At 67.5% G+C, this 44,083-nt stretch carries 31 protein-coding genes, 1 tRNA gene, 2 rRNA genes and 1 pseudogene (2 of these 35 cut by a window edge); 24 read left to right on the top strand and 11 right to left on the bottom strand.

What is annotated here, in order from left to right:
• From TSH58p_RS23360 to TSH58p_RS23350, 3 genes are all read left to right on the top strand, one after another.
• A 23S ribosomal RNA gene (locus TSH58p_RS23360) occupies positions 1–2,508 on the top strand (it extends 252 nt beyond the left edge of the window).
• 130 nt (positions 2,509–2,638) lie between these two features.
• Positions 2,639–2,754: ribosomal RNA gene (rrf, locus tag TSH58p_RS23355) — 5S ribosomal RNA — on the top strand.
• A gap of 95 nt (positions 2,755–2,849) precedes the next feature.
• Positions 2,850–2,926 (top strand) — tRNA-Met (locus TSH58p_RS23350).
• Here TSH58p_RS23350 and TSH58p_RS23345 read toward each other — a convergent pair.
• From TSH58p_RS23345 to TSH58p_RS23330, 4 genes are all read right to left on the bottom strand, one after another.
• On the bottom strand, positions 2,883–3,980 hold the full coding sequence (locus TSH58p_RS23345; RefSeq protein ID WP_247895575.1) for a recombinase family protein: 1,098 nt from the start codon (positions 3,978–3,980) through the stop codon (positions 2,883–2,885). The two genes, TSH58p_RS23350 and TSH58p_RS23345, sit on opposite strands and share 44 nt — an antisense overlap.
• Positions 3,981–4,263: 283 nt before the next feature.
• Positions 4,264–4,548 carry a recombinase family protein gene (locus TSH58p_RS23340; RefSeq protein ID WP_109469457.1) on the bottom strand — a complete coding sequence of 95 codons (285 nt, stop codon included), beginning with the start codon at positions 4,546–4,548 and terminating at the stop codon, positions 4,264–4,266.
• On the bottom strand, positions 4,545–4,805 hold the full coding sequence (locus TSH58p_RS23335; RefSeq protein ID WP_109469456.1) for a hypothetical protein: 261 nt from the start codon (positions 4,803–4,805) through the stop codon (positions 4,545–4,547). The genes TSH58p_RS23340 and TSH58p_RS23335 overlap by 4 nt, the downstream gene beginning before the upstream one ends.
• An 81-nt stretch (positions 4,806–4,886) precedes the next feature.
• Positions 4,887–5,780, bottom strand: a complete 894-nt coding sequence (locus TSH58p_RS23330; protein ID WP_109469455.1) for a hypothetical protein — start codon at positions 5,778–5,780, stop codon at positions 4,887–4,889.
• A 674-nt stretch (positions 5,781–6,454) separates the two neighbouring features.
• Between TSH58p_RS23330 and TSH58p_RS23325 the strand changes: the two genes are divergently transcribed.
• The 8 genes from TSH58p_RS23325 (at position 6,455) to TSH58p_RS23290 (ending at position 20,026) form a co-directional block, all read left to right on the top strand.
• Positions 6,455–9,208: a MobA/MobL family protein gene (locus TSH58p_RS23325; RefSeq protein WP_247895559.1), complete on the top strand. Its 2,754-nt coding sequence runs from the start codon at positions 6,455–6,457 to the stop codon at positions 9,206–9,208.
• Between the two features lie 99 nt (positions 9,209–9,307).
• A complete protein-coding gene (locus tag TSH58p_RS23320) occupies positions 9,308–9,667 on the top strand; it encodes a hypothetical protein (protein WP_109469454.1) in 360 nt (119 codons plus the stop codon).
• Positions 9,668–10,425: 758 nt separating this feature from the next.
• The gene (locus TSH58p_RS23315) at positions 10,426–11,946 is read left to right on the top strand and encodes a DNA cytosine methyltransferase (RefSeq protein ID WP_109469453.1); all 1,521 of its coding nucleotides are present in this window, start codon (positions 10,426–10,428) and stop codon (positions 11,944–11,946) included.
• Positions 11,934–14,012: an ATP-binding protein gene (locus TSH58p_RS23310; RefSeq protein WP_109469452.1), complete on the top strand. Its 2,079-nt coding sequence runs from the start codon at positions 11,934–11,936 to the stop codon at positions 14,010–14,012. The genes TSH58p_RS23315 and TSH58p_RS23310 overlap by 13 nt, the downstream gene beginning before the upstream one ends.
• The gene (locus TSH58p_RS23305; RefSeq protein ID WP_109469451.1) at positions 14,012–16,378 is read left to right on the top strand and encodes a Z1 domain-containing protein; all 2,367 of its coding nucleotides are present in this window, start codon (positions 14,012–14,014) and stop codon (positions 16,376–16,378) included. The genes TSH58p_RS23310 and TSH58p_RS23305 overlap by 1 nt, the downstream gene beginning before the upstream one ends.
• Positions 16,371–17,363 (top strand): PD-(D/E)XK motif protein, encoded by a 993-nt coding sequence (locus TSH58p_RS23300; protein ID WP_109469450.1) that lies wholly within the window; start codon positions 16,371–16,373, stop codon positions 17,361–17,363. Before TSH58p_RS23305 ends, TSH58p_RS23300 begins: the two co-directional genes overlap by 8 nt.
• A 7-nt stretch (positions 17,364–17,370) precedes the next feature.
• Positions 17,371–17,811, top strand: coding sequence for a very short patch repair endonuclease (locus TSH58p_RS23295; RefSeq protein ID WP_109469449.1), 441 nt, complete (start codon positions 17,371–17,373; stop codon positions 17,809–17,811).
• A gap of 151 nt (positions 17,812–17,962) precedes the next feature.
• The gene (locus tag TSH58p_RS23290) at positions 17,963–20,026 is read left to right on the top strand and encodes a hypothetical protein (RefSeq protein ID WP_146205991.1); all 2,064 of its coding nucleotides are present in this window, start codon (positions 17,963–17,965) and stop codon (positions 20,024–20,026) included.
• 229 nt (positions 20,027–20,255) lie between these two features.
• Here the strand turns inward: TSH58p_RS23290 and TSH58p_RS23285 are convergent, their stop codons facing one another.
• Genes TSH58p_RS23285 through TSH58p_RS23270 form a run of 4 tightly spaced genes read right to left on the bottom strand, consistent with a single transcriptional unit; the run spans position 20,256 to position 23,470 of the window.
• Positions 20,256–21,056 carry a zinc ribbon domain-containing protein gene (locus TSH58p_RS23285; RefSeq protein WP_162600082.1) on the bottom strand — a complete coding sequence of 267 codons (801 nt, stop codon included), beginning with the start codon at positions 21,054–21,056 and terminating at the stop codon, positions 20,256–20,258.
• Entirely contained in the window at positions 20,962–21,720 is a 759-nt protein-coding gene (locus TSH58p_RS23280) for a DUF4166 domain-containing protein (RefSeq protein ID WP_109070115.1), read from the bottom strand. The genes TSH58p_RS23285 and TSH58p_RS23280 overlap by 95 nt, the downstream gene beginning before the upstream one ends.
• A gap of 15 nt (positions 21,721–21,735) precedes the next feature.
• On the bottom strand, positions 21,736–22,203 hold the full coding sequence (locus TSH58p_RS23275) for a DUF2269 domain-containing protein (protein ID WP_109070116.1): 468 nt from the start codon (positions 22,201–22,203) through the stop codon (positions 21,736–21,738).
• A gap of 1 nt (position 22,204) precedes the next feature.
• Entirely contained in the window at positions 22,205–23,470 is a 1,266-nt protein-coding gene (locus TSH58p_RS23270) for an SDR family oxidoreductase (RefSeq protein ID WP_199230131.1), read from the bottom strand.
• A 174-nt stretch (positions 23,471–23,644) separates the two neighbouring features.
• Between TSH58p_RS23270 and TSH58p_RS23265 the strand changes: the two genes are divergently transcribed.
• Together TSH58p_RS23265 and TSH58p_RS23260 are read left to right on the top strand one after the other, a co-directional pair.
• Entirely contained in the window at positions 23,645–25,312 is a 1,668-nt protein-coding gene (locus TSH58p_RS23265) for a HAMP domain-containing sensor histidine kinase (protein ID WP_146205867.1), read from the top strand.
• A complete protein-coding gene (locus TSH58p_RS23260; protein WP_109070118.1) occupies positions 25,309–26,649 on the top strand; it encodes a sigma-54 dependent transcriptional regulator in 1,341 nt (446 codons plus the stop codon). Before TSH58p_RS23265 ends, TSH58p_RS23260 begins: the two co-directional genes overlap by 4 nt.
• A gap of 19 nt (positions 26,650–26,668) precedes the next feature.
• Here TSH58p_RS23260 and TSH58p_RS23255 read toward each other — a convergent pair whose 3' ends face one another.
• Both TSH58p_RS23255 and TSH58p_RS23250 read right to left on the bottom strand, forming a co-directional pair.
• Positions 26,669–28,267: a HAMP domain-containing sensor histidine kinase gene (locus TSH58p_RS23255; RefSeq protein ID WP_247874042.1), complete on the bottom strand. Its 1,599-nt coding sequence runs from the start codon at positions 28,265–28,267 to the stop codon at positions 26,669–26,671.
• A gap of 32 nt (positions 28,268–28,299) precedes the next feature.
• Entirely contained in the window at positions 28,300–28,995 is a 696-nt protein-coding gene (locus TSH58p_RS23250; RefSeq protein ID WP_109070172.1) for a response regulator transcription factor, read from the bottom strand.
• Between the two features lie 184 nt (positions 28,996–29,179).
• On the opposite strand from TSH58p_RS23250, the gene creD reads away from it, so the two are divergent.
• From creD to TSH58p_RS23235, 3 genes are all read left to right on the top strand, one after another.
• The gene (gene creD, locus TSH58p_RS23245) at positions 29,180–30,532 is read left to right on the top strand and encodes a cell envelope integrity protein CreD (protein WP_371732461.1); all 1,353 of its coding nucleotides are present in this window, start codon (positions 29,180–29,182) and stop codon (positions 30,530–30,532) included.
• Entirely contained in the window at positions 30,529–31,809 is a 1,281-nt protein-coding gene (locus TSH58p_RS23240; RefSeq protein WP_109070121.1) for a glycoside hydrolase family 3 N-terminal domain-containing protein, read from the top strand. The genes creD and TSH58p_RS23240 overlap by 4 nt, the downstream gene beginning before the upstream one ends.
• Before the next feature lie 360 nt (positions 31,810–32,169).
• Complete coding sequence (locus TSH58p_RS23235; RefSeq protein ID WP_247874044.1) at positions 32,170–33,084, top strand: IS630 family transposase; 915 nt, start codon at positions 32,170–32,172, stop codon at positions 33,082–33,084.
• Positions 33,085–33,239: 155 nt separating this feature from the next.
• Here TSH58p_RS23235 and TSH58p_RS23230 read toward each other — a convergent pair whose 3' ends face one another.
• On the bottom strand, positions 33,240–34,130 hold the full coding sequence (locus TSH58p_RS23230) for a LysR family transcriptional regulator (RefSeq protein WP_109070122.1): 891 nt from the start codon (positions 34,128–34,130) through the stop codon (positions 33,240–33,242).
• A 146-nt stretch (positions 34,131–34,276) separates the two neighbouring features.
• Between TSH58p_RS23230 and TSH58p_RS23225 the strand changes: the two genes are divergently transcribed.
• The 8 genes and pseudogenes from TSH58p_RS23225 to TSH58p_RS23190 all read left to right on the top strand — a co-directional run.
• Entirely contained in the window at positions 34,277–35,383 is a 1,107-nt protein-coding gene (locus tag TSH58p_RS23225) for a 4-oxalomesaconate tautomerase (protein WP_109070123.1), read from the top strand.
• A gap of 27 nt (positions 35,384–35,410) precedes the next feature.
• Entirely contained in the window at positions 35,411–36,784 is a 1,374-nt protein-coding gene (gene dctA, locus TSH58p_RS23220) for a C4-dicarboxylate transporter DctA (protein ID WP_109070124.1), read from the top strand.
• Positions 36,785–36,822: 38 nt separating this feature from the next.
• Positions 36,823–37,713, top strand: coding sequence for a MaoC family dehydratase N-terminal domain-containing protein (locus TSH58p_RS23215; protein ID WP_109070125.1), 891 nt, complete (start codon positions 36,823–36,825; stop codon positions 37,711–37,713).
• 11 nt (positions 37,714–37,724) lie between these two features.
• Positions 37,725–38,918 carry a CaiB/BaiF CoA-transferase family protein gene (locus TSH58p_RS23210; RefSeq protein ID WP_109070126.1) on the top strand — a complete coding sequence of 398 codons (1,194 nt, stop codon included), beginning with the start codon at positions 37,725–37,727 and terminating at the stop codon, positions 38,916–38,918.
• A 44-nt stretch (positions 38,919–38,962) separates the two neighbouring features.
• Entirely contained in the window at positions 38,963–40,312 is a 1,350-nt protein-coding gene (pcaB, locus tag TSH58p_RS23205) for a 3-carboxy-cis,cis-muconate cycloisomerase (RefSeq protein WP_109070127.1), read from the top strand.
• A 217-nt stretch (positions 40,313–40,529) separates the two neighbouring features.
• Positions 40,530–41,668 (top strand): annotated as a pseudogene (locus TSH58p_RS23200) (IS3 family transposase).
• A 243-nt stretch (positions 41,669–41,911) separates the two neighbouring features.
• Positions 41,912–43,564 (top strand): ABC transporter substrate-binding protein, encoded by a 1,653-nt coding sequence (locus tag TSH58p_RS23195; protein ID WP_371732460.1) that lies wholly within the window; start codon positions 41,912–41,914, stop codon positions 43,562–43,564.
• Between the two features lie 6 nt (positions 43,565–43,570).
• On the top strand, positions 43,571–44,083 hold the 5' portion of the coding sequence (locus TSH58p_RS23190) for an ABC transporter permease (RefSeq protein WP_109070129.1). Its footprint extends 456 nt past the window's final position; 513 of the gene's 969 nt are visible here — the first part of the coding sequence; the start codon lies at positions 43,571–43,573; its stop codon lies beyond the right edge, outside the window.

Genomic DNA, 44,083 nt, shown 5'->3' with positions numbered 1-44,083 from the left:
CGCGGACCAGGCCAGTCATTCAGTCTACATAACCGGAACCGTCTGGAAAGGCGGGCCAGAGCGGGTGATAGCCCCGTACGGGTAAACCGGACTGAATGCTCGAGTAGGGCGGGGCACGTGAAACCCTGTCCGAACATGGGGGGACCACCCTCCAAGCCTAAGTACTCCTCAGTGACCGATAGTGCACCAGTACCGTGAGGGAAAGGTGAAAAGCACCCCGACGAGGGGAGTGAAACAGTTCCTGAAACCGGATGCCTACAAGCAGTCGGAGCCGCCAATCTCTTCGGAGGGGCGCGGTGACGGCGTACCTTTTGTATAATGGGTCAGCGACTTACAGTAAGCAGCGAGCTTAAGGCGATAGCCGGAGGCGCAGCGAAAGCGAGTCTGAACAGGGCGCTTGAGTTGCTTGCTGTAGACCCGAAACCCGGTGATCTAGCCATGGGCAGGTTGAAGGTGCGGTAACACGCACTGGAGGACCGAACTCACGCCTGTTGAAAAAGTCGGAGATGACCTGTGGCTAGGGGTGAAAGGCCAATCAAACCGGGAAATAGCTGGTTCTCCGCGAAAGCTATTTAGGTAGCGCGTCGGGCGATTGCCCACGGGGGTAGAGCACTGGATGGGCTAGGGGGCCTCGCGGCTTACCAAACCTAACCAAACTCCGAATACCGTGGAGCACAGCCCGGCAGACAGACGGTGGGTGCTAAGGTCCATCGTCGAGAGGGAAACAGCCCAGACCGCCAGCTAAGGTCCCCAAATCACGGCTAAGTGGGAAAGGATGTGGGAAGGCCATGACAACCAGGAGGTTGGCTTAGAAGCAGCCATCCTTTAAAGAAAGCGTAATAGCTCACTGGTCTAGTTAAGCCGGCCTGCGCCGAAAATGTATCGGGGCTCAAGCCGTGTACCGAAGCTGCGGATGTGATCTCAGATCACGTGGTAGCGGAGCGTTCCGTAAGCCTGCGAAGGGTGTCCGTGAGGCCGCCTGGAGGTATCGGAAGTGAGAATGCTGACATGAGTAGCGACAAACAGTGTGAGAAACACTGTCGCCGAAAGTCCAAGGGTTCCTGCGCAAGGTTAATCCACGCAGGGTGAGCCGGCCCCTAAGGCGAGGCCGAAAGGCGTAGTCGATGGGAACCACGTTAATATTCGTGGGCCAGCGGGTGTGTGACGAATGGGAAAGCGTGTCGGGCCTTATCGGATTGGCCCGGCTGGGGACCCGTTCCAGGAAACAGCCCCCGCATCAGACCGTACCCCAAACCGACACAGGTGGACTGGTAGAGTATACCCAGGCGCTTGAGAGAATGGTGTTGAAGGAACTCGGCAAATTGCCCTCGTAACTTCGGAAGAAGAGGGCCCCGTTCGTGCGCAAGCGCGGGCGGGGGGCACAGACCAGGGGGTGGCGACTGTTTACTAAAAACACAGGGCTCTGCGAAGCCGTACAAGGCGACGTATAGGGTCTGACGCCTGCCCGGTGCCGGAAGGTTAAGAGGAGGGGTTCACGCTCCGAATTGAAGCCCCGGTAAACGGCGGCCGTAACTATAACGGTCCTAAGGTAGCGAAATTCCTTGTCGGGTAAGTTCCGACCTGCACGAATGGCGTAACGACTTCCCCGCTGTCTCCAACACCAACTCAGCGAAATTGAACTCTCCGTGAAGATGCGGAGTACCCGCGGTCAGACGGAAAGACCCCGTGCACCTTTACTACAGCTTTGCAGTGGTGCTAGGGATCTCATGTGTAGGATAGGTGGGAGGCTAGGAAACCCGGGCGCCAGCTCGGGCGGAGCCAACCTTGAAATACCACCCTTGAGGTCTCTGGCATCTAACCGCGCTCCGTTGATCCGGAGCCGGGACCCTGCATGGCGGGTAGTTTGACTGGGGCGGTCGCCTCCCAAAGTGTAACGGAGGCGCGCGATGGTGGGCTCAGAGCGGTCGGAAATCGCTCGACGAGTGCAATGGCATAAGCCCGCCTGACTGCAAGACAGACAAGTCGAGCAGAGACGAAAGTCGGCCATAGTGATCCGGTGGTTCCATGTGGACGGGCCATCGCTCAACGGATAAAAGGTACGCCGGGGATAACAGGCTGATGACTCCCAAGAGTCCATATCGACGGAGTCGTTTGGCACCTCGATGTCGGCTCATCACATCCTGGGGCTGGAGCAGGTCCCAAGGGTTCGGCTGTTCGCCGATTAAAGTGGTACGTGAGCTGGGTTTAGAACGTCGTGAGACAGTTCGGTCCCTATCTGCCGTGGGTGTCGGAGTTTTGCGAGGATCTGTCCCTAGTACGAGAGGACCGGGATGGACATACCTCTGGTGCACCGGTTGTCACGCCAGTGGCATGGCCGGGTAGCTAAGTATGGACGGGATAACCGCTGAAAGCATCTAAGCGGGAAACCCACCTCTAAACCAGAACTCCCTTGAGAGCCGTGACAGACCATCACGTCGATAGGAGGCATGTGGACGGGCGGCAACGCCTGAAGCTGAGCCTTACTAATCGCTCGATCGGCTTGATCCTTCCCAGCAGGCGGCCCGCGCGCAGCGGCAAGCCCTGGGCGCACGAGCCAACACCGCAAGAATGCAAGAACGTCCTCGATCATTGACACCTCTGCCGTCCCTGTCCGGATGGTTCGCGTGTGCCTTGGTGACCTGGTGGTCATGGCGAGGCTCCCAACACCCGATCCCATTCCGAACTCGGCCGTGAAACGCCTCAGCGCCGATGGTACTGCGTCTTAAGACGTGGGAGAGTAGGTCGCCGCCAGGTCACCACGGCACACGCCAAACCAGCCAGGACGTGGACGGACAAGGCTTCAAACACACTTGACAATCGTCGCACATCGTCCCTTCCCAAGGAACATCCGCGGGGTGGAGCAGCCCGGTAGCTCGTCAGGCTCATAACCTGAAGGTCGCAGGTTCAAATCCTGCCCCCGCAACCACCGACAGTTGACAGCCCGTCTCCCCGGAGGCGGGCTGTTGGCGTTTCGGACCCGCCTCTGCGCACGCCTCCAGGATTGCCAGCAGGTCGCCATGAAGCTGCGCCTCCAGCCCGGCACCCGAGGGGCAGGGCGACAGCACGACGCGGTCGACCATGGACCGGATCATCTCCATCGCGGCCATCCCCTCGTCGCCGTCGCCGAGCACGGATTCCAGCTCCGCGATGTTCCGCCGGTACAGCTCCGGCAGGTTGGCCGGCAGCAGCATCTCCGGCGCCTCCGTCCCCAGGGCGCCGATCTCGGCGGCGAGCGTGGCACGCTCGGCCTCCAGGGCGGACAGCCGCTCCTTCAGGGACGGGCTGTACATCCCGTTCTCCACCGCCTCCAGGATCGACGCGATCTTCCGGTCCATGCTCGCGAGGGCGCGCTTCTGGTCGCCACGCCGGTTCCGCGCCTCGGTCTGTTCCTGCCGTTGCGCCACTGCCATCTCCTCGACAAAGGCGGCGACCACGTCGGCGCCGAGCAGGCGTTCCTTCAGCCCGGCAAGCACGCGGTTCTCGATCGTCTGCCGGCTGATGGTGCCGTCGTTCGGGCAGGTGCCGGAATTCCGGTGGCCGGCGCAGCCGTAGCGGTCCTTGCCCATGATGGTGTAGCGGCCGCCGCAGACGCCGCACACCAGCACGCCGGACAGAAGGAAGCGCCGCCGATGCACGCGGTTCAGAGCGTTGCCCTGCTCATCCCGACCGATCTCGGTGGCAACCGCCTCCTGTCGCGCCTTGACGCGGTTCCACAGAACGTCGTCGATGATGCGCAGCTCGGGAACTTCGACAATCTCCCGCTTTTCCTGAGGGTTGATGCGGGCGACGCGCTTGCCGGTGCCCGGATCCTTGACGAACTCGCAACGTTCCCATTCCAGAACGCCGGCATAATTGGCGTTGTTGAGGATACCGGTTCCGCGGGCCACCTGTCCGCGGATCGTGGTATCGACCCATCTCCTCCCCCTGGGGCCTGGAACGTTCTCATCGTTCAACAGGCGCGCAATGGCGCGGGGGCTCATGCCGTCGGCGTACAGCGTGAAGATGCGGCGGACAACGGCAGCTTCGGTTGTGTTGATGCGGCGGTAACCGCCGCCGGGCTTGTCGCCGTCGACGACGTCGTATCCATAGGCCTTGCCGCCGGGAATGCGTCCCTCCTTGGCAAGGCCGAGATGGCTGCGTCGGGTCTTCTGACCGGTCTCCTTGAGCTGCACCTGTGCCATCATGCCCATGATGGCGATGTGGAGGGTGGTGATCTCGCCAAGGTGCGGCGTGTACAGCTTGATATTGTGGAAGTTGAGGTGGTCATAGAGATCGGAGGTGTCCGCCAACCGCCGGCCCAGACGGTGACACAACGACATCGAAGCGGCGGCGTCCGGCGTCATCCACCAGCTTCAGAAAGCCCGGGCGGTGCCGGGAGGCGCCGCTGATCGCGGCGTCCGTGTAGGTATCCACCACGTCCCAGCCCTGCTGGACGGCGTAACGCCGGCACAGCTCGATCTGGTCGGCGATCGATTCCTGGCGCTGCTTGTCGGTCGAGTAGCGGGCGTAGATCACGGCACGGAGTCGGGGGTGGTGGAGGACGGTCATCGCAGGGCCTTCAGGGAGAACGCGATCAGGGCGGCGAGAAGAACAAGGGCGAGGCCGGCAGCGAACGTCATGAAGCCGGCCTGGGACGGCCGCCGGCGCATCTCATGGCGCGCCAGAATGCGGGCCAATCCGAGCAGCTTCTCGAGCGAAACGGTCCGCGGCTCCTGCTGGGGCGGCTGGACAACGGGCGTCGTCGTCGCGGCGGTGGAGTCGGTGGAGTGGGGCACGGGTGGAAAGTCCATGGTGGGAGCGGCCATGACGATATGGTCCGATGGCGGCAGGAGCGGCAAAACAGCGGCAGATCGGCGTCGTCGACGCCAACCCGGTCATCGGTGCGGTCAGGAGCCGGGCGGCGCGGCCGTGGCCGGCAACCCCAGCGAGCCCTGCTTGCCGGGCTTCACCTTGCCACCGGCTTCACGATGGGCGGATGCCGCGAGCGTCGCCGCCAACGGCTCCAGAACCTCAAGCCGCCCCCGCAGGCGGGCGTTCTCGCGGCGCGCTTCGTCCAGCGCCTGCTCCACCTGATGCTTGGCGGTCAGTTCAGAACGCAGCTGGTCGAGCTGCAGCGAGGAGCGCAGGAGGGCAGCCTTTTCTTCCGACAGAAGGCGGTTCACGGTCTCCACAGCGGCTTGCGCGTCCGCCGCCTGCCGCTGCCAACCCTTGATCTCTGCGGACATCCGGGTCAGCGCCGCGTCCTGTTGGACGACCTTCACCGCCAGCTGGTTGCGGTCTTCCATGATTCGGTCATGCTCCTGCGCCAGATCCTCGTAGCCCTGCTCCTGTTCAGCGATCTCGGTCGTCAGAGCGTGAAGTTCGTTCCGGCAAGCAGCGCTTTCACTCTGCAGGGCTGCCAGCGCGGTGGTGTGCTGTTCCGCGGCGAGGCGCCTCTCCTCCTGCCTCAGGGCGTCGATCGACGCGATGAAGGCCGTCAAGGCGCCGTCGATGGCATGCCGCATCTGCTCAGCCGCGGCGCAGGACTGGACGTCAACCGGCCCTCCCGCGAACGAATTGCCAGACGTGCTGACCGAGCCCTTCTGAATAACGAAGAGGTGAGGGGCGGTCTTCCTGATGTCATGGATGAAGCGCGATACGTCGCGCAGGGAGCCTCCGCCAATCTCGGCGCGAATGCGGCGGTAGGACGGATAGGCGTGGTCCTTCGACACGATCTTGCTGACTGCTTCCGAGACGGACTCGTGCGTGATCAGGGGATGGGTGGGCTGGGAGCAGGACATCCAGAACCTCTGCGGGGACTACGGTTTGGGCGGCCGTGCCGTCGGCCGGCTGAGTATCTGGATGAGTTGCGATGCCAGGAAAGGGCTGCGGCGACGGAATCTTGACGGTTCCGGTCCAAGCCGGCCGATGGTGAGGTGATACCGCGGTAGCGATACCGGGTAGCGGCACCTGATACCGGTGTTACCGTCGCCATCCACGTCGATCCCACCCCTCCGCCTGCGGGCCGTTCAGGTCCACCATTTCACCCAAACGGCGCAGAAAATTGCCCGGCGCCCGATGCGGCGGGGCGGAACCCTCCATACGCTTCCTTCCGAACCAGGCTGCCCGGGTGTCGGACCTCCGGCCCTCGCCACGGGCAGCCTTGAGCGAAGAAGTGCACGGGCAGCCTTGAGCGAAGAAGTGCACGGGCAGCCTTGAGCGAAGAAGTGCACGGGCAGCCTTGAGCGAAGAAGTGCACGGGCAGCCTTGAGCGAAGAAGTGCACGGGCAGCCTTGAGCGAAGAAGTGCACGGGCAGCCTTGAGCGAAGAAGTGCACGGGCAGCCTTGAGCGAAGAAGTGCACGGGCAGCCTTGAGCGAAGAAGTGTGCAGTTAGGCGTTGCGGCGGGCCGCAACGCCTCCGGGGCCGGCCAGGGCCGGTTGCCGGATCGACGACGGCGTGGAGGTGCCGATGCCGTGGCGGATCTGGGATACTTTCGCATCGAACAGGGCATGCTCTCCCGTGGCGCCGGCGCGAAGGCCGGAGCGTCGGCGGCTTATCAGTCCGGTGGCCGGTTCCGCACCGTCATCGCGGCGGCCGCTTACCAGGCTGGGGTCGGTCTGACCATCGGCGCCGACCTGCGAGAGGCATGGGCGGCGAAGGGACAGGACCCTGTGTCGGCGGTTGTGGACTTCACCGCCAAGTCCGGTGTCCACCACACCGACATCCGCGCGCCCGCGGGTGCGCCCGCTTGGTGCGCCGATCGGCAGACCTTGTGGACCAGGGTGGAACTCAGCGAACGGCGCCGTGACGCGACGCTGGCGCTGCAATACACGCTGTCGCTCAGCCGGGAGGTCCCCATCGCGACGTCGATCCGGTCGGTGGAGCATTTCGTTGATGAGCACCTCGGATCACGCAACCTGATCGCCGACATTGCGGTCCACCTGTACGGGCGCCCCCTGGACCCCAGGGTGCCGGCCGCCGCCGAGAAGTTGGCGAACACGGTCGATCTCGCGTGGCCGGTGATCCCGGTGGTCCGTGTCCCCAGCACTCCACCAGTGGACGGCCCGCACCTCTTGGAACTGCCCGACGGGCGCCTCATCGTCTACCAGCCGCACGCGCACGTTCTGGCGACGACGCGCCCGCTCGTCGACGGCGCCCTCGGCCCGAAGGACCGCGACCTGTCGCGGAAGGCCTTCCTCATTGGAAGCCGCAAGCTGTGGGAGCAACTGTGCAACGTGGCCTTGGCCGAGACCGGGGCGAGCCATCGCGTAAATCAGCGGTCGAAGTGGCATCGCCACCGTCAACAGCAGGACCTCGGCGCCGTCGGGCCGCACCATGAACCGCTTTTCCAGGTGCCGCTCGGTCCGGCCTATCATCCGGTCGTCGAGGGGCGTGCTCTGGATTTTGGAGGAGTGGACGTCATGCCTCATCAATTCAACGCCATCGTAGCCGAACTCGAAAAGTCCAGACGTGCAATGCCCGACAAAAAATCGGTGCGTCTGGCTCGGGCCATTGTCCGGATCGAAGAACTGGAAGCGCAAGGGGTTCGCTTCAGCCGGGAAACGGGTGGGATGGTGAAGGTCGAAGCTCCTTCCGGTGTGGTCGTTGACTGGCATGACCGTGCCTTGTGGAGCGGGATACACGCGATGGTGCTCGACTACCTGAAGGCCCGCGACGCTGCTCGGAAAGCGCGCGCGCCCGGACCGGGGGCCGTCGGGATCGCCGTTCCTGAGGCAAGCGACAGGATGACGATGGTGCGGGAGCCGGCGGCGGACGCGGCGCGGCTGCGGGAGGAACTGGATGCTGCCACGCGGAGCGTCGCGACCATCGCGGCGGCGACCGGGCAGGCGCAGCCGGATGTCGCGGCGTCTCTGGCCGATGGGATCGTCACCGTCGCCCGGGGCGCCATGGCGACCGCGTACGAGAGATCGCGCGGCGTGCTGATACGCGAGCAGCGGGCGCGTGCGTCGGCGGAGACGCACGCCGAGGAACTCACCAGGGACTTGGCACGTACGAAGGCGGCCCTGGCGCTGGAGCAGGAGAAGCGGCGGGCAACGGAAGCGGACTGTGTTGCCCTGCGCGCGGAAGGGACTGCACTGCGGCAGCTACTGACCGAGGCGAAGCGCAGCGCCGAGTCTGCGTCCATCACCGGAGCGGCTGCTGCCCGGCAGGCCGACGAAGATCGGCAAGCGCGTCACCGTGCCGAACAGGCACTCCGCCTCGTGCGCCGGACGGTCGACACCGACGCTGCCGACGAACAGTTGGCGCTTGAGCTGCGCAAGCGGTTGCAGGCTGCCAGCCGACAGTCCGACGCCGTGGAGGAGGCGGCGCGGTCAGCGGGGCTGACGCCGGAGGTCCTGCCCAGCGAACCCGGCGCCCGGCTGCGGGCGATTGCGCAGGCGAACCGTGACCAAGCACTGGATGAGGTGGCCACCCTGTTGGACGCGCCGGTGCGGGCGCTTGGTGTGCACCTCCGCGGCGCCGCTGCCGAGCGGGTTCCGGCGGCTCTGGCGATCCTCACGACGGCGATCGAAGGTCGGGATGCGGAGCTTGCGCGGGAGCGCGCCAGCCGCGAGCAGGCGGAACTGGAAGCGCAGGGATGGAAACGCGCCTACGAGGCTCTGGTCCGCCACGGACGGCGATTGGTGATGCTCCTTGCCCGGCAGGCCGGCTTGGTCGATCCGGCGAAGGCGGCGTGGCGTCGGCTGATGGATGCCATCAGCCATGGCAAGGAGCCGGGCGATCTTTCCTCTGCGCTCCCCAGCCGGCGCAATGATGCTCAAGCGCGCGGTGAGGCGCCGAACAGGAACCCGCGGCCGGAGGCAGGCCAACGGACTGGTCGGCCCGACTGGGTGAACCCCGACTCGGAAGCGACGACCATCATCGGCGACGTGAAGCCACCCGCGGCAACCCAGGAGTCGCTGGAGGTCATGACCGGCGAGAAGCCGCGGCCGTCGGGCGCGGTGGCGGGCGCCTTCCGGTTGACCAGTGCCGCGACCGAGGCCGTCAAGGCCCTGGAGGCGCGGCTCAAGGTCATGAGCAAGGACGACCTCCTGAAGGCGGCGCGGGCAACCGAACGGGCGGCCCGTGAGGCGGGCGAGGAGAGGCGCCGGAACGAACACCGGCACGCCTACTCGGTCATCGCAAGGGTTGCGCGGCAGCGCGGTATCTCCCTGCAGTCTCTCCAGCCGTCCAAGTCCCGGATCCGCGACGAGTATGCGAGGTGACAAGCAGCGGTCGGGACGCGTCGGCGTTGCGTCCGCCCGTCGTGGCGGCTGGCCCTGCGGGCCGCCACACCGGGCGGTCGCAACTCAGGACGACCCGTGATGATGATGACCACCCCGGTGCGGAGCGGCGCAGCCCTGGCCGCGTGCATCGAAGACGACGCGATCATCCGTGTGCTTCCGGCGGAACAGAACGCGGCGACCATGAAGTTCGCAGATTGGCTTCAGGAAACCCTGCAGCGCTGGGCCTGTGGGCAGCGCGGCGCCGCCGACCGTCGGAAGCTGGACATGATCGTCCAGGCAGCGGAGGCGATGGACTACCAGCTTTCCCTGACCGTGCAGGACATCTTCGACATCATAGAAGACCTCGACGCGGCTCTTGACGCCGGCCTGCTTCTGCTCCGCGGGTTCGATCGACCCGTCATCCGTGTCCATCTCGTGAGCAAGGGCGCTCCGCAGTAGGTGGGGGCCCCGGAGTGTCACGGTGGGTCCCGCTATAAGGACCCACCGCGCTTCGGCTCCTGATACGGGCTCCCTGCCTCGACCAACGGGGCATGGCGCCTTCTTTTCGGCAGGGCACGTTGCTGGTCCCGAACGCGGCTGCATACCGAACCGTACGGAAGGGGCGGCCATTCCGGCGGGAACGGAGTGTCCAGCCGAGCTGTCCCCATTCTCCGTTCAACATCTGCCGATCATCCAATCCACTAACCCTTTGGCCTTGTTGCTGATTTCCACGACAGCGTCCAGAATTCTGCCGATGTGCCTGCCGATCCGTGGTCAATCCGCAAGCCTTTGATCGCGCGAGAAATTTTGAGTTCCTAGTCTGCCAACCTTGCCGATCCTCGCCACGGCGTTGGAGATGCGCCCTGCGTCCAGGGAAGACCGGAGACGGCTCACCGGTCGATGCGGAGTTCGGGGTGTGACAGCCTCTTCCGGCGCCGGTACTCTGCCGGGAAGTGGAAGGGTGGGAGGACGGCGGTAGGGTGGCGCCTGAGGCAGGTGTGCAACCCGGCGGCGCCTTTCTCCGCGCGGTCGCCATTGCGCCTAGTGGGGCGGCGCATTAACCTGTGCCGTCTCAACCGTTGCAACCTTCCTTTGTTCGGCAAATTTCCAGTGTGGCGCCAAATGCACAATGACACGAGAGTATGGGGCGAATGGTTGCATCAATAACAATGCGCCGCAAGATTGCCCGGTTGAGAGGCGGGGAACCGCCAAGGTTGATGGATTTGTTCGCAGGGTGTGGCGGGATCACGCTTGGCTTCGCCACCGCCGGGTTTGAACTCGTTGCATCTGTCGAGTCCGATCCTTGGGCCGCCCAGTCCCATGGTGCCAACTTCGCAGCCATCAGCCGCGGGAGGAATCGCCAAGCCCACAACAATCCCTACGACATCAACTGCGAGGATCCCAGCTCGATCTTCCGCGACCTGGGGATCGACGGTCCCGTGGACGAGCAGGTTGACGTCCTTGTTGGCGGCCCGCCCTGCCAAGCCTTCGCCCGGGTCGGGCGGGCAAAGCTCCGTCATGAGGCTCATCGCCGGGAGGAGGACGATGCCGACGTCGCCTTCCTTGTAGATGGCCGCGTGAACCTTTGGCAGCGGTACCTGCACTATGTCCGCGAAACCAAGCCTCTCGCGCTCTTGATGGAGAACGTCCCGGACATCCTGAACCATGGCGGGAAGAACGTCGCCGAGACGGTGTCCGAGCACCTCCGCAGGGAAGGCTACCGGGTCCGGTATACCCTTCTGAATGCGTCCTGGTTCGGCGTCCCACAGACGCGGGAGCGCATGTTCCTGGTGGGCGTGCATGAGGACTTGGACGAGGACGTGGTCTTCCCGTCGCCGACCCACTATTCGGTCTTGCCGGCCGGATACGAGGGGACGCGCGCGACGGCTCGGAAGCTGATCAACGCGATGCACGCGGACGCGGAGCACAGCCACTGCTGGATTGGTGACCCCTTGGAGGAGGACGGCCTGCCACCGGCCACGACGGCCGGCCAAGCGTTCGCGGACCTTCCCCCGATCTACGCCCTGGACATGCTGGAGAGCGGGCGCATCGCGCGCGGCCGCAAGGACCCATCGGAGCCAGTGGGTTACACGTCCGCCACGCCGACGACTCCGTGGTCCAAGCTCATGCGCAAATGGCCCAACTTCGGCGCCACGGATTATACAACGGGACACGTGATCCGCTACCTGCCGCGCGACTACAAGATCTTCCGCATGATGGAGGAAGGCTGGCAGTACCCCGAGGTCTGGCGTTTTGTAGAGGAGAAGCGCCGACAACTGATGGACAGTCGCTGGGAGTCCGGCGAGGACAAGGCCGCCAGCACCTTGCAGGCGCAGGCGTTCGTCAGGGAGTGGACGCTGCCGTACGACCCCGGCAAGTTCCCCAACAAGTGGTGGAAGCTCTATCGGGACAGGCCATCGCGGACCCTTTTGGCGCACCTGGGCAAGGACTCGTACAGCCATATCCACTACGACGACGAGCAGGCCCGGACGATCTCCGTCCGCGAGGCGGCACGGCTGCAATCCTTCCCGGACGGGTTCGTCCTGCGCGGCAGCATGAATCCCGCCTTCAAGCAGATTGGCAACGCCGTCCCGCCGCTCGTCGCCTATGCCATCGCCATGGAGATGCGGTCGATGATCGGCTGCCGGCCGGCCGTCGACATCAGGCACGAACTGCTCAGCCTGGACAGGCGGCCGGACCCAGCCACCGAGAGGGGCGTCGAGAAATGCGGTTTCTGATCCTGCGCATCCTGACCCACAGCGAACTCGGGATGTTCCATGAGTACCGGCGCCAGGGGAAGGAGGGGTCCAAGCAGCGGGCGGTGAATTTCGACTGGGACGTGGTTGACCGCGTTTTTCCGGCCGCCAAGGACACCGACCGCGTCGAGATGGACCTACTGTACGACACCGACCAAGGCGTTGGGCGGGCGCGGCAGTGGCTGAAGCGCCAGGAGAAGAACTGGCGGCTGGAGGGCAACTGTCCCAAGGACAAGTTCTACCACTTCGTTGATCCGGGCTGCCTCTTCGCCATGGAGATTGATGCGGGGACGGCGCCCGGCTCCGGCGCGTGGGCGGTGTTCCCAGCGGACCATCCCGTCACGAGGGCCGTTCTCGCCGACGGCGAGAGCTGCCGCCTCGCGAAGTCGGCGATGATCGCTCTCCATGACGAGGAGGGCGAGCGTGTCTGGCGCTTGCTGGGCGAGGCTCGCCCGGATCTTTTCACCGCGAAGCACAGGGGGAGCACGATGACGATGGTCGCCGCCAGGAACGGGGGGAACGGCGTCGCGTTGCCCCCGAACCCTTCCAGAACGGTGTCCATCCTGGCTTCTGTGGGCTACTCCCTGCCGGACGCTGTCGCCGATCTGGTGGACAACGCGATCAGCGCCGACGCCACCGAGGTTTCGATCACGTTCGGACGGCCGGACGGTGGCCATGGCCGATGGATGGGCATCGCGGACAACGGCGTCGGCATGGACCGGGCGACGCTGGAGGAGGCGATGAGGGTCGGCAGCGCGTCCGACTATGACCAGCGGAGCCTTGGGAAGTACGGCTACGGTCTCAAGGGCGCCTCGTGGTCCCAGGCGAAGGTCCTGACCGTCGTGAGCAAGAGTGAGGGCGCCCCGGCGTGCCATCTGACCTGGGACGTCAACGACATGGACGGCTGGGTGGCCAAGTCCGATCCGCTGGAACGCTGGGAGGAGGAGGCGACCGCCCTTGGAGGCCACGGGACGGTCGTCCTGTGGAAGGACATGCGCCCGCCGCAGACGATGCCGAACATGCGAGGACTGGACCCCTACTCCTCCGAGGTTAGACAGCTCGAGCGGCACCTTGCCCTGGTCTTTCACCGCTTCCTGGAGGGGCGGGCTGTCGGGCGGAAGACCGTGGCCATCTTGATCAACGGGAAGCGCGTCGAACCGAACAACCCCTTCGGCCATCCGCTGGCCTCGGCCTATGACGCGAAGACCATCCGCATCCCCACCGGCGGCGAGGACGGCCGGGTTCTGGTGCAGGCCTACCTGCTTCCCTCGGAGAGCGAGATCAGCAGCCACCACGCGCCCGAGGGCCAGGACGCCGTCCGGCGCGCGCTCGACCTGATCGGCCTGCATGGCAAGCGGACGGAGACGCAGGGCCTGTTCATCTACCGTCACGACCGCCTGATCAAGTGGGGCGGTTGGCACGAGATGTGGAACACCACCGACGAGAAGACCAAGCTGGCGCGGGTCGTCGTCGATTTCGACCATGTGCTGGACGACGCGTTCAAGATCAACGTCAGCAAGCGGATCGTCCTGTTGCCGCAGCAGCTTCAGGAGGAGATCAAGAAGGTCGCCGACGTCGCGCGTCGGGACAGCCAGAGGAAGTACCGGAAGGGAGCGGCGCCCGCTCCCGCCGGAGCCGCGGGATCCGCGTCTGGAGGTCTTGCGCCGACCGTGACTGGGGCGGGGGCCGTTGACGCAGCCCCGACGCCTACGGCTCCGATGCCCACGACCCCTGCGCCCACGAACCCTGCGCCTGCGGCACCATCGGCTGGGACGGCGCCGACACCCCCTGCTACCTCCGCCACCCCGGCTCCTCCGCCGTCCCGGATCGCGGTGAAGCCCGTGAAGACGGAGAAGTTCTTCTGGAAGGTGACGAAGGGGATGACCGGGACGCTCGACGTCCAGGTCAGCGACCTGAACCCCAGCCTCTCCGCGCTGGTCCAGCACATCCGCGACGACCCGCTGGCCGTGGCCCACCTTGCAGCCTTCCTGGGGCGCCTGGACGAGGTGGACGCACAGAGCCGCCTGATGGCCGGAGGGGACGCCTGATGGGCACCGTCCGCGTCATCGGGGCGGTGCCCCCGAGGTCCAACTGGACCGACCGCCTGAGCCCGGAGTCCTGGTACCACTGGGGGCGGCTGGAATCCCTGCTCCGCGCCGACCCGAAATGGGAGCCGCAACAGGTGGACTCGGTCGCGGCCGAGTCCCTCCGGGTGCTGCGTAGCCTGCGGGACCCCCGGCAGGATGTGCCGTTCCAGTGCCGGGGGCTGGTCGTCGGATACGTCCAGAGTGGCAAGACGGCGAACTACACGGCGCTCGCGGCGCGCGCGGTCGACGCGGGATACCGGATCGTCATCATCCTGTCCGGCATCCACGACTCCCTCAGAAACCAGACGCAGAACCGTCTGGAGAGGGAGCTCACCGGTCACCAGGCGGGCGGCCTTCCCCCGGCACAACGCGGCCGGGAGTGGATCGCCCTGACGACGCCCACCGAGGACTTCAAGGAGCAGGATGTCCGCATCCTCCAGTCCCCGGCGCCGTTCCTGGCTGTGGTGAAGAAGAACGTCCCCGTCCTGGCGAAGCTTGACCGCTGGCTGGGATCGGCGGAGCGCTACCTGGACGACATGCCCGTCCTGCTCATCGACGACGAGGCCGACCAAGCATCCATCAACACCAGGGGGAACCGCCCGCCGGACTTGGCGGTCGGCGACGACGAGGACGGCGACGAGAACGTCGCGCCGTCGAGGACGAACGCTCTCATCCGGTCCATACTGACGCGGACGTCCAAGGCGGCGTACGTCGCCTACACGGCGACGCCGTTCGCCAACATCCTGATCAACCCGGACGCCGTCGACCGCTGCGTGGGCGAGGATCTGTTCCCAGAGGACTTCGTCATCCAGCTGCCGCGCCCGAAGGGCTACACTGGGACCGAGGAACTGTTCGGCGTCTCGGCCAAGAACCGCGACGTGCTGCGGACGGTCGCCGACGAGGACGTCCGTGCGCTGCGCGCGCCGCGCCGGCGCAAGGCGGCGGAGGTCGTCATCGGTCCCGATGGTGGGGCGTTGCCGGGCTCCCTGGCCGACGCGCTCGTCTCCTTCTGCTTGGCCGGCGGCGTCCGTTCCCTCCGCCCCGGGCTGTCGGGCAAGGCCCACACCATGCTGGTCCACGTCAGCCAGCGCACCGCGGACCAGGAGCGGATCGCCAACGCCATCCGCGAGCAACTGGACCTATGGCGCGAGGCCGAGCGCCAGGGGCAACGGCTTGAGGCCGTGCTCGGCCCCGCCTGGGCGGCCATGAAGGGCGACGTCGAGGCCCCGGCCGACGACGAAGCGGTCATCCGCGCCTCGGTCGCGGTCCTCCGACAAGCCGTCGTCCTGGAGCTCAACAGCGTTACGGGCGAGGACCTGGAGTATGACGAAAGGCCCGGCCGGCACATCGTTGCGGTTGGTGGAAACCGCCTCTCCCGTGGGTTGACCATCGAGGGGCTGACCGTCTCCTACTTCCTGCGCACCGCGTCGATGTGCGACACCCTGCTGCAGATGGCCCGCTGGTACGGGTTCCGCCGTGGCTACGAAGACCTCATCCGCATCTGGACGACGGACGGGATCGCCCGGTGGTTTTCCGAACTCGCTCTCGTCGAGCAGTCGTTGCGGGACTCCATCGTCGCCCTCGGGCGCGCCGGGCGCAGGCCGGACCAGATGGCCATCCGGCTCCGGGCCCACAGCGAGCTTCTGCTCACGGCGCGCAACAAGTCCGGTACCGCGCTGTCCCAGCAGGACTCCTGGTCCGGCGGGCACCCGCAGACCGTCCTGCTGCCGCTGACCGACGGGGCGAAGCTGGCGGCCAACCGGGCGCTGGCGGACATGTTCATCTCAAGGGTGGCCCCCTCGGTGAGGCGCCACGGCGGGCTCCTGGCGAGGGACGTCGCCCCCGAGACCGTATGTGACTTCCTGCGCGCCTACCGGATCCACGAGGACATCGTGGCGTTCCGCAGCGACCTCCTCGCCGACTGGATCATGGGCCGGGCCGCTGCCGGAGAGCTCATCGACTGGTCGGTCTTCATCGCGTCTCCGGAAGACGGCCGTCCCGTCGTCCTTGGAGGGCTGGAACTCGGTCTCGTCCGCCGCAAGCGCATCAGCAGCGAGAGCATCGGCATCCTGACCGACCCGCGCCACGAGGGCGTCGACCTGCCGGGAGGACCCGACGCCTACCGCCGGGACAGTGGGGCCTACGACGCCGAAGCCATGCGCGGGGCGAGGCCACCGGCCCAGGGACTCCTGATCGTGTACCCGCTGGACCCAGAGTACCTTGGCGTCCCGCAGCCCGACCCGGTCATCGCCCTGGCCCTCAGTCTCCCACAGACGTCCGACGAGGGCTCGACGTGGATCGTGAACGGGATGGTGTCCAATGGTTGACGGCCCCATCCCAGGGCAGTGGGCCGACCTCCGCGCCAGCAGGCCTGTCAGCGAGGATGCGCTTGCCACCTTGCCGGTCACCCTCGACGGACAGGATACGACGCTCTCCATCGCGATGGACCAAGCTGGCTTCCTCCACCTTCTGATCCCGGTCACGCGCGGCCCGGCCAGTGCGCCGCCGCCTGACCTGAACGGACTGAGGGTCCGGCACCGCCGTCTGGAGACGGGTGAGGTGATCGAGCTGTCCGCGCCGCCGTCGCACGAGCCCGTCTTCACCCCGTTCTGCCGGGAGGTCGCCGACGCCGTCGTCGTCGAGTGCCGGGAGCCGTGGGCGGCGGTCGCGGCGACCCTCCGCAACTGGCAATCGGCCTTCCGGCCGCTGCGTTCCGGCATGGACAAGACGGTCCAGGTCGGCTTGGTCGGCGAGTTGCTGGTGCTCCGTTCCCTCATGATCCCAGCCCTCGGGTCCGCCGCCGTCTACCAGTGGAGCGGCCCGGACGCCGAGCGGCACGATTTCGTCGGCGAGCGCCTGCACCTGGAGGTCAAGACCACGCGCAAGGGCAGGCCGGAGCATGAGATCTCCCGCCTGGACCAGTTGCGGGTTCCCGGCGGGCGCCAGCTGCTGTTCGTGTCCGTGATGATCGAGCAGTCGGCCGCCGGCGCGGAGACACTGGCAACCCAGCTCGACGCCACCGTGGAGCAGTTGCGCGGGGACGCCGCCGCGTTGGACGCGTTCATGGCGAGGATGGTGTCCATGGGCTGGTCCGAGGAGATGCGGAACTCCGGGGAACTGCTGAGGTTCTCCGTGCGTGGGGCGTCCGTCTACGCCGTGGACGACGACTTTCCGCGGCTTCCGGACGACTTCGCGCCGCCCTCGGGGGTGGTCACGGTCAAGTACACGATCGACTTGGCGAACCTGCCCGAACTGGACTTCGACGAGGCGTTGAACGTCGTCCGGCAAGCCAACCCTGGCTACATATCGTGAACTGCACATGGCGAGGACGCGGAAAGGAAAGAAGCCCAAGCCCCCTCCGTTGTCCCGCTCGGAGATGATGGCGCGCATCAAGGGGAAGGACACTGTCCCCGAGCTGCTGGTGCGCCGCGCGGCGTGGGCGGCCGGCCTGCGCTACCGCTTGCACGATCGGCGGCTCCCCGGCCGTCCCGACTTGGTGTTCCCCGGGAGGCGCGTCGCCGTCTTCGTCCACGGGTGCTTCTGGCACTGTCACGAGGGCTGTAACCGCTTCAGGATCCCCAAGACCAGGACTGATTGGTGGACAGCAAAGCTTGGACGCAACAAGGCACGCGACGACGAGGTGCGCGGCGCCATTGAGGCGTCCGGGTGGGATGTCGTCGTCATATGGGAGTGCGAGGCTGAACGCCCGGAGCGTTTGGCGGAACTTGTGAAAGGGCTGAAGGCGATGCCGCCCCGATAGGCTCGGCGCCTGTGCACCATACTTCTCCTACAACTCTATCGCGTCGGTCCTGTAATCTGTGCTATGCGGCTAGTTGCCGTTCTTGTCCTCCAGGTTGTTTCTGGGTTCGGGATCGCCCTTTTTGCGCCGCCGCATTGATACAGAGTAACGCATGCCGATCCTAAGCCCAGACCTCATCGGACGAGTGAAGCGCCTGCCGCTGAAGCCGTCGGCGATGGCCGCACTGTTGCCCATGTTCGAGGCGGTCAGCAATGGACTGCACGCCATCGACGACCGGTTTGGCGAGGACGCAAGGCGGCAGGGGCGGATCGACATTGAGGTGCTGCGCGCGGATCCTGGCGTGGCCTCCTCCGCCGTGGCGGGCTTCGTCGTGACCGACAACGGCATCGGCCTCAATGATGACAACTACAAATCCTTTCTACGACCTGATTCCCAGCACAAGATCGGACGTGGGGGGAAAGGAGTCGGGCGGCTCGGCTGGCTGAAGGTCTTCAGGGACATCCGCGTCGACAGCACCTATGAAGCCGAGGACGGAAGCGCCGTCGGACTGAGTGCGCGATCGTTCGACTTTGTCCTTCGGGAGGACGAGCAGGTGGCTCTGCGGGACGGCGCGTCCGTTTCGGCAACTGGCCCTGGGACCCGCGTCAGTCTGAGGGGCTTCGATACAATCTACGGGAACAAATGTCCCTTGGACGCGGCCGCCATACGGCAGCGGATCATCGGGCACTTCATGCAGGTGCTGGCCACCGGCGCCGCGCCGGTGATCACTGTCATAGACGGCGGCGAGGTCACAGACCTGCGGGCGGCGTTCGACGACCTCGTCAGGGACACCAGCGAGCAGGCGGTCACGGTCGTGGCCGAGGACGGCCACGAGATCATCCTGACGGTGCGGCACATGCGTGCCGCGAAGTCCATCAGGCCGGACGCGAACCACAAGAACTACAACTGGCTGTTCATGTCAGCACACCAACGCGCCGTCGACGACGCGCCCATCGACGAGGCCATCGGGCTGAAGTCCCTGCGCGGCGAGGAAGTGTACGTCGGCTGTGTCTACGGCGACTACCTGGACGCGCATGTGAATGCCGAGCGCACTGCCTTCACCTTCGGATCGGACGAGGGGCGTGCCATCCGCCGCGCCCTTGTGGACTCGATCATGGCGTACCTGGGCGACTACGTGGCGGAGGTGAAGGAGCGCAAGAGGGCCGTTGCCCGGCGCGTCATGGGGGAGTACCCGCAGTTCCTCTACCTGCAGGGCGAGATGGAGGCCTTCATCGACAGGCTGGCGCCGGGCGCAGCGTCGAGGGAGCAGGTCTTTGTCGAGATGTGCCGCGACCGCTTTCGGAAGACGAACGCCGCCCATAAGGATGCGGCGGCCCTCAGAAGCGCCCCGGCCTACACTGGCGAGGTGAAGGCACGGATGGAGCAGTACCAGCGCTTCGTGGAGAGGCAGCAGCAGGGCGTCCTGGCCGAGTATGTGCTGCTCCGCAAGTCTGTCATCGACATCCTCGACAGGTACATGGGGTTCCGCGACGATCGCGACTCACACTTCCTCGAGGAGGCCATCCATAAGCTGGTCGTGCCGATGCGGACGGACTCGTCCCGTCTTGAGATCGCCGACCACCAGCTCTGGCTGCTGGACGACCGCTTGGCCTTCTTCGCCTACTTCGCCTCCGACAAGGCGCTGAAGACCTACACGGACGACTCGTCTCTGGACCGCCCCGACATCGCCTTCTTCTACGACACCTGCTTTGCTTGGCAGGAGCAGGAAGCAGGCAACACGGTGGTCCTCGTCGAGTTCAAGCGGCCGGGGCGCGACGATTACAACGGGGCGGAGAACCCCATACGTCAACTCATCGGCTACATTACGAAGATCCAGGGCTCAACGTCGCTGCGCGACGCCCAGGGGCGCGTATTCTCCCCCAGGCTCAAGAACGCGGCCTTCCACTGCTACGTGGTGGCCGACATCACCGACAGCCTGCGCGACGCCTGTCACGGCTATCCGTTCCATCCGACCCCTGACGGAGAGGGGCTTGTCGGGTACTTGAGGAACCCCGATGCCTATGTCGAGATCGTCTCCTACACAAAGATGTTGGGCGACGCGAAGATGCGGAACGCCATCTTCTTTCGGAAGCTTGGGCTGACGGACATCGACCCAAGCGCGCCAACCCCGGGCGAGATCACCGGGGAAGAGGCCGACTTGGAACAGGTCGAATAGGGGGGAGTTTTCTCCTGGAACTTGTCAAGTTGGTGGCCGTTCTTTCGCGCGCCCGTCAAGCGGGGCAGGACGTTGTCCAGCCATGGCGGCGCCTTGTTCGAGAAGGCGTTCGCTGGAGTATGGCAGAGGCGTCGATTGCAATGGGCAGGGATGGAGCCGTCGCGCATCAGATCGTCACTGGCGGCAGAGTCAACTCTCGGTGGCTTCGCGCCCCCGCAACCAACTTTATTTAATCGGCAAGGCCGGCCCCGGAAACGGGGCCGGCCTTGTGCGTTTCAGAGCACAGCGCCAGGATGCCGGCGAGCGCACCGTGCAGGTCCACCCGCAGCGTGCCGTCCTCCGGCGTCAGCACCACGGCCTCGATCAACGACCGGATCAGTTCCGCCGCCTCGGCCTGCGTGTCGGGCGTGGTCAGCGCGTCCTGCAGCGCCGTCACCCGTGCCCGATACAGCTCCGCCATATTGGGGTGGAGGAGGGGACGACGCTTGGCAGGGGCTTCGGCAAGAGCCAGGCGGAGTTCCTCCTGCCGGGCTTCCAGCCGGACCAGCTCGTCCTTTACCGACCGGGCCGGAACTCCCTCCGCGATGGCGTCGACCAGCTTGCCCATGCGCCGCTCGACCCGCGCCAACTCTGCTTTGGCCTGATCCACGGTCGAGCTCTCGGCGGCCAACTGGCGGTTCAGTTCCGCGGCGAACTCCTCGCAGAACACCTTGAACAGCTTCGGCTCCATCAGCCGTTGGCGCAGGCTATCCAGCACCGTCGCTTCGAGCACGTCGCGGCGAATGTTCATCCGGTTGCCGCACGCTGTCGGACCTTTGTTGCGTGCCGCCGAGCAGCCGAACAAGTTGGCGGAAATCTTTGAGTAACCTCCGCCGCAGCAGCCGCAACGAATCAAACCCGACTGCAGGAAACGGGGACGACGTCGATCCCAGAACTCATGCGGACCACCTGCAGCGCCACGCACGTCGTTCATCATCTGCGCTCGGCGCGCCTTCACGCGATTCCAAAGCTCCTGGTCGACGATGCGCAATTCGGGCACCTCCTGCACGACCCACTGGTCGGGTGCGTTCAGTCGCGACACACGCTTCCCACTGTCCGGATCCTTGATAGGGCGATGCGCTTGGGAGACAGCCCGGTTGCGTAATCGCGGAAACCTGTTCAATCACATCGAGCCATCCCCGGTAATGCACCACGTGGCCGACCAGCGGAAACGCGACGTCGATGTCAAACAGGAAACGTGTGCCGTCACCGGATTCGCTGCACTCGATGGTCGGGCGGCTCCAAGCCGGCAGGGGCATGCCGAGCACTCTCCAGCCCACCAGCGACCAGGCAAGCCTGCCCTGCGTCGGCTGCAGCCGGAACAGCAGGTCGAAGGGGCCAAAACGCTCGATCAGCAGCCCGTCGTCACGCTGGCGTCCGGCTTCCATCGTGCTGGCGTACCGGCGCCCGGCGAAGTGGCGGTTCCAGAATTCACGACCCCGGCCATCGGGATGGAAGGAGACACTGACCGGAACGCCCTGTCCGGGCTTGGGCAGGCCGGCGACCTTGCACAGCAGCCAGGCTCCGGGGTTGGCGGCGGCTCGGATGTCGGCCAAGCCGGCGGTGTGGACGCTGGTGGTGAGCGCGTGCAGGGTGCGCACGGGACCGGGCAGCTCGTCGAACGCGGCGCCGAGGATGCGCTGAAACGGGGTCATGGCGACTTTTCTCCTTTAGAATTCCGGTTTGAACACCATCAGCCCGACGAGTGCGACCATCGCCGTGAAGGCGGGCCAGCCGAGCGCGAACCAGATGCGGAAATAGCGGCGGTACAGCGGGGGCAGCGGGGTTCCCGCGGCGACGGCGTCCTCCGCCATGCGCCGCATGCGGATTTGCAGCCACACCACCGGCAGCCAGCACGCGCCGGCAATGGCGTAGAGCACCAGCGTCAGCACGATCCAGCCCGAGCTGAGAGGCCATCCCTGTTCCAGCGCGAGCCACAGGCCGCTGACCGGTTGGATCACCACCGTGGGCGTGGTGAACAGCCAGTCCGCCAGCACGACGTTGCGGTTGGCGACGGCGATGGCGCGCACGTCCTTCGACAGGTTGCTGGCCATGCCGTGGAAGGCGGTTCCCAGGCCCGTGCCGAACAGCAGGATGGCCGACAGGATGTGGATGAGCTTGAGCGTGGTCGCGTCCATATCAGGCCTCCATCGCCATCATCGTCAGCGTCGCCGCGGCGATGGGCAGGTTCTTGAGGAGCGGGGCGAAGGGGTGCGTCCAGTGGTCCAGGGGCAGGCCGGCGGCGATGATGGTGAAAACCGCCATGCTGGCGAGCATGGCGCCGCCGACCGCGACCGGTCGCCAGCGGGCGAGCAGGAGAAGCCCGAGGATGAGGTCGAGACCGGCACCGCCGAAGAGGGCCAGGTCGGCCGGCGGACCCTGCAACCCCACCGACGCGAGCAGGCGGTGGGAGTCCTCCGGCGGATGAAGGCCGAAGGACAGCAGGCCAGTGGCGATCCACAACAGGGCAAGGCTCCAGCGCAACACTGGGTGCAGGAAGTACAAGCGCGCGTGCAGGCGGTCGGCATCGGACGCCGGGTGGCGGGCCAGCACCAGCGGCAGGGCAAGGGGCGCTCGCCCGAGAATGGCGGTGAAGGGCGCCGGGTCGGCGGTGTTGCCGGCCCTCAGCATGGCGAGGGTTTCGCGGTTGACCGGCCCGGCCCGCAGCCGGTCGCCGATGGCGGCGGCGGCGCGGAGAAGCGATTCGGGAACCGGAAGTTGGCGCCGCGGCGGCAGGCCCATCCAGGCCCGCAGCGTCGCGGTCAGGTCGTCGGTGGTCATCGGTTCCGGCCCCACCACGTCGATCCGGCGGGGCAGGGGACCATCCAGAGACACCAGCCGGACCACCAGCGCGGCGAGGTCGTCCACATGCACGGGCTGGACCGTCCAGCGGCCCGGACCGATGCGCGGAGGAAGCGGCAGGACCGCCAGGGCGGAAAACAGCGCCGTGCTGGCCCCGCCGCGGCCGCCGACGACCGAGGGCCGCAACACGCAGCAATCCAGGTCCTGGCTGTTCGCCAGCAGCGCCTCGCCATGGCCCTTCGTGCGCTGGTAGAGAGTCGGCCCATCCAGCGACGCGCCCAGCGCCGACAGGTGGATCAGCCTCGGCACGCCGGCCGCCCGGCAGGCGCGGATCAGCCGATCCGTTCCGTCGGCGTGGACGGCCTCCATGCTGTTGCCGCGGCGGCCTCGCACCAAGCCGGCGGCGTTGATGATCACCTCCTGCCCGGCCAGCGCCGCGGCGAGGGTGGCGGCATCGTCGCGGACCAGATCGAAATCCGAACGTCCAGGCGCGGCCACGCGATGGCCGGCGGCGTCGAGGGCGGCGCGCAGATGCCGGCCAATGAAGCCGCCGCCGCCGATGATCGCAACCGCCCGCAGGCTGGACGGAGAGTCTGTGGACACCGGTAAACCCCCAGTTTCATTCTGTTTCCACCAGGGAATGGCAAAGGCCGTGCCAAAGCCGGAATGCGCGGGTTCCGGGGCTTGGAGCGCGACGGTTGTTAACCGGGGTTGCGAAATGCGCTAGGGTCCCTGTCAACGTTGGATACAGCGGCGTCGGATGAGGGAGTGGTCGGGGTGACGGCATCGGCGGCGCTGGTCGCGGCCATGGGGCTTTGCGCGCTGGGGGGCGCCGGGCTGGCTGCCTTGCTGTGGCGGCATGGAGGGGCGCTTCCTGGAACCAGGCCGCTGGCGGCGTTCCTCCTCCTGGTTGGCGGCTGGTCGGTCGGATTGCTGTTACCCGGCCCGTTCGGTGCGGGGCTGATGGCTCTGGCGCCGCTGGGCGGTGCGGTGTTCGTCCATGTCGCCGCCGCCCTGACGGGGCGTGCCGGTTCGGGGATACGCTGGGCCTATGCGACGGGGATCGCCGCCACGCTCGCTGCGCTGATCGGTGGGGCCGGACGCTTCGTTCCGTGGCCGGGAGTGGGCACGCTGTTCCGGTATGACGGGGCCGGGCTGGTCGCGGTCGCGGCCACGGTGGGGTTGGCGGCGGCGGGGCATTGGCTGTTGCTGGACGAATGGCGCGGGGCCGGCGGTGTGCGCCGCCGGCAACTGACTCTGGTTCTGCTGTCCTCCGCCCTCGGCCTGCTGTCGGTCGGCGGGCTGGCCTTGCCGGTGCTTGGTGTCGACGCCTACCCATGGCCGTTGCTGCTTCTTCCCCTGTACCTGATCGTGCTGGCCTACGCCGTGCTGCGCTACCGGCTGATGGCGGTGAACCGCTGGGCCGTGCGGGCGGTGTGCTGGGGCCTGCTGATCGCGCTGGCGGCACTCGTGTCGGCCCTGAGCGCGGGGATCGCCGCGGAGCGGGCCGGCGCGCCGTTCCTGTGGACCGCCGTCTCTTTGCTGGGCGGGCTTGGCCTTGCCGGACCGCTCCGCCGGCTGGCCGACCGCGTCGTCTATCCCGGCGGTGAGGTGACCGCGGACGATCTGGCCCGCTGGCGCCGGGAATTGCAGGAAGCGGGCGACGAGGCCGCGTTGACGGCGACGGCGGACCGGCTGTTGCGCGAGAGGCTCGCGCTCACCGATGGCGGGGCGCCGGAGTCCTTGGATTCCATTGGCCTGGAGCGCGCCCCGCCCGGCCCGCGCCGCGTGGCCGGGGTGCTGGAGGAGCTGGTGGTGCAGGCCCGCGACGATCTCGACCGGCGCCGGTCCTTCGCCGAACGCCAGCGGCTGGCGGAACTGGGGGCGCTGGCCGCCACCGTGGCCCACGACCTGCGCAACCCCATGAACATCGTCGCGATGGCTGTGGCCGACGCCCCGCCGGAGACGCGCGGCGAGGTTCGGACCCAACTCGCCCGCATGGATGCCCTGGTGCGCGACCTGCTCGACTACGCCAAGCCGTGGCGGGTGGACCTGTCCGAGGTCGATCTCGCGGATGCGCTCGCTGCGCTCGGCGGTGACGTGATGAGCGACATTCCGCCGGGCCTCACGCTGCGCGCCGACCCCGCGCGCTTGCGGCAGGCCCTGGCGAACCTGCTGGACAACGCCGGGGCGGCCGGCGGGCGTGCGCTGGTGAGCGCTGAGCGCGACCCCGGCGGCGTGACGGTCGAGGTGTGCGACGACGGTCCCGGCGTGCCGGACGAGATCCGCGCCTCGCTGTTCCAGCCCTTCGTGTCGCGCAGCCAGGGGGGCACCGGGCTGGGGCTCGCCATCGTCGCCAAGGTCATGGCAGCCCACGGCGGTTCGGTTTCGCTGGCCGAACGGCCGGGTTGGTCCACCTGCGTCCGCCTGAGGTTTCCATCATGAGCACGCTGCTTCTCGTCGATGACGAACCCGCCTTCCTCCGGCTCGCCGCGGCGTGGCTGGAAAAGCAGGGGCACCGGGTGGTCACTGCCGCGGACGGGGCGCAGGCGCGCGACCTCTTCCAGCGGGAACGCCCCGATCTGGTGCTGCTCGACCTCGTCATGCCGCCCGAACGCACGCCGGAGGCCGGGCTGGCCCTGGTTCCCGTCTTCGCCGCGGTGCCGGTGGTCGTGCTGACCGCGCACGCGGAGCATGAACTGGCCCTGCGGGCGGTGGCCGAGGGTGCCTGGGACTTCCTGGCCAAGCCGGTGGAGCCGGAGCTGTTGCGCTTCGTCGTCGCCCGCGCCCTCGCCAAGCAGGGGCTGGAGCGGGAACTCGCCACCCTGCGTGCCGCCCGGACGGAGGAAGACGGGATGGTCGGCGCCAGCCCGGCGATCCTGCGCCTGAAGGAGATGATCCGCCGCATCGGCCCGGCGGAGGTGCCGGTGATGGTGCTGGGACCCAGCGGCAGCGGCAAGGAGCTGGTGGCGCGCGCCCTGCACGCGGCGAGCCCGCGCGGCGCCGGCCCCTTCGTGCCCGTCCATTGCGGCGCCATCCCGGCGGAGCTTCTGGAAAGCGAGCTGTTCGGGCATCTGAAGGGCAGCTTCACCGGAGCCCATCAGGACCGTCCGGGGCTGTTGGCCGCCGCGCATGGCGGAACCCTGTTCCTCGACGAGGTCGGCGAGATGCCGCCGGCCATGCAGGTCAAGCTGCTGCGCTTCCTTCAGGAAGGCGCCTACACCCCGGTCGGCGGACGCCAGCCCCGGACGGCGGATGTCCGGGTGGTCTCGGCCACCCACCGCGACCTGGAGGCCATGGTGGCGCAGGGATCGTTGCGGGAGGATTTCTATTACCGTCTCAAGGGGCTGATCCTGCGCACGCCGGCCCTGGCGGAGCGCCGCGAGGACGTGGCGCTTCTGGCCGTCCGTTTCCTGACGGACGCCTCCCGGCAGCGGCTGCGCTTGGCGCCGGACGCGCTGGCTTGGATGGCGGAGCAGGAATGGCCGGGCAACGTCCGCGAATTGCGCGCGGTGGTCACGACCGCCGCCGCGCTGGCCGAGGGAGATGTCGTGACGGTGGCCGACCTTGCCTTTGCCCGCAGCGGTGATCCGGATGCCCTCGCCCCGGCCCCGCCAGCCACCTTGGCCGACGCTGTGGCGGCCCTGGAGCGCCGGATGATCACCGCCGCCCTGACCGCCACCGGGAACAACCACAGCGCCGCCGCGCGCCGGCTCGGCCTGTCGCGGGTGGGGCTTTTGAAGATGATGACCCGGCTGGGGCTGCGGCGGTCCGCTCCATAACCCTTGGCAAACTTGCTGGTTAGGCGTCGTCGTCCGGCCGGGCAAGCCTGACCTCGAACAGGGCACCGCGCTCCGCAGGCCGAAGCGCGATGGACCCGCCATGCGCCTCGACGATCCCACGCGCGATGGCGAGGCCGAGACCGGTGCCGCCGCTCTGCCTTGCGGTCGTGAAGAAGGGCGTGAAGATGCGGCCGGCGTTGGCGGGCGACACGCCCGGCCCGTCGTCGGACACCCGCAGAACCGCGCCGTCGCCCTCCGGCGTCAGCGCAACCTCCACCCGAGCCTCCGGGCCGGCATGGCGGCGGGCGTTCTCGATCAGGTTCGCCAGGACGCTTTCCAGCGCCTCCGTTCCCATGGCGACCGGAAGCGACGGGGGAAGGGAGGCCATGGCGCCGTGGCGGGCGGCAAGACGGGCCGCGACCGGCACGGCGTCGGTCGCCACCTCCTCGGTCACCCGCAGCATGTCGGCCCGCGCCAACTCCAAGAGACGGCGGACGAGGCGCGACAGCCGCTCGGCCTCGGCGTCCATGTTGGCCAGGAAGTGGTCCCGCTCCTCCGCCGACATCGTGTCCAGATGATCGCGAAGCAGCTCCACCGTGCCGCGGATGGTGGTCAGCGGGGTCTTGAACTCGTGCGAGACATGAGCGGCGAAGTCGCGGATGTAGTCCGCCCGCTGCTCCAGCGTCGTGGCCATGCGGGTCAGCGCGTCCGACAATTCGGCCACCTCGCGCACGATCGGGCGCTGCACGGGGGCCATCACGCCGCGCTCGCCGTCCGCCGTCCGTTTCGCCAGCGCGGTCACGGCGCGCAGCGGGCGGCTGATGGCGACGGTCCCGAGACGCGCCAGCACCCCCACCGACGCGAGCAGAACCACCGCCAATCCGGCGAGGTGCCAGCGCTTGCCGTACAGGGTGTCGGTCAGGCTGCGCGGCGTGCGCGACAGCACCACGACCCCGACCACGCGGCCCTCGTCGAGCACCGGATGGGCCGTGGAAATGCGCAACGAGCGGCTGCGTTCGGGCGCGGTGCTTCCCTCCGCCCGCCCCTGGTGGCGGCTGTTGCGTTCGCGCAGCACGCTGGTCGCGTTGCCCGCCAGGGCGTGGCTGACCTCCTCCTGCGCGGCCAGGGACAGGCCAAGATCCTCCCCGGTGCTGGCGACGACGATGCCCTGGGGATCGGTGACCCGCATTCCGGCGAGCGTGACGCGCTGCGCCTCGCGCAGGATCGGCCCCAGCGAGGCTCCCGCTGTCTGGGAAGCGGGGGCGGGCATGGTCTGCACCAGGGCGGGGTCGGGGGCGGCAGGCAGGATCGGGTCCTCCGCCAGATCCAGCCCGGCGAAGCGGGGCGTCCAGGGCGCGTCGAACCCCGGCGGGTGCGTCCAGGGAGGATCGACGGGCGGACCCAGTTCCTCCGTCCGCCCCCCGGCACGCCGCCACGCATCGCGGTAGACGGCGGCGACCACGCCGGCCTGGGCGATCAGCTCCGATTCCGTCTGGCGGAGCAGGGCGCTTTCGTAAAGGCGCAGGAACCACAACCCGCTCAAGGGCAGGGTCAGGGCCGCGAGCGTCATCACCAGCAGCACTGTTCCGATGGACAGGCGCCCCGTGGGCCGGCCCAAGATTGGCCGGTTCAAGATTGGCCGGAACCGCCTCATCGGCAATCCGACAGCTTGTAGCCCAGCCCGTGCACGGTTTCGACGGGGGTGCCGCCCACAGCCAGGAACTTGGCCCGGACCCGCCGGATGTGGCTGTCCACCGTGCGGTCGGCGACGTAGCGCTCGGTGGCGTAGGCACCGTCCATCAGGGCGTCGCGGCTGAACACCTTGCCTGGACGTTCGGCCAGGGTGCGCAGGAGGCCGAACTCGGTCGCTGTCAGGACCACCTCCGCCTCGTCCCAGAAGGCGCGGACACCGTCCAGGTCCAGCCGCAGGCGGTTGTGCCGAAGCTCCGGTGGCGGCGGTGGTGGGGGAGACGATGGCTCCGATGGGAGCGCGCGCCGCAGCACCGCCTTGACGCGCGCCACCAGCTCACGCGGGGAGAAAGGCTTGGTGACATAGTCGTCGCCACCAAGCTCCAGCCCCAGAATCCGGTCGATCTCGTCGTCGCGCGACGACAGGAAGATGATCGGTACCCGGCTGTCGCGGCGCAGCCGGCGGCAGACCTCCGTGCCGTCCATCTCCGGCATGGCGATGTCCAGGAGGACAAGGTCGGGTGCGTCCTCCCGCGCCAAATGGAGCCCGCGCGCGCCGTCCCCCGCCTCCATGACGGCGAATCCTTCCCGCGCCAGGGCGAAGCGGACGATGTCGCGGATGTGGGGATCGTCGTCGATCAGCAGGATCTTGGGCATGGCGGCCTTGGGCAGGGGCGGCGCCACCTTATCCGAAAAGCTGCACGGGTTCTGCACACAGTTTCCTTCCTGGTTGCACGGCGGCGTCATCGCCGCGGCACGGCGCCCCGTCAAGGTGACGGCACAACCCGGCCGGGCCGGCCGCTAGCCGCCCGCCGCCGCTTCGTGGCCCCGCCCCAGGAGAATTCGCTTGAGCATGCCATCCGAACCACCGATGCCGAACTGCGCGGCACCGCCGCTCCGCCGCCGATTGCCCAAGCTCGGACCGATCGCACTGATCCTGCTGGCAACGCTGGCTGCGGGGTGGCCGATTGCGGCGCTCATCGGGGAACGTGAAACGCGTCAGGCCGGCCTGCGGGCGGATTTCATGAAAAGCTGGGGACCGGACCAGACCGTGCAGGCGCCGGTCCTTGTGGTGCCCTACGTCGATGCCGGCGGACTCTCGCGCCACTATCTGAAGATCGCTCCGGAATCCCTGTCCACGACGGTTGGGCTGGTTCCGGAACGGAGGACGCGCGGCTTGTTCTCCGCCACCGTCTACACCGCGTCGGTCGGGATGGCCGGGATATTTTCCATACCATCCCAGTCGAACGTCGAGGAGCGGGTCGGGCGTGGCGCCACGATCCTCTGGAAGGAAAGCCTGCTGTCGCTGGAGGCGTCGGCTCTGACCGGCATGACCACCGGCGACCATGCCGCCTGGGATGGGGCGGCGATCCCGTGGCGCAACTGCGGCGAACTGATCGACCCGATCGAAGAATGCCGGGACTCCCTTCTGGTGGCCCGGCCACCGGCGGCGGCGATCCCCGCGGCGGGCCGCAGAATCCCGTTCCAGGCAACCATGACTTTGCGCGGAACCGGCGCGTTCCGGCACGTTCTGATGGGACGGCAGGCCGAGTTGGTCATCGCCGCACCCTGGCCGACGCCCGGCTTTGCCGGCGGCGCGCTGCCGTCGGACTCGACCGTCACCGACGCGGCGTTCGAGGCGCGCTGGCGCAGCGTGGGCTATGGCCAGCCGTCACTCTGGACCGCCTCCCGCCTGTCCGAGACCCTGACCGAGGCGCGCGCAGCCCCGGTGGGTGTCGACCTGCTGGAGGCGGTGCCAACCTACCGGATGATCCATCGCACGTCGAAGTACGGCATCCTCTTCGTCGTGCTGTCCTTCACCGTCTACGGGCTGATGGAACTTCTGTCGGTGGCGCGCATCCACGCCGTCCAGTATGGGCTGCTGGGGGCGTCAGTGACGCTGTTCCCCCTGTTGTTGGTGTCCTTCGCCGAGCCGTTGGGCTATGCCGCCGGCTATGGGATCGGTGCCGCCTTCGTCCTGACCCAGGCGTCGCTCTACACCGCGGCGGTCACCCGGCGTATGGTCCCGACAGCAATCTTCGCCACGGCGCTGGGTGGCCTGTTCGGGTTCCTCTATGTGCTTCTCAGCCTGGAAACCTATTCCCTGCTGGTGGGGTCGGTCGCGCTGTTCCTGGTCCTGTCCGCGGTGATGGCGGTGACCCAGCGCGTGGACTGGCGGGCGGGCGAGGGATGAGCCGCGTGATCGGCTGGTGCCTTGGCCTGCTGCTGGTCGCCGCCGGGGCCAACATCCACGATCCTTACCTGATGGCGGTGCGCGGCTGGTCGGGTCCGGTCATCGCGGCGGCCGGGCTCTGCGGCCTGCTGATCGTGCTGAGGCGCGGAGTCAGGCAACGGGTGGCGATGCTGGCGCTCTGGGCCGCGGTTCCCCTGGCGGTGCTGGGGGCGGAGGGCGTGTTCCAGGCGCGCAAGGCGGCCGTCCTGTCGGCGCCGGAGGCGGTGGCGTCCGAACTGGGCCGGCATTTCATGGTCGGTTACGAACGGGTTGAGGAGGTCGAAGGGCTGGCCGCGCGCGGCTTGATCGGCGGCATCTTCGTCTCGCGGCGCAATCTGGCCGGGCGGACGGCGGAGGAACTGCGCGACGAGATCCGCCGGTTGCAGGACATCCGTCGGCGCGCTGGGCTCCCCCCGTTGCGGGTGGCCGCCGACCAGGAGGGCGGGATCGTGTCGAAGCTGTCGCCGTGGCTTCCCAACCGCCCGGCCCCCTCCGCGCTGGCCGGCATGCCGCCTGACGAGCGGCGCGCCGCCGCGCGCGCCTTGGGCCGCGACCATGGCCGGGACCTGCGGTCGCTCGGCGTCACGATCAACTTCGCGCCGGTGCTCGACCTCCGAACCGATAGGGCGCCCGACCCGCTGGATTTCAACAGCCTCATCGCACGGAGGGCGATTGCGAGCGACCCGGCGGTCGTCGGGGACGTTGCCGCCGCCTACGCCGACGGGCTGGCCGAGACCGGCGTCCAGCCGACCGTCAAGCATTTCCCCGGCCTGGGCCGCGTCGGCACGGACACCCACCATTTCCGAGCCGCCATCGGGGACAGCCGTGAAACGCTGGAATCCACGGACTGGAGACCTTTCCGTCAGGTTCTGGCGGGCAACCCGCAGGCGCTGCTGATGGTCGGCCATGTGATCCTGAGCGCCGTCGATCCCGACCGCCCGGCGTCCCATTCGCACCGTGTGGTGGATGGGGTGATCCGCCGGGACTGGGGCTACGACGGTTTGGTCGTCACGGACGATCTGGTCATGACGCCCGTCTATCAATACGGCCTGTGCCGGGCGGTGGAGGAGGCGCTCAACGCCGGGGTCGATCTGTTGCTCCTCGCGTTCGACGGCGCGCAATACTACCGGGCCATGGCCTGCGCCACGGACGCGGCGAGGCGTGGTGAACTTCACCCGACCGCACTCGCCGCCAGCCGCGAGCGGCTGGGCCGCAATTCCGCCGATGCGTTGCCATAGCGCGATCAACTAACCGCATCGTCTAAGGGGGAGGTGGGTGACTGCGTGGAGCAAACAAAGGCGGTTGCGCGCGCTCCGCTACCAACATAAAGCCGCTAATTTCATTGTTAAATAGCAGGATTTTTGCTGTCCTTGTACTGCCTCCAAACACCCTTTGTGGCAGCGTCGTGGAAGCACCGGAACGGAAATTCCTGGATAGATACGGCGGGCAGGATTGCGCTGTTGCGATGTCTGATACCAAGTCCTGCGGAGTACGATTCATGATGCCGCCGCCCTTCGTGGCTTGCCCGTTCCTCTCACGACCCCGGCCAAGTCCGCCGACGGCTCGCCCTGGCAACAATCTACGACGGAGCACCGCGCTTGGCTGCGGCGCACGTCGGTGCGGTCGGCTTGCAGACGGTGTGCGACTGGGTGCTGCGTTTCAATGACGCGGGACCGGTGGGCTTGCTGACCGGCAAGGCGCCGGGCCCGCAGCCGTGCGTCGCCGACCACCACCGGGTGGCCCTGCGTCAAGTCGTCGAGGATGGGCCGATCCCGGCGGTGCATGGGGTAGTGCGTTGGCGGATTGCCGACCTGCTGCACTGGCTCTGGAACGAGTTCCACGCCTCGGTCTCCAAGCAGACGCTGAGCCGGGAACTGCGCGCTCTGGGTTTCCGCACGCTGTCGGCCCGCCCCCGCCATCATGCCAAGGATCCCGGCGCGGCCGAGGCGTTCAAAAAATTCCCCGCCCTGCTGGCGCAGATCGCCGCGCACGAGGCCGCCGGCAAGCTCATAGAGGCCTGGTGGCAGGACGAAGCCCGCATCGGCCAGAAGAACAAAACCACCCGCCGCTGGGCACGCCGGGGCACCCGACCGGCGTCCCAGCACGATCAGCGCACACGCTCGGCCTATCCGCCCGGCCCAGGGCAAAGGCGCGGCCCTGGTGCTGCCGCGCTGCACGAGCGAGGCGATGACGCTGCACCTGCAGGAGATCGCCCGCGCCGTGGCGCCCGCGGTGCCCATGCCGTCGTGCTGCTCGATCAGGCCGGCTGGCACACCTCAGCCAAACTGCCGGTCCCCGGCAACACCACCCTGCCGCCGTTGCCGACGAAGTCGCCCAAGTTGAACCCGGTGGAGAACATCTGGCGGTACATGCGCGACAACTGGCTCTCCAACCGGATTTTCGCCTCCTACCAGGACATCCTCGATCACCGCGGCTTCGCCTGGAACTCCCTCGTCGAGCAGCCCTGGACCATTATATCCATCGGACTGCGCGACTGGGCGCATCGGTCATGATCCGCGAGTCTTGGTATGAGACCTTCTTGCCGCCATCATAGCCGCGGGTCGTGGTCGGTACAGCGGCACTCGATCAGCAACCGACTTTTTCAACGATATCCGCCAGGAGTCGACCTTCGACGGTTTTCAACGCGACGCGGCAGCGCTCAAGAGCATCAGGCTTTCCAGGAGCCGAGCAGCACCTCCAGAAAGCGCGCCGCCATCGGTGAGAGGATGGCGCCGTGTCGTCGGACGACGCCGATCGTCCGGGAAATCTTCGGGTGGCTCAGCGGGATGGTCTGGATGATGGGGTGGCCGGAGGTCGGGGTGGCGAGCTTGGGAAGCACCGCGACGCCGAGGCCCGCCTCGACGAGCCCGAGCGAACTGGCGAGGTGCGTGATCTCATAGGACCAGTTGAGCTTCAGGCCGTGCTGCGCCAGGGCGTTGTCGATCAGCGCCCTGTTGCCGCTGGTCCGGCCCACGGTGATGACCCGGTGCGCCGCCAGTTCGTCCCAGCCGACTTCCTGCCGGGAGGCCAGCGGATGATCATGCCGGCAGGCGACGACGAATGGGTCCTCGGCCAGCGGCGTGAAGTCGATGTCCGGGTGTGACGTGCCGATGAAGTTGATGCCGAAATCGGCCTCGCCGCGGGCCACCGCCTCCAGCCCCTCGTTGGCGCCGAGGTCCAGGATGCGGATGCGGATGCGCGGGAACGCAACGCTGAAGCGGCTGATCGCGTTCGGCAGGAAATAGAACACCGCCGTCGGAACGGAGGCGATGGTGATCTGCCCGCCGCTCCGCGCCCCCAGGTCGCTGATCCCCAGCAGCGATGACTCGAACTCGTCCAGGAAGCGCCGGACCTTGGGGATGAAGTCGCGTCCGACCATGGTCAGGGCGACATGTCGGGTCGAGCGCTCGAACAGGGCGACGCCCAGCGTGTCCTCCAGCTTCTGGATGCGGCGGCTGAGCGCCGGCTGCGAGAGGTTCAGCAACTCGGCGGCGCGATTGAAGCTGCCCAGGTCGGCCACCGCCACGAAGGCTTTCAGATCGACCAGTTCGAAATTCATGCCCGGCTCCCCGTGGCGGCGCTCATTGATGCGTGGAACGCAATAATATCCCGAATCATTGCATTTAACAAATACGGTTCCGAGGCTGAATATCTGTCCATCGGCTTTCTTCGCCGCGACGGCGAGACCAAGAGACAGCAAGCGCCATGAACCACCTGACCAGCCGCCAGATCGGCATTCCCTGCGTGATGATGCGCGGCGGGACCTCCCGCGGGCCCTTCTTCCTGGCATCCGACCTTCCAGCATCCCCGGCGGAGCGCGACGCCCTTCTGCTCTCCGTCATGGGGGCGGGGAACGACCTGGGCATCGACGGAATCGGCGGCGGCAATCCCTTGACCAGCAAGGTCGCCGTCGTCGGCCCCGCCACCCTCGCCGGTGCGGACGTGGACTATCTGTTCGCCCAGGTGCGGGTGCAGGAAGGGATCGTCGACACCTCGCCCAACTGCGGCAACATGCTCGCCGCGGTTGCCCCCTTCGCCATCGAGGCCGGGCTGGTCCCGGCGACGGACGGCGTGACGGTGGTGCGCATCCACAACGTCAACACCGGCAAGCTGATCGAGGCGCGCGTCCAGACCCCGGACGGCCGGGTGACCTACGAGGGCGGGGCCGTCATCGACGGCGTGCCCGGCACCGCGGCGCCCATCCACCTCGCCTTTCTCGACGCGGCGGGCGCCAACACCGGCCGCTTGCTGCCCACCGGGGCGCCGGTCGACCGCATCGGCGGGATCGAGGTGTCCTGCATCGACGCCGCCATCCCGGTGATGCTGGTCCGCGCCGCCGACCTCGGCAAGACGGGGCATGAGCCGATGGACAGCTACCGGCTCGATCGGGGCTTCATGGCCCGGTTGGAGGCGCTGCGCGTGGAAGCCGGCCGCCGCATGGGCTTCGCCAACGCCGCCGGCATGGTGATCCCCAAACCCGTCCTGCTGGCGCCGCCGACGCGCGGCGGCACGCTGGCCGTCCGCTATTTCATGCCGCACGACTGCCACCGGGCGATGGCCATCACCGGGGCCGTCGCCACCGCGACCGCCTGCACGATCCCGGGAACCGTGGCCTCCGCATTGGCCGGACACCTGGCCCTGCCCGGCGACGTCACCTTCGAGCATCCGGCCGGCCGGCTGACCGTCCACCTTGAGCCGGGAGCCGGTCAATCCGCCCCAACCGCCAGCATCCTGCGCACGTCACGACGCCTGTTCGAAGGAACCGTGTTCGCACGGCCATTGGACCCACCACGGGCCGCCATGGCCGCCTGACCCACAACGCACCGAGGAGGAAACGCCATGCGCCTACAAACGGGAGAGCAAACCCCGGCGCCGACCAAGCCCAAGGCCTTTTACAAAGCTCTCTATTTCCAGGTCGTCGTCGGCCTGACCCTGGGCATCCTGGCCGGTCATTTCTGGCCGGACTTCGGGGCCTCCCTGAAACCGCTCGGCGACGGGTTCGTCAAGCTGGTCAAGATGATGATCGCGCCGGTGGTCTTCTGCACCATCGTCAGCGGCATCACCAGCCTCAACGACACCCGCGAGATCGGCAAGACGCTGGTCAAGTCGATGGCGCTGTTCTACGCGCTGACGGTGGCGGCGCTGCTCATCGGGCTGGCCGCGGTGATGATCATCGAGCCCGGCGTCGGCATGCACGTGTCGGCGGCGTCGCTCGACCCCACGGTGGCGGCGCGCTACGCCAAGCAGGCGGCTCCGGTCGGCTTCACCGATTTCGTGCTGCACATCATCCCGCATTCCTTCTTCGGCGCCTTCGCCGAAGGCGAGGTGCTGCCGGTGCTGCTCATCTCCGTCCTGGTCGGCTTCGGCCTGACGCGGGTCGGCAAGGCCGGCGAGCCGGTGGTCCAGGGCATCGAATCCTTCTCCCACGTGCTGTTCGCCGCCTTCGGCTTCATCATGAAGCTGGCCCCGATCGGTGCCTTCGGCGCGATGGCCTTCACCGTCGGCAAATACGGCATCGACTCCATCGGTTCGCTCGGCCTGCTGATCCTCACCTTCTACGTCGCCTGCGGCTTCTTCCTGGTGGTCGTCATCGGCACGCTGGCGCGGCTGCACGGCTTCAGCCTGTGGAAGGTGCTGCGCTACTTCCGTGAAGAGCTGCTGATCGTGCTCGGCACCTCCTCCTCCGAACCGGTCCTGCCGCGCGTGCTGCAGAAGCTGGAGGCGTTGGGCTGCAAGAAGGGCGTCTCCGGCCTCGTGCTGCCCATGGGCTACTCGTTCAATCTCGACGGCACGGCGATTTACCTGACCCTGGCCTCCCTGTTCATCGCCCAGGCCTGCGACATCCACCTGTCGGGCGGCCAGATCTTCGCCATGCTCGGCGTCATGCTGCTGACCTCGAAGGGGGCGGCCGGCGTCACCGGCAGCGGCTTCGTCGCCCTGGTCGCCACGCTGACGGTGATGCCGGACCTTCCCGTGGCGGGCGTCGCCCTGCTCGTCGGCATCGACCGCTTCATGTCCGAGGCCCGCGCCCTGACCAGCATCATCAGCAACTGCGTCGCCAGCATCGTCGTCTCGATCTGGGAGAACGCCTGCGACCGCGAGGTCCTGCAGCGGGAGCTGAACCAGAGCTACGCCAGCACCGAACGGTGCCTGGAGGAGAAGGGCGACATCGCCGTCCTGCCGCTGACCGCCCCCGCCCAGCCGTCGCACTGATCCGGCGCAGGCCGCCCCCACGCATCGAGGACGCCACCATGACCGCCTCCCCCATGACCGTTTCCGCCACAAGCGCGAAGGACTGGATCGGCCGGAGCGAGACCGTGTCCGACACCGTCACCCCGACCCCCTACGCCGCTCTGTCGGCCACTCTGGACCGGCCCGCCGAGCGCCCGGCCGCCGGCACCCCGCTCCCGCCGCTGTGGCACTGGCTGTACTTCCTGCCGCTGCACCGCCAGTCGGAGATCGGGCCGGACGGTCATGCCAAGCGCGGCGGCTTCCTGCCCCCGGTGCCGCTGCCCCGCCGGATGTGGGCCGGCAGCCAGTTCGAGTTCCACAGCCCCCTGCGCGTCGGCGACGCCCTGACCCGGACCTCGACCATCCATGACGTGACCGAGAAGTCCGGGCGCACCGGTCCGCTGGTCTTCGTCAAGGTCCGCCACGAGATCCGCCGCGCCGGCGAGACCGACGTCGCGCTGACCGAATTCCACGACATCGTCTACCGCGAGGCGGCCACGCCGCAGGATGCGCCGCCGGAACCGCGGCCGGCGCCGGCGGACGCGGCCTGGGAAAAGCGCTGGGTTCCCGACGACGTGCTGCTGTTCCGCTACTCGGCGCTGACCTTCAACGGCCACCGCATCCATTACGACCGGCGCTACGTGACGGAGGTGGAAGGCTATCCGGGGCTGATCGTGCACGGCCCGCTGATCGCCACCCTGCTGCTCGACCTGCTGCGCCACCAGAATCCCGAGGCCGAGGTCGCCTCCTTCCGCTTCAAGGCGGTGCGGCCGACCTTCGACATCAACCCCTTCTCGGTGTGCGGCACGCCCCAAGACCACGGATGGAGCCCCGACGGCAAGACGGTCCACCTGTGGGCCAAGGACCACGACGGCTGGCTGACCATGGACGCCACCGCGGTCCTGACGTGAGGACGAGCAATATGAAACCCCTGGCCGGAATCACCGTCGTCACCCTGGAACACGCCATCGCCGCCCCCTTCGCGACGCGCCAGCTCGCCGACCTCGGCGCCCGCGTCATCAAGGTGGAGCGCCCCGGCGTCGGCGACTTCGCCCGCGGCTACGACGAGCGGGTGCGCGGCATCGCCTCGCACTTCGTGTGGACCAACCGCTCGAAGGAAAGCCTGACGCTCGACGTCAAGCATCCGGAGGCGCAGGCGATCCTCAAGCGCCTGATCCGCGAGCAGGCCGACGTGGTGGTGCAGAACCTCGCCCCCGGCGCCGCGGCCCGCCTCGGCTTGTCCTACGAGGCGCTGTCCGCTGGGAAGCCGGATATCATCGTTTGCGACATTTCCGGCTACGGCGGCGACGGCCCCTATCGCGACAAGAAGGCCTACGATCTGCTGATCCAGGGCGAGTCCGGATTCCTGTCGGTGACCGGCACGCCGGAGACGCCCTCCAAGGCCGGCCCGTCCATCGCCGACATCTCCGCCGGGATGTACGCCTACAGCAACATCCTGGCGGCGCTCCTCCAGCGCCAGCAGACGGGACGCGGCTGCCGCATCGACGTCTCCATGCTGGAATCGCTGGTGGAGTGGATGAGCTACCCGCTCTACTACGCCTTCGACGGAGCTCCGCCGCCGGCACGCACCGGCGCCAGCCACGCGACCATCTACCCCTACGGCCCGTTTCCGGCCGGCGACGGCAAGACGGTGCTGCTCGGCCTGCAGAACGAGCGCGAATGGGTGGCCTTCTGCGAGACGGTGCTGCAACGCCCCGAACTGGCGCGGGAGGAGCGCTTCTCCAGCAACTCCCGCCGCAACACGGCGCGCGACGAACTGCGCGGGATCATCGTGGCGGCCTTCGCCGGCCTGACCGCCGAGGAGGTGGTCGCCCGGCTGGAGAAAGCCTCCATCGCCAACGCCCGGGCCAACACCATGCAGGACGTCTGGGACCATCCTCAACTGGCGGCCCGCGACCGCTGGCGCACGGTGGAGACCCAGAACGGGCCGGTGCCTGCCTTGCTGCCGCCGGGTGTGGCGGGCGGCCAAGGCGTGCAGGGGGATGCGCGCATGGACCCGGTGCCGGCGCTCGGCCAGCACACCGATCGCATTCTCGCCGAGCTGGGCTACGCGCCCGGCGACATCGCCCGGCTGCGCGACGCGAAGGCGATCTGAGCCGCGCCACGAACGGAACGCCATTTTTTGGGAGGACCAGCACCATGCCGTCCACGATCATCGACTCCGCCGTCTTCGGCGACATCTTCAGCACCCCCGCCATGCGCGCCGTCTGGTCGGACGAGAACCGGACGCGCAAATACCTGGACATCGAGGCGGCACTCGCCCGCGTCCAGGGCCGTCTGGGCATCATCCCGCAGGAAGCGGCCGACGAGATCGTTGCCAACTGCTCGCTCGACAAGATCGACATGGCGAAGCTGAAGGCGCAGACGGAGCGCATCGGCTATCCCGTGCTGGGCGTCGTCTCGCAGCTCAACGCGCTCTGCCGCGACCGGCTCGGCGAATTCTGCCACTGGGGCGCCACCACGCAGGACATCACCGACACCGCCACGGTCCTGCAGATGCGCGAGGCGTTGAACCTCGTGGACGAGGATCTCGCCGGCCTGTCGGCGGCCCTGGCGACTCTCGCCAAGCGCCACCGGGACACGCCGATGATCGGCCGCAGCAACCTCCAGCAGGCGGTGCCGGTGACCTTCGGCTACAAGATGGCCGGGCTGCTGTCGGCGGTCGAACGCCATCGGGAGCGGCTGGCGCAACTCCGCCCGCGCGTGCTGATGGGCGAATTCGCCGGAGCGTCCGGCACGCTGGCCTCCCTGGAGCACGGCGCCATGGAAACCCAGGCCGGGCTGATGGAGGAACTGGGACTCGCCCAGCCGGTGATCGCCTGGCACACCATCCGCGACACCATCGCCGAGGTCGGCTGCTTCCTGGGCCTGGTCGGCGGCACGCTCGGCAAGCTGTCGATGGACGTGAAGCTGATGATGCAGACGGAGGTCGGCGAGGTCTACGAGCCCTTCGCGCATGGCCGCGGGTCGAGCAGCACCATGCCGCAGAAGCGCAACCCGATCTCCAGCTGCTACATCCACGCGGCGATCTCCGTGGTGCGCCAGCACACGGCGGCCCTGCTCGACGCCATGGTGGCCGACCACGAGCGGTCGACCGGCCCGTGGGAGATCGAGTGGATCGTCCTGCCGGAAGCCTTCTGCCTGCTGGCCGGAGCCCTTAAGCAGGCACGGTTCGTGGTGAGCGGCCTGGAGGTGGACGCCGGGCGGATGCGCGCCAATCTGGAGATGACCAACGGGCTGGTGGCGTCCGAGGCGGTGATGATGGGGCTCGGTCGCCACATCGGCCGCGAATACGCCCACGACCTCGTCTACGACCTCTGCCGCGAGGCGGTGCGGCAGAACCGGCCGCTGCTCGACCTCCTGGCCGAAACGCCTGAGATCAGCGCCTGCCTCAGCCGCGCCGAACTGGCCAAGCTGTGCGATCCGGCCAATTACCTCGGACAGTCCGGGGTCATGGTCGATCGTGTCCTGGCCCGCATGAACAGCTGACCCGCATGAACAGCTGATTGGGCCGTTCAGGACAGGCTCACGAGAACCAAGCGCAGGTTGTTGGTTGTTTTCCCCCTGGGCGAACGGGACGCCGGCCACCCCGGCCAGTGTTGTGGTGCTGTGCGAACCGTTCCGCCTGCGCGGTGCCTGTCGAGATGGTCCCCGTTTCCCGGACAGTCGGATAAGCTTGGTTCGCCCCGGATGAAGGACGGACCGGATGACGGGGAAACGGAAGCGGTACTCGGCGGAGTTCAAAGCGAAGGTGGCGCTGGAGGCGATCCGGGGCGAGCTGACGCTGCCACAGCTGGTCGCGAAGCATGGGGTGCACCAGACGCCGATCAACGCCTGGAAGAAGCAGGCCATCGAGGGGATGGCCGGGGTGTTCTCCGCCAAGGCGGAGGTCGCCGAAGCCAGCCATCAGGGCGAGGTGGAAAAGCTGCACGCGATGATCGGCCAGCTGGTCGTGGAACGCGATTCTTTGCGCAAGGACTCCGGTCGATGAGCGTCGGCCGGAGGCGGGAGTCGATCGAGCCGGAGCGTCCGCGGCTGTCGGTCACCCGGCAGTGCGAGCTGGTGTCCATCAGCTGATCCAGCTACTACGGGCCGGCCAAGGGCGAACCGGCCGCGAACCTGGAGCTGATGCGGCTGATCGACGAGCAGTTCCTGGAAACGCCCTGGTACGGCAACCGGCAGATGACCCGGCATCTGCGCCGGCACGGCCACGAGGTCAATCGCAAGCGGGTCCGCCGCCTGATGATGCGGATGGGCTTGCAGGCGGTCTACCAGCGCCCGAAGACGAGCGTGCCGCATCCGGAGCACAAGATCTGGCCACACCTGCCGCGCGACCTGACCATCGACCGCCCCGACCAGGTGTGGTGCGCCGACATCACCTACATGCCGATGCGCCGCGGCTTCCTGTACTTGGCCGCCGTGATGGACTGGGTATCACGCCGGGTGCTGGCGTGGCGGCTGTCGAACGCCATGGACGTGGAGTTCTGCATCGAGGCCGTGGAGGAGGCGATGGCGCGGCACGGCCGGCCGGACATCTTCAACACCGATCAAGGCAGCCAGTTCACCAGCCCACGCTTCACCCGGCTTGTGACTGCAGCCAGCATCCGGGTGTCGATGGACGGGCGCCGCCGGTGGATGGACAACGTCTTCATCGAGCGGCTGTGGCGATCGATGAAATACGAGTGCGTCCACCTCCACGCCTTCGAAACCGGCAGCGAGGCCAGGGCCGGGATCGGCCGCTGGATCGACTATTACAACGCCGACCGCCCGCACTCGGCGCTCGGCGGCAGAACTCCGGACGAGGCCTATCAGGGCACACCGGACCGGAACGGATTGGCGGCATGACACGAACCGGAACCACGCTTGTTCCTGCCGCCATTCTGTCCGCGAAACGGGGGCCATCTCACTGTTGGACAAAGCCACCTCCATCGTCCGGGCAGGACAGGATTTTCGCCCTTAGTATTTACTAATATAACAGTTATTTTTTGTGGCATACCAGAGATGCTTTTGTGTGAAATCATATTGACCTCCCGGCGGTCGCTGGGCTTAATCGGCCGCCTTACACAGTTCGCGCCGGAGAGCAGAATGATGGGACGGGATTGGCGGGTCGCAAACGGTGTCCGCCGCAGGTTGGTGGTGGCTGCGGCGGCGATGATGACGGCCGCGGTGGTGGTCGGCGTGCTTCCAGGCTCGATGGGAAGCGCCGCGGCGCAGGACGCGCGCCAGGGCGGCACCCTCAGCATCATCCTGCAGCCGGAACCGGTGACGCTCACGCCGTCCACCAACATGGCGCAGCCGACCCAGGTGGTTGCCGGCAACATCTTCGATGGTCTGGTCACCTACGACTTCGAGCTGAAGCCGAAGCCTGCACTGGCCGAACGCTGGGAGGTCGCTCCCGATGGGCTGACCATCACGTTCCACCTGCGCAGCGGTGTGAAATGGCACGACGGCCAGCCCTTTTCCTCGGCCGATGTGAAATGGTCGCTGGAGAACATCTGGAAGACCATCCACCCGCGCAACAAGTCGCTGTTCGAGAACGTCACCCAGGTCGATACCCCGGACGATTCCACCGTCATCCTGCGCCTGTCCAAGCCGTCGCTGCCGATCCTGTCGGTGCTGAACGGCGTCGGCGCCCCGATCCTGCCCAAGCATCTCTATGAGGGCACCGACGTCCTCAACAACCCCTACAACAACAAGCCGGTCGGCACCGGCCCCTTCGTCTTCAAGGAGTGGAAGCGCGGCGAATTTGTCGAGCTGACCCGCAACCCGGATTACTGGGAGGCCGGCAAGCCGCATCTCGACCGGCTGCTGTTCCGCATCATCCCCGACGCCGCCGCCCGCGCCGCCGCCATCGAGAAGGGGGAGATCCAGTACGCCCCCTACAACCCGGTGCCGTTCCGCGACGCCGAGCGGTTGGCCAAGCTGCCCCGCCTGAAGGTGGACACCCGCGGCTATGAATGGCTGTCGCCGCTGCTCTATCTCGATTTCAACGTCGAGAACCAGTATCTGAAGGACGTCCGGGTGCGCCGGGCCATGGCCCACGCCATCGACCGCGCCGCCCTGGCGAAGATCGTGTGGTTCGGCTACGCCAAGCCGGCGATCAGCCCGGTGCCGTCGTCGCTCGTCACCTTCCACAACGCCAAGCTGCCGCAATACCCCTTCGACGTGAAGAAGGCCGAGGCGCTGCTGGACGAGGCCGGCTTCAAGCGCGACGCCAACGGCGTGCGCTTCACCCTGACCCACGACTTCCTGCCCTACGGCGACGATTACCGCCGCACCGGCGAGTTCCTCAAGCAGGCGCTGAAGCGCGTCGGCATCGAGGTGACCATCCGCTCGCAGGACAGCGCCGCCTTCATCAAGCGGGTCTATGTCGACCGCGATTTCGACTTCGCCATCTCCTACAACAACGCCTTCCCCGATCCGCAGATCGGCGTGGTGCGCGCCTTCTGGTCGGGCTGGCTCGGCACCGGCACGCCCTGGACCAACGGCTCGGGCTACCGCAACGCCAAGGCCGACGCGCTGATCCAGGAAGCCGGCGTCGAGGGCGATCCGGCCAAGCGCGTCGCCCAGTTCAACGAGTTCCAGGACATCGTGCTGGGTGACGTGCCCTCGCTGCCGCTGCTGGAGCTGAACTTCTTCTCGGTCTATTCGGCGGACCTCCAGGGCATCGTCGAGCAGGGCGATCAGGTCTATTCCTCGCTGAAGAACGCCCGCTTCGTCGACGCCCCGAAGGGGAACTGACGCGCCGTGCTGACCTATCTCAGGCGCAGCGCCGCCCAGGTGGTCTTCGTCCTCCTGGGCATCGCGCTGATCAACTTCTTCCTGCTGCATCTGGCGCCCGGCGACGCGGCCCAGGTGCTGGCGGGGGAATCCGGGGCGGCGACGCCGGAATACATGGAGGCGCTGCGGCGGCAGTTCGGGCTCGACCAGCCGCTCCACGTCCAGTTCCTCCGCTATCTCGGCAATCTGGTGACCTTCGACCTCGGCTATTCCTTCCGCCAGTCGCTGCCGGTGTCGGAGCTGATCCTGCAACGCCTGCCGGCGACGCTGCTGCTGATGGGGACCGCCATCGGCTTCGCGCTGGTCGCCGGCTGCTCGCTCGGCTTCCTCGCCGCGCGGCGGGCGGGGAAGCTGACCGACACGGTGATCTCCATCGTGGCGCTGCTGTTCTACGCCACCCCGGTCTTCTGGGTCGGCATCATGCTGATCGTCGTCTTCTCCGTCATGCTGGACTGGCTTCCGGTCGGCGGCATGACCAGC

The sequence above is a fragment of the Azospirillum sp. TSH58 genome (assembly GCF_003119115.1).
In the GTDB taxonomy this organism is placed as follows: domain Bacteria; phylum Pseudomonadota; class Alphaproteobacteria; order Azospirillales; family Azospirillaceae; genus Azospirillum.
The sequence above is the reverse complement of the archived record's forward strand: the minus strand, read 5'-3'. Positions and strand labels throughout refer to the sequence as shown.

What these genes read in the sequence shown, in the direction of transcription:
- TSH58p_RS23320 (WP_109469454.1), top strand. Translation starts at nt 9,308, where the DNA reads ATGATGATGACCACCCCGGTGCGGAGCGGCGCAGCCCTGGCCGCGTGC.
- TSH58p_RS23195 (WP_371732460.1), top strand. Translation starts at nt 41,912, where the DNA reads ATGGGACGGGATTGGCGGGTCGCAAACGGTGTCCGCCGCAGGTTGGTG.
- TSH58p_RS23305 (WP_109469451.1), top strand. Translation starts at nt 14,012, where the DNA reads ATGGGCACCGTCCGCGTCATCGGGGCGGTGCCCCCGAGGTCCAACTGG.
- TSH58p_RS23300 (WP_109469450.1), top strand. Translation starts at nt 16,371, where the DNA reads ATGGTTGACGGCCCCATCCCAGGGCAGTGGGCCGACCTCCGCGCCAGC.
- TSH58p_RS23225 (WP_109070123.1), top strand. Translation starts at nt 34,277, where the DNA reads ATGAACCACCTGACCAGCCGCCAGATCGGCATTCCCTGCGTGATGATG.
- TSH58p_RS23260 (WP_109070118.1), top strand. Translation starts at nt 25,309, where the DNA reads ATGAGCACGCTGCTTCTCGTCGATGACGAACCCGCCTTCCTCCGGCTC.
- TSH58p_RS23330 (WP_109469455.1), bottom strand. Translation starts at nt 5,780, where the DNA reads ATGTCCTGCTCCCAGCCCACCCATCCCCTGATCACGCACGAGTCCGTC.
- TSH58p_RS23210 (WP_109070126.1), top strand. Translation starts at nt 37,725, where the DNA reads ATGAAACCCCTGGCCGGAATCACCGTCGTCACCCTGGAACACGCCATC.
- TSH58p_RS23335 (WP_109469456.1), bottom strand. Translation starts at nt 4,805, where the DNA reads ATGGCCGCTCCCACCATGGACTTTCCACCCGTGCCCCACTCCACCGAC.
- TSH58p_RS23230 (WP_109070122.1), bottom strand. Translation starts at nt 34,130, where the DNA reads ATGAATTTCGAACTGGTCGATCTGAAAGCCTTCGTGGCGGTGGCCGAC.
- TSH58p_RS23315 (WP_109469453.1), top strand. Translation starts at nt 10,426, where the DNA reads ATGGATTTGTTCGCAGGGTGTGGCGGGATCACGCTTGGCTTCGCCACC.
- TSH58p_RS23250 (WP_109070172.1), bottom strand. Translation starts at nt 28,995, where the DNA reads ATGCCCAAGATCCTGCTGATCGACGACGATCCCCACATCCGCGACATC.
- TSH58p_RS23295 (WP_109469449.1), top strand. Translation starts at nt 17,371, where the DNA reads ATGGCGAGGACGCGGAAAGGAAAGAAGCCCAAGCCCCCTCCGTTGTCC.
- TSH58p_RS23240 (WP_109070121.1), top strand. Translation starts at nt 30,529, where the DNA reads ATGAGCCGCGTGATCGGCTGGTGCCTTGGCCTGCTGCTGGTCGCCGCC.
- dctA (WP_109070124.1), top strand. Translation starts at nt 35,411, where the DNA reads ATGCGCCTACAAACGGGAGAGCAAACCCCGGCGCCGACCAAGCCCAAG.
- pcaB (WP_109070127.1), top strand. Translation starts at nt 38,963, where the DNA reads ATGCCGTCCACGATCATCGACTCCGCCGTCTTCGGCGACATCTTCAGC.
- TSH58p_RS23280 (WP_109070115.1), bottom strand. Translation starts at nt 21,720, where the DNA reads ATGACCCCGTTTCAGCGCATCCTCGGCGCCGCGTTCGACGAGCTGCCC.
- TSH58p_RS23310 (WP_109469452.1), top strand. Translation starts at nt 11,934, where the DNA reads ATGCGGTTTCTGATCCTGCGCATCCTGACCCACAGCGAACTCGGGATG.
- TSH58p_RS23290 (WP_146205991.1), top strand. Translation starts at nt 17,963, where the DNA reads ATGCCGATCCTAAGCCCAGACCTCATCGGACGAGTGAAGCGCCTGCCG.
- TSH58p_RS23345 (WP_247895575.1), bottom strand. Translation starts at nt 3,980, where the DNA reads ATGAGCCCCCGCGCCATTGCGCGCCTGTTGAACGATGAGAACGTTCCA.
- TSH58p_RS23215 (WP_109070125.1), top strand. Translation starts at nt 36,823, where the DNA reads ATGACCGCCTCCCCCATGACCGTTTCCGCCACAAGCGCGAAGGACTGG.
- TSH58p_RS23340 (WP_109469457.1), bottom strand. Translation starts at nt 4,548, where the DNA reads ATGACCGTCCTCCACCACCCCCGACTCCGTGCCGTGATCTACGCCCGC.
- TSH58p_RS23275 (WP_109070116.1), bottom strand. Translation starts at nt 22,203, where the DNA reads ATGGACGCGACCACGCTCAAGCTCATCCACATCCTGTCGGCCATCCTG.